The sequence below is a fragment of the Burkholderia sp. MSMB1826 genome (genome assembly GCF_001526325.1).
Classification (GTDB): Bacteria; Pseudomonadota; Gammaproteobacteria; order Burkholderiales; family Burkholderiaceae; genus Burkholderia.
On record NZ_LOYN01000003.1, the window covers coordinates 113013 to 170683 of the forward strand.

The 57671-nt window shown below is 67.8% G+C and carries 48 protein-coding genes (2 of these 48 cut by a window edge); 21 read left to right on the top strand and 27 right to left on the bottom strand.

Features of this window, described 5'->3' with window-relative positions; translation table 11 throughout:
- From WS95_RS00540 to WS95_RS00555, 4 genes are all read right to left on the bottom strand, one after another.
- Positions 1-253, bottom strand: the 5' portion of a protein-coding gene (locus tag WS95_RS00540; RefSeq protein ID WP_034209309.1) for a hypothetical protein. The gene continues 50 nt to the left of window position 1, outside the view; the window shows 253 of its 303 coding nt (coding positions 1-253); its start codon is at positions 251-253; its stop codon lies off the left edge, out of view.
- 10 nt (positions 254-263) lie between these two features.
- A complete protein-coding gene (locus WS95_RS00545) occupies positions 264-1826 on the bottom strand; it encodes a tetratricopeptide repeat protein (RefSeq protein ID WP_034209310.1) in 1563 nt (520 codons plus the stop codon).
- 107 nt (positions 1827-1933) lie between these two features.
- A complete protein-coding gene (locus WS95_RS00550; protein ID WP_034209311.1) occupies positions 1934-4009 on the bottom strand; it encodes a phospholipase D-like domain-containing protein in 2076 nt (691 codons plus the stop codon).
- Between the two features lie 35 nt (positions 4010-4044).
- Entirely contained in the window at positions 4045-6915 is a 2871-nt protein-coding gene (locus WS95_RS00555; RefSeq protein ID WP_034209498.1) for a type VI secretion system Vgr family protein, read from the bottom strand.
- Between the two features lie 561 nt (positions 6916-7476).
- On the opposite strand from WS95_RS00555, the gene WS95_RS35255 reads away from it, so the two are divergent.
- Together WS95_RS35255 and trpS are read left to right on the top strand one after the other, a co-directional pair.
- Positions 7477-7632, top strand: coding sequence for a hypothetical protein (locus tag WS95_RS35255; protein WP_164725445.1), 156 nt, complete (start codon positions 7477-7479; stop codon positions 7630-7632).
- Between the two features lie 209 nt (positions 7633-7841).
- Positions 7842-8855 carry a tryptophan--tRNA ligase gene (gene trpS, locus WS95_RS00560; RefSeq protein ID WP_059821699.1) on the top strand — a complete coding sequence of 338 codons (1014 nt, stop codon included), beginning with the start codon at positions 7842-7844 and terminating at the stop codon, positions 8853-8855.
- A gap of 9 nt (positions 8856-8864) precedes the next feature.
- Here the strand turns inward: trpS and WS95_RS00565 are convergent, their stop codons facing one another.
- The 4 genes from WS95_RS00565 to WS95_RS00580 form a co-directional block, all read right to left on the bottom strand.
- The gene (locus WS95_RS00565; RefSeq protein ID WP_059821701.1) at positions 8865-9278 is read right to left on the bottom strand and encodes a VOC family protein; all 414 of its coding nucleotides are present in this window, start codon (positions 9276-9278) and stop codon (positions 8865-8867) included.
- Between the two features lie 93 nt (positions 9279-9371).
- Positions 9372-10292, bottom strand: coding sequence for a bestrophin family protein (locus tag WS95_RS00570; RefSeq protein ID WP_059821703.1), 921 nt, complete (start codon positions 10290-10292; stop codon positions 9372-9374).
- A gap of 161 nt (positions 10293-10453) precedes the next feature.
- Positions 10454-11461 carry a cytochrome d ubiquinol oxidase subunit II gene (gene cydB, locus WS95_RS00575; RefSeq protein ID WP_059821705.1) on the bottom strand — a complete coding sequence of 336 codons (1008 nt, stop codon included), beginning with the start codon at positions 11459-11461 and terminating at the stop codon, positions 10454-10456.
- A 2-nt stretch (positions 11462-11463) separates the two neighbouring features.
- Complete coding sequence (locus WS95_RS00580) at positions 11464-12864, bottom strand: cytochrome ubiquinol oxidase subunit I (RefSeq protein ID WP_034209316.1); 1401 nt, start codon at positions 12862-12864, stop codon at positions 11464-11466.
- Positions 12865-13285: 421 nt separating this feature from the next.
- On the opposite strand from WS95_RS00580, the gene fdhD reads away from it, so the two are divergent.
- From fdhD to moaD, 5 genes are all read left to right on the top strand, one after another.
- Positions 13286-14149, top strand: a complete 864-nt coding sequence (gene fdhD / locus WS95_RS00585; RefSeq protein ID WP_059821707.1) for a formate dehydrogenase accessory sulfurtransferase FdhD — start codon at positions 13286-13288, stop codon at positions 14147-14149.
- A complete protein-coding gene (locus WS95_RS00590) occupies positions 14146-15360 on the top strand; it encodes a molybdopterin molybdotransferase MoeA (RefSeq protein ID WP_059821709.1) in 1215 nt (404 codons plus the stop codon). Before fdhD ends, WS95_RS00590 begins: the two co-directional genes overlap by 4 nt.
- A gap of 217 nt (positions 15361-15577) precedes the next feature.
- Positions 15578-16702, top strand: coding sequence for a GTP 3',8-cyclase MoaA (gene moaA / locus WS95_RS00595; protein ID WP_059821710.1), 1125 nt, complete (start codon positions 15578-15580; stop codon positions 16700-16702).
- 47 nt (positions 16703-16749) lie between these two features.
- A complete protein-coding gene (locus tag WS95_RS00600) occupies positions 16750-17319 on the top strand; it encodes a molybdenum cofactor biosynthesis protein MoaE (protein ID WP_034209320.1) in 570 nt (189 codons plus the stop codon).
- 52 nt (positions 17320-17371) lie between these two features.
- Positions 17372-17629, top strand: a complete 258-nt coding sequence (gene moaD / locus WS95_RS00605; RefSeq protein ID WP_034209321.1) for a molybdopterin converting factor subunit 1 — start codon at positions 17372-17374, stop codon at positions 17627-17629.
- 189 nt (positions 17630-17818) lie between these two features.
- Here moaD and WS95_RS00610 read toward each other — a convergent pair whose 3' ends face one another.
- On the bottom strand, positions 17819-19192 hold the full coding sequence (locus tag WS95_RS00610; protein ID WP_257139521.1) for an aminotransferase class III-fold pyridoxal phosphate-dependent enzyme: 1374 nt from the start codon (positions 19190-19192) through the stop codon (positions 17819-17821).
- 98 nt (positions 19193-19290) lie between these two features.
- Between WS95_RS00610 and gcvA the strand changes: the two genes are divergently transcribed.
- Entirely contained in the window at positions 19291-20211 is a 921-nt protein-coding gene (gcvA, locus tag WS95_RS00615) for a transcriptional regulator GcvA (protein ID WP_059821713.1), read from the top strand.
- 57 nt (positions 20212-20268) lie between these two features.
- Here the strand turns inward: gcvA and WS95_RS00620 are convergent, their stop codons facing one another.
- A complete protein-coding gene (locus WS95_RS00620) occupies positions 20269-21693 on the bottom strand; it encodes an aminotransferase-like domain-containing protein (protein WP_059821715.1) in 1425 nt (474 codons plus the stop codon).
- Between the two features lie 566 nt (positions 21694-22259).
- On the opposite strand from WS95_RS00620, the gene WS95_RS00625 reads away from it, so the two are divergent.
- Positions 22260-24443, top strand: a complete 2184-nt coding sequence (locus tag WS95_RS00625) for a DUF4132 domain-containing protein (RefSeq protein WP_059821716.1) — start codon at positions 22260-22262, stop codon at positions 24441-24443.
- A 9-nt stretch (positions 24444-24452) separates the two neighbouring features.
- Here the strand turns inward: WS95_RS00625 and WS95_RS00630 are convergent, their stop codons facing one another.
- Positions 24453-25865 (bottom strand): aminotransferase-like domain-containing protein, encoded by a 1413-nt coding sequence (locus tag WS95_RS00630; RefSeq protein WP_034209325.1) that lies wholly within the window; start codon positions 25863-25865, stop codon positions 24453-24455.
- Between the two features lie 231 nt (positions 25866-26096).
- Here WS95_RS00630 and WS95_RS00635 point away from each other — a divergent pair, with 231 nt between their 5' ends.
- Complete coding sequence (locus WS95_RS00635; protein ID WP_052100423.1) at positions 26097-27368, top strand: NAD(P)/FAD-dependent oxidoreductase; 1272 nt, start codon at positions 26097-26099, stop codon at positions 27366-27368.
- A complete protein-coding gene (locus WS95_RS00640; protein WP_059821718.1) occupies positions 27365-28516 on the top strand; it encodes a branched-chain amino acid ABC transporter substrate-binding protein in 1152 nt (383 codons plus the stop codon). The genes WS95_RS00635 and WS95_RS00640 overlap by 4 nt, the downstream gene beginning before the upstream one ends.
- A gap of 27 nt (positions 28517-28543) precedes the next feature.
- Here WS95_RS00640 and WS95_RS00645 read toward each other — a convergent pair whose 3' ends face one another.
- The 5 genes from WS95_RS00645 to WS95_RS00665 form a co-directional block, all read right to left on the bottom strand.
- On the bottom strand, positions 28544-29464 hold the full coding sequence (locus WS95_RS00645; RefSeq protein ID WP_059821719.1) for a hypothetical protein: 921 nt from the start codon (positions 29462-29464) through the stop codon (positions 28544-28546).
- Positions 29465-29550: 86 nt separating this feature from the next.
- Positions 29551-29874, bottom strand: a complete 324-nt coding sequence (locus tag WS95_RS00650; RefSeq protein WP_034209328.1) for a TfoX/Sxy family protein — start codon at positions 29872-29874, stop codon at positions 29551-29553.
- 164 nt (positions 29875-30038) lie between these two features.
- Complete coding sequence (locus WS95_RS00655) at positions 30039-31775, bottom strand: site-specific integrase (RefSeq protein WP_059821721.1); 1737 nt, start codon at positions 31773-31775, stop codon at positions 30039-30041.
- Positions 31776-31942: 167 nt separating this feature from the next.
- Positions 31943-32134 carry a DUF2964 family protein gene (locus WS95_RS00660; protein WP_059782419.1) on the bottom strand — a complete coding sequence of 64 codons (192 nt, stop codon included), beginning with the start codon at positions 32132-32134 and terminating at the stop codon, positions 31943-31945.
- Between the two features lie 13 nt (positions 32135-32147).
- Positions 32148-32627, bottom strand: coding sequence for a universal stress protein (locus WS95_RS00665; RefSeq protein ID WP_034209330.1), 480 nt, complete (start codon positions 32625-32627; stop codon positions 32148-32150).
- 293 nt (positions 32628-32920) lie between these two features.
- Here WS95_RS00665 and WS95_RS00670 point away from each other — a divergent pair, with 293 nt between their 5' ends.
- The 4 genes from WS95_RS00670 to WS95_RS00685 all read left to right on the top strand — a co-directional run bounded on the left by WS95_RS00670 (position 32921) and on the right by WS95_RS00685 (position 38318).
- Positions 32921-33682: a 2-keto-4-pentenoate hydratase gene (locus tag WS95_RS00670; protein ID WP_059821723.1), complete on the top strand. Its 762-nt coding sequence runs from the start codon at positions 32921-32923 to the stop codon at positions 33680-33682.
- Between the two features lie 32 nt (positions 33683-33714).
- Positions 33715-35127, top strand: coding sequence for a hypothetical protein (locus tag WS95_RS00675; protein WP_034209332.1), 1413 nt, complete (start codon positions 33715-33717; stop codon positions 35125-35127).
- A gap of 307 nt (positions 35128-35434) precedes the next feature.
- On the top strand, positions 35435-37603 hold the full coding sequence (locus tag WS95_RS00680; protein WP_059821724.1) for a hypothetical protein: 2169 nt from the start codon (positions 35435-35437) through the stop codon (positions 37601-37603).
- Positions 37604-37610: 7 nt separating this feature from the next.
- On the top strand, positions 37611-38318 hold the full coding sequence (locus tag WS95_RS00685) for a DUF3142 domain-containing protein (protein ID WP_059821726.1): 708 nt from the start codon (positions 37611-37613) through the stop codon (positions 38316-38318).
- 48 nt (positions 38319-38366) lie between these two features.
- Here WS95_RS00685 and WS95_RS00690 read toward each other — a convergent pair whose 3' ends face one another.
- The 3 genes from WS95_RS00690 to WS95_RS00700 all read right to left on the bottom strand — a co-directional run bounded on the left by WS95_RS00690 (position 38367) and on the right by WS95_RS00700 (position 40634).
- Positions 38367-38663 (bottom strand): LysE family transporter, encoded by a 297-nt coding sequence (locus WS95_RS00690; protein WP_257139522.1) that lies wholly within the window; start codon positions 38661-38663, stop codon positions 38367-38369.
- 163 nt (positions 38664-38826) lie between these two features.
- Positions 38827-39663 (bottom strand): alpha/beta fold hydrolase, encoded by an 837-nt coding sequence (locus WS95_RS00695; protein WP_059821728.1) that lies wholly within the window; start codon positions 39661-39663, stop codon positions 38827-38829.
- A gap of 137 nt (positions 39664-39800) precedes the next feature.
- Complete coding sequence (locus tag WS95_RS00700) at positions 39801-40634, bottom strand: oxidoreductase (protein ID WP_059821729.1); 834 nt, start codon at positions 40632-40634, stop codon at positions 39801-39803.
- Positions 40635-40728: 94 nt separating this feature from the next.
- On the opposite strand from WS95_RS00700, the gene WS95_RS00705 reads away from it, so the two are divergent.
- Complete coding sequence (locus WS95_RS00705) at positions 40729-41700, top strand: AraC family transcriptional regulator (protein WP_059821731.1); 972 nt, start codon at positions 40729-40731, stop codon at positions 41698-41700.
- 39 nt (positions 41701-41739) lie between these two features.
- Here the strand turns inward: WS95_RS00705 and WS95_RS00710 are convergent, their stop codons facing one another.
- Positions 41740-42903: an aldose epimerase family protein gene (locus tag WS95_RS00710; RefSeq protein ID WP_059821733.1), complete on the bottom strand. Its 1164-nt coding sequence runs from the start codon at positions 42901-42903 to the stop codon at positions 41740-41742.
- Between the two features lie 103 nt (positions 42904-43006).
- The gene (locus WS95_RS00715; RefSeq protein WP_034209339.1) at positions 43007-43912 is read right to left on the bottom strand and encodes a helix-turn-helix domain-containing protein; all 906 of its coding nucleotides are present in this window, start codon (positions 43910-43912) and stop codon (positions 43007-43009) included.
- 119 nt (positions 43913-44031) lie between these two features.
- Between WS95_RS00715 and WS95_RS00720 the strand changes: the two genes are divergently transcribed.
- Positions 44032-44940 carry a LysR family transcriptional regulator gene (locus WS95_RS00720; protein ID WP_034209340.1) on the top strand — a complete coding sequence of 303 codons (909 nt, stop codon included), beginning with the start codon at positions 44032-44034 and terminating at the stop codon, positions 44938-44940.
- Between the two features lie 56 nt (positions 44941-44996).
- Here WS95_RS00720 and WS95_RS00725 read toward each other — a convergent pair whose 3' ends face one another.
- The 5 genes from WS95_RS00725 to WS95_RS00745 all read right to left on the bottom strand — a co-directional run bounded on the left by WS95_RS00725 (position 44997) and on the right by WS95_RS00745 (position 50633).
- Complete coding sequence (locus WS95_RS00725; RefSeq protein ID WP_059821735.1) at positions 44997-46484, bottom strand: mechanosensitive ion channel family protein; 1488 nt, start codon at positions 46482-46484, stop codon at positions 44997-44999.
- A gap of 111 nt (positions 46485-46595) precedes the next feature.
- Positions 46596-46838, bottom strand: coding sequence for a hypothetical protein (locus WS95_RS00730; RefSeq protein ID WP_059821773.1), 243 nt, complete (start codon positions 46836-46838; stop codon positions 46596-46598).
- A gap of 230 nt (positions 46839-47068) precedes the next feature.
- A complete protein-coding gene (locus WS95_RS00735) occupies positions 47069-48874 on the bottom strand; it encodes a winged helix-turn-helix domain-containing protein (RefSeq protein WP_059821737.1) in 1806 nt (601 codons plus the stop codon).
- 435 nt (positions 48875-49309) lie between these two features.
- Positions 49310-50131 carry an alpha/beta fold hydrolase gene (locus tag WS95_RS00740; RefSeq protein WP_059821738.1) on the bottom strand — a complete coding sequence of 274 codons (822 nt, stop codon included), beginning with the start codon at positions 50129-50131 and terminating at the stop codon, positions 49310-49312.
- Positions 50132-50195: 64 nt separating this feature from the next.
- A complete protein-coding gene (locus tag WS95_RS00745) occupies positions 50196-50633 on the bottom strand; it encodes a DUF3331 domain-containing protein (protein ID WP_059821740.1) in 438 nt (145 codons plus the stop codon).
- Positions 50634-51001: 368 nt separating this feature from the next.
- Here WS95_RS00745 and WS95_RS00750 point away from each other — a divergent pair, with 368 nt between their 5' ends.
- Positions 51002-51982: an alpha/beta fold hydrolase gene (locus WS95_RS00750; protein WP_034209344.1), complete on the top strand. Its 981-nt coding sequence runs from the start codon at positions 51002-51004 to the stop codon at positions 51980-51982.
- A 90-nt stretch (positions 51983-52072) separates the two neighbouring features.
- Here WS95_RS00750 and WS95_RS00755 read toward each other — a convergent pair whose 3' ends face one another.
- Positions 52073-53653, bottom strand: a complete 1581-nt coding sequence (locus WS95_RS00755; protein WP_059821741.1) for an MFS transporter — start codon at positions 53651-53653, stop codon at positions 52073-52075.
- A gap of 83 nt (positions 53654-53736) precedes the next feature.
- Between WS95_RS00755 and WS95_RS00760 the strand changes: the two genes are divergently transcribed.
- From WS95_RS00760 to WS95_RS00770, 3 genes are all read left to right on the top strand, one after another.
- Positions 53737-54765, top strand: a complete 1029-nt coding sequence (locus WS95_RS00760; protein WP_059821743.1) for an HlyD family secretion protein — start codon at positions 53737-53739, stop codon at positions 54763-54765.
- The gene (locus WS95_RS00765; protein ID WP_059821745.1) at positions 54762-56219 is read left to right on the top strand and encodes an efflux transporter outer membrane subunit; all 1458 of its coding nucleotides are present in this window, start codon (positions 54762-54764) and stop codon (positions 56217-56219) included. The genes WS95_RS00760 and WS95_RS00765 overlap by 4 nt, the downstream gene beginning before the upstream one ends.
- Positions 56220-56436: 217 nt before the next feature.
- Positions 56437-57671 carry the 5' portion of a cytochrome c gene (locus WS95_RS00770; RefSeq protein ID WP_059821747.1) on the top strand. Its footprint extends 25 nt past the window's final position, so only the first 1235 of its 1260 coding nucleotides appear in the window; it begins with the start codon at positions 56437-56439; the stop codon falls past the right edge of the window.

Sequence of the window (57671 nt, forward strand, 5' to 3'; positions counted from 1 at the left end):
TGCCCGACGGTTGCTCATCACCATCGTCGTCGGATGTTGCCGAATCTCGGCTGGCGAACCATGCGACCAGACCACCCAACGCAAGCAGCGGACCGAGAAACAGGAAGTTCTCGATCGCGAAATCGCTTACATCGTGCGAACCGTAGCTACCTCCGCTGATCTGCGCCACGGCCCCCATTGTTGCAATCGCGCCCCAGGCAGCCAGGATCAGCCCTCCGACACACACCGTAGCGGCAATCGTCGATTTACGCATCTCTGCTCCGTCAAGCGTTCTCGGAAGGGTTGCCGACGCTGACCTGAGGCAGCTTCGCGAATCCAAGGTGATTGGCTTCGTTCCACCACGTCCACGTCACGTCCGCCGGCGATACGTCCAGATGCATGGCCCGTGGGTCGGGGAACGCATCACCCTGCAACACGTAGGCCTGGCGATACCACTGATTGAACGTGGCCGCCCGATGATGATCGTCTGCCACACCGGCCTGCCAGATGCCCGTCACCGGGCACGTGCGTGTGCCGCGACACCGGATGGCCGGGTCGGGAAATTCGGCGACGCGCGCAATACCCTGCGTCACACGCGGATGCGATTCCACCGGCTGCACAGGCATCGGAATCGCATCCCCGACATAGTGGAAGAAGATCCGACCGTCCTCGGGCATCAAACCGGGGCGGCTCCGATCGAACAGTTCCTCGTTCCGGTAATGCATCGGTACCTGAGCCGCATTCCATGCGAAATGGCGTTCGGTGGTCGGATATTTCAGTTGAGCGAGCCAGTAACCACCGACAGGAGCGGCCGTCGTTTCCGCCTGTGGAGGAACGGCGACCTGCGGCCTCTCCGGCAGCATATAGCCGTCGGGCACATAGGCGCGCCCCGTACGCAGAGACGCGGGATGCGCCGCGGGTTTGACCGGCGACACCGGCATGGACGTCACCGCCTTCGCCGCGTCGATCAACATCTCCTTGTTGCCATCCCACTTGGGCAGCTTGGTGGGCGGTAGCGGCACGACCTTGTCCAGATTCGGCAGACGCAGGTCGGGGTCGCGCTCGAGACGATCGGCAAGGACACTGTAGCGCTCGGCACGGGCACGATCCTTCACATTGCCGACCACGGGATCGCCGTCGTCAAACGCACCGAACAGATACGCCGCGCTCTTGGCACTCCCGTATTTCACGCCTTCATGCAGAACCTTGAGGGCTTGCGCGTTGTCTTCACCGAGCGATTTATCGGAACCGACGAGCGTTGTTCCGAGAGCATATGCTGCATCTCCATTACCTTGAGCGAAACCGCATTCAAGCATTTTGAGTGCAACCTTTCGATTTCCCCAGAAGCCCGACTTCGGGTCGTCGTAGACTGCGTCAAGCTTGCTACCCAAATAAGCCATGGCGCTCGGGCTGCCTTTGTCCGCAGCAAGTTGCCAGAATGCGAACGCACGGCTGGAATCCTGCTTTACCCCAACCCCGTTCATGTAATAAGTCCCCATCAGATCGTAGGCAGCAGGAATACCCAGTTTCATCGCCTGCTCGGTGATCTGCACGGCACGCTCACTGTTGCGGTCGACACCCAGCCCCTGAGCATAGGCATTTGCAAGGTTCAGCATGGCTTTCCAGTGCTTGCGCTCGGCAGCCTTGGTCCACAGCGCGACGGCACCCGCATAATCACGCTGGTTTGGCCACAGCAACGCGCTCGTCATTTTCATCGCCTGCTGATTCCAGCGATCGGCCTCCGGATCAACAGGCGGAACCACGGCAGCTTCGTGCACGCAATCAAACGATTCGCGATGTGGATTGAAAGCGTCGAGCGACATATTTCGCGGCAGGGAATCGTTCATCGAGCAGGCCGTACATGCAAAAAACAAAGAAAGAGAAAACGCGCCCGCCAGGCGCAAACGCTTGGACGTTGTAGAACTCATCAAAACTCGCATGATTGGGACGCGCATTAAGCCAGCCGAACGCTTGACGTGCGCTCGTCTTGGAACGCCATCAGGAAGCCCGACAGATCCAGACCTCTCTTTCTTTGCATGACGTTCGAATCCATGAGCTTCTGCCACTTCATGAATGTTTCCTTGATTGCATCGGGACTACCGTCGCCACCATCATGTTTGCCGCCGGTATGAAGCTTCCAAACCCGCTTACGCAAATCGGTACTCTTGGCACGATCATCACTGCCCACATTGATCTCCGCATCAACCGCCATGCTCCGTAAATTCAGGTTGGCGCTACCGAGCGTGAAGAAACTATCGTCTATCAGCAGCAACTTGCTGTGGATATAGATTTCTCTGTACCGGGCCGCAATCAACTGTGCCGACAGCGGCAGCATCGGCGCTCGGTCCGGATCGGGCAATTCGCCCTTGGCTTGCTGCTTCTTCACATATTCATCCCAATCAGCCTGCTGCTTCGCCGTCTCGGTATTCAACTTGGAATTGCGCCAATTGCGGTCGAAGGCCCACAGGCTACCCACCAGCGTGCGAATGCCCATTTGATCGAGCGATTTAGCAAGAGACGCCTTATCGCCAAGGTCCTTGGCGCTTTGCGCCGCGGGCGAAAGCGGTGCCGGGTAAAGATCGGGATCGATTCTCCCGCCGCTCGCCTTCTGCCGCTTGACATAGGCGTCCCACTCCGTTTGCTGCCGCCGGTTGCGGGCGAGCTCATCCTCGACTGCCTTGTCCTGATTAGGCATGGAGGTACCGTGCCCCAGAACCTTAACCGTATCGTGCGTACGCGGCACCATTTGTATCCGCTCGGGTGTCGGAATGACAACCATCACGTGCAGGTTCGGTATGTCCGACGGCTTCCGTCCGGCTGACTGGCTGCACGCAAGGAACTCGGTTCGCCACTCCTTCAGCTTATTCGGCCATTCCGTATATTGAAAATACTGATTCTCGACGTAGATATAGCTTCTTGCAAAGGACGTCGCCTGCTCGTACAACGCCTTGATGGATTTGTCCTTTTCTTCGGGCTGCGTTCGGACGACTTGCGCCCGTTGACACGGCGTACCGAGATTCCGCGTCAGGCCCGCCGGTACTTTTTTGAAATCGTGCGTTCTCGAGATATTCGCACCCTTGCCCTTGGCGCGATTCCACGCGTCGGTGAAGTTCTTGCTCACCGCCACCAACGCTTCACCTCTAATACGGCTAGCGTAATCCTGGAAAGGCTTCAGACCCGGTTGAGCGTCGTTCGCCCCCTCCCATGACTCACCGCGACGTGGATCGAAGAAAAGGTGTTGCTGTGTGTCCCAATAGTCGGTCACGCTGTTCAAGCCCATTACATAGCCTACTGCGTGCGCACCGCCATCGTACTCGTAGTCAATCAGAATGGTCTTCTGGTGATCCGTGGCCACTTTCTCCAGACCCAACACTTCCGTGAAATCGCGTTTACCCGGCTCGCCCGCCAGACTTTCGTGAACCGCTTTGCTATTGCCATCTCGGGTACGAACCGACAGGGTGGGGAATCGCCCGGCAAACGCATCGTCGTACCACCGCGCATTGAAGTCCTCACGTCGCTCCTGAGGCGTCTGCGGTTGAGGTGGCTTGTCGGTTGGCAAATAGATGCCACCCGCGGCGCCGACCATCATGGCCATCTTTTCTTCATAGTTCAAACGACCGCTGCTGTGGCCCGGCATATTGTTCGAACCGAGACTACCGATGAAGCCATACCACGAGAGCAAACGCACTTGCACCGGCTTGCCGTTGTTGAATTTCCCGGCGGCTACATCGCGCAGCAGACCGCCCCAGGTATCTCCTCGCGGCCAAACCGTGCCCTTGCGGATCAGTTCCATGCCCGGGTCGAAACCCCAGCAAATGATTTCGACACTATGCTTGGCGGCCTTCAAGTCGGCTGCAATCTGCATGAATGCGTCCTCGCCGCAAATGAATACGTCGAGATTATTCTTTTCATAAGGCGGCGCGTAGTAGTCCGCCTGCTTTTCCAGAAACCACTGCGCACTAGCGACCGTCTGACGCTTGCAGACATCGACCGGCGCCTTCGATTTGTTTTGGGTATTGGTATCGGACATCACGTTTCTCGTCGAAAACTGCAGCAAATCGTCGGTCAGCCCTCTGCGTGGCGCTGGCGCGATTCCGGATCGCCGTCGACCGCCCGCCATCCCTGTGCGGCCAGTTGATCGTCGTCGCTCAACCCTCCTTCCATCACGGGCACCTCGATCTCGTGCCCATTGTGCAGCTTGACCGTATAGGAAGACGTACCCTTCTGGTGATTCGCGATGATCAGTTGACCATGCTCGTCGGTCACGCCGTCCGCAATCTTGGCCGCTCCCTTGTAAAGCGTGTACGGCTCATAGGCAAGCGGCCGGCCATCGTTCGGGTGGGAACGGAGCACTACCGCGAGGCTGTCCTGTTGCTCCAACTCCTTGAAGGTCAGGGGATCGGGCGCTTTCACAGCCTTGTTGTCCGGCCCGACGAGACTGTGCGACGCCGCATGTTCGCGCCATACGCCGCTCGTGCCATGCACAACGCCGCCGCCATTCCACTGGCTGTAGCTCGACCCGCCGTTGATCGACGCTTCGTCGCTCGCCTGGGTATTGACCTTCGGCGAGCGGAACACGATTTCTTCGCCTGCCTCCAGGATGATGCGCTTGGCGGCCTTCACCACCACATCCTCCTTGTGCGCCTCGATCCGCAGCTTCCCGTCTGCCGTGACCAGCGTCATTCCCTTGGCCGCGAACGCGCTCATCCAGTCTCCGACGCGCATCAACAGGCGGCGCCCCGCGCTGATTTGCGTGTTGCCGGCACTCACTGCATCGATGTTGGTCTGCGCCCCGAGCACCATGGCGTCCTGGCTCGCGACGGTCACGCCGGCCGGCCCCTCGATTGCCACCATCGGCGCGCCGCCGGAGCCGCCGCCGCCCTGGTCAACGTTGCTGCCAGCATCCCAGCCCTTGATCTGCGATGTGATCTTCTCGATGCGTGCGAGGTCGGTATTGTCAGCGTCGTTCGCAGCGGACGCATCGCCGAGGTTCCGTACCAGTTCCTGCAATTGTTCGATCAACGTCTGCAATGCCGTACGTTCAAGCATCTTGCCTTCGGCACGCCCCTGCTGCTGCGCGGTCACGTAGACGCCCTTCGCGGCGCGAATGACCGCCTGGGCATCGGTTCTGGCCTCCAAACCGTCGCCACGAGGCGCCCCTTTGCCATCGTTACGAGGCTCCGTCAGGTAGCCCAGGTTCAGCTGGGTATAGGTGTGTTCGCTGGCAAGCTGGCTGCTGATCTGGCCGGGCGTATCGTCGAAACGCAGCTGGTTGTAGCGATCCGCCTTGATCTCCTTGGTCTTGATGCCGGATAGATAGCGATTGCCCGGAAGCGAACCGGTGTGGCTGAACGTGGTCGGCATGTTGGGACCGCCGTGCAGCACCCCGGTCACGACCATCTTGTCGGGGTCGCCGTGCAAATGGTCGATCAGCACCTCCATTCCCGCGCGCGGCAGCATGTCCATGCCGTAGTTCGGGCCGGCCCAGGGGCTGACCCATCTCACCCACGCGCTGTCCCGCTCGGTTCCGCTGGTGCCGGCACCTTGCGCGTGGGCATGATCGTCCCCGCGCAAACCGAGAATCTGCACCTTGATGCGCCCCAATTCGTCGCAGTGCACTTCCTCGCCGGCTTGGCCAACCACTTTCGCGGTAAACGGATGCACAGCCGGCAAATCGACGCGCGGATCGTACGCTGGCGTCAGCGGCACACCGCGGCGCACGCAAATGAATGTGTTCTCGTAGCGAACCCCGGTACCCTCTTCGACCGGCAACGCGTCGAAACTCCAGCGACTCGCGGCAAACAGCGCCTGGGCTCGCTCGTCGAGCGCCTTCGAAAAATTGTTGGTGGCCCGGTGGTGCAAGCTGGTAACGACGAACTGCCGCTGCTCCTCGGGCCGGGTATCGAGCTCCGGATGCCCACGCAGCGTGAACCAGAAACCCGGCGAGACATCCCGGACGTCGCTCGACGCATGCACGCATTCGGCGCGATGCTCATGTGCCAGAATGCGAGCCTTCGCCAGACGCTCGTGGTCGGCATCCGAGTCCGCCGCATGCGGAACGTCGATGACCGAGTCGGCCAGCAGCTTCGCGAGATCGTTGCCTGCCTCGCCGTGATCGACGATCGTCTCCTGTTCGGACTGCGCCATCCTGCCGGTCTTGTAATCCCAACTGGCGCGCCGCACGCTTCCGGGCGTCAGTGCACGGGCCGTGGACCATAGCGTGACCGAGTCACGCTCCCGCGACTGCGTACCGCGGTGGTAAGGCACTTGGCCTGCCGCCGCCTGCGGCAGCTTCGTCGGATCGTCACAGAACACGAGCGTATGGACCGGCGTGTCCGTGGCCGCACCGTCATGCTTGCCTGCCCGGGCGTACCAGAAAATGCCGTCGCGTCGACACAACCGGCGAATGAACGCCGCATCCGATTCGCCCGCCTGGCGCGTCTGCTCGCGCTTTGGATACTGATTTCGATCCAGCACGAGTTCGAAATCGAAAGCCTGCGCCAACGCGGAGCTGCGTTGCTGCCATTCGTGCAGCAGCGTCTCCAGAATGTCCGGGACACTCATCGAACGAAACGTTCTGCTGTTGATCCGCTGATCGAGAATACCCAGCGCATCTCTCAATGTCAGTTGCACGCACGTGAGGGAACCGTCCGATTGACCGGCGCGGACATCCGTGATGATCCCGTTGATCGGATATGGCTTGCCTCGATCCGTCATCAGTTGCACCGAAAGCGGCAACCCCAAAAATGCAGAGAGCGGCAGATCCGGGCGTGACGACAAGCAGGTCAGGTGCCCTTCGAGGCCGACACAGAGACCCTCCGTCAAATCGATGCTCTGTGGTACCAGGACATGCGCCAGCGCATCCTGGTGACGGCCCCAATGAAACCGGATCGCACGTTTGTTCTGATCGAGCGTGCCAACGAAGGCGCGCAGCATTTCGGTCACGTTCACTTATAGATGGGCATTCGGAAACGGCGCTCTCAGATCGCCGAGTCACCTGCGCGCTTGGTTGTTTGGTCACCGATTCTAAATGCAACGTTCACACGAAGACAATCGCACCATGCTAAACAGCGCGCAATCACTCGACCGAAGCCGCAGAGAACGCCATGGGTCTCATCGGCGTCCATGGCGTGACCGCGGCGCACACAATCGGTCAATCCGACCCCTTCAACAATTAAATATCAATTCATTGATTTTATTAATTTTTTACGTTCTTTCGGGTGAGCGACGGTAAACGCCTCCATATCCCGGCACATACCGCCCCGCCCATTGCCCGACAATTCTTTACGGTCAGCTGGCAGCCAAGCTGATAGCATGCGTGTCGCACACCATGGCCGATCCTCCCTGGATCGTCGCGCGCCGAACCAACGCACGTATCGATTGCGTGATCAAACGGCGCACCACGTGTTTATCCCCGTAGAACCCGCAACACTCCGGCTCGCCTCCTCGCGACCCGTTGCAGTAACCGTTGGAGTGGCGCGCCCCGCGCCTGCAAGCATGAAGAAATCGAAGCAGCCCACCCGTCCCCCACGCGACAAAGACCGCACGCCGTTCGTCCGTGCCGGCGCATTGCTGCTGATGGCCGGCCTGCTGTACCTGCTGTGGCCGTCCGCGGAAACCGCCTACCTCGCGATGGAATCGGTGATCCGCTGACGTACGCGTCCGCCCACGCACTGCGCTATACTTGCGCGATGGAAACCCGACCCACCCCGCCGATCGCACATTGCTGGTGGCGCGCCTGACCCAGGCGGCCCGTTTCCTTTTGCATGTCCCAAACGTGATGCCGCCAGCGATGGCGGCATTGGCGTTTCTGCGCTGACGTCATCGCTGGCGGCTTCGACAACCCGGAGCCCACGACGACCATGACGCAACCCACCCGCCCGACCATCCTCACCGGCGACCGCACGACCGGCCCGCTGCACCTCGGCCACTACATCGGCTCGCTGCGCGCCCGCGTGCAGATGCAGCACGAAGCGCGGCAATTCCTGCTGCTCGCCGATACGCAGGCGCTCACCGACAACATGGGCCGCCGCCAGCGCGTGACCGACAACGTGATCGAGGTCGCGCTCGACTACCTCGCCGTCGGCATCGATCCGGCGATCTCGACGATCGTCGTGCAGTCGCAGGTGCCCGAACTCGCCGAGCTGTCGCAATACCTGCTCAACCTCGTCACGGTCGCGCGCCTCGAACGCAATCCGACCATCAAGGAAGAAATCCGCCTGCGCGGGTTCGAGCGCGACATCCCGGCCGGCTTCCTGACCTACCCGGTGAGCCAGGCGGCGGACATCACCGCGTTCAAGGCGACCCATGTGCCGGTCGGCGACGATCAGTTGCCGATGATCGAGCAGACCAACGAACTCGTGCGCCGCTTCAACGCGACCGTCGATCGGCCGGTGCTGGTCGAGTGCGAGGCCGTGCTGTCGTCGGTCACGCGGCTGCCGGGCATCGACGGCAAGGCGAAGATGAGCAAGTCGCTCGGCAACGCGATCACGCTCGGCTCGACGCCTGACGAGATCGCACAGGCCGTGAAGGACATGTACACGGATCCGAATCACCTGCGCGTGAGCGACCCGGGCCAGGTCGAAGGCAACGTCGTGTTCACGTTCCTCGATGCGTTCGAGCCGGACGTGGCGAAGGTCGACGAGCTGAAGGCCCACTATCGCCGCGGCGGCCTCGGCGATAGCGTCGTCAAGCGCGTGCTGAACGAGCGGCTGCAGGCGCTGATCGAGCCGATCCGCGCGCGCCGCCGCGAGTTCGAGGCCGACAAGACCGAAGTGATGGCGATCCTGAAGCGCGGCACGCTACATGCACGAGAAGTGGCGGGCGCAACGCTCGCGGAGGTGAAGGGGGCGATGGGGTTGACGTATTTCGATTGAGCGGCACCGTCACGGCCGCTCGCGCTCCGGCGCCGCCACGTGACACACGGCCTCGATCCGGTTGCCGGCCGGATCGACCAGAAAAGCCGCGTAGTAGTCGCCGTGGTACTGCGGCCGCAAGCCGGGGGCGCCGTCGGACTGTCCGCCCGTGGACAAGCCAGCCTCGAAAAACGCATGCACCTGCTCGCGGGAAGCAGCCTTGAAACACCAGTGCCGCTTGCTCGTCCCGACTTCGGCGGGATCCAGATACACCGCCAGAAAAGTCGATGCAGGGTCGTTCGCGCTGCAACGTTCGCCATAGCCGAGCGCATTGGGCCGGTCATAGACCTTGGTCGCGCCCAGCGCAGCCATGACGGCATCGTAGAAGGGGCGTGCCCGGTCGATATCCGGCACACCGATCGACACGTGATCGAGCAGTTGCATGGTGTTGGCTCCATTGAACGAGCACGAGTCTACACACCCGTCGTCGATCCGGCCGAGCAACCTTACCGACGACTACACTACCGACCGCGCCGTCTACGTGATCTGATACGTCGACGCCGGCACGAACTCCTCGGGCATCGGCCGATCGCCGAGTTCGAGCACCGACCGCTCGATCGTGCGCGTCATCGCATCGAGCGCGAGCGCATTCGGCGCGAGGCCGAACGGCTCGGCCACTTCGTTCGCAATCGCTTCGAGCGCGATCAGCGTGTAGGAAATGAACACGCAGATCAGCGGCGTGAAGAACTCCGTCGAATCGACGAGCCCGAACGGCAGCAGCACGCAATACGCGTACACGGTGCGATGGAGCAGCACGCTGTACGAAAACGGGATCGGCGTCGACAGGATGCGCTCGCAACCACCGACCGACTTGCCGAGCTCGTCGAGTTGCGTCTCGAACATCCAGCAGGTCGCTTCGCTGCCGGGCGCGCGCCCCAGTGCACGGACGATGCCGCCACGCAGTTCGTCGAGGATCGCGACCGGCTTGTAGCATTTGCCGCCGAGCGCGGCCGTGCGCTCCGCCCCGAGAATGCGCAGCAGGTCTTCGGTCGGATCGGTATGACGCAGTTGATGTTTCAACGCATACGCGAGCGCGATCAGCAGATCGGCAAGCCGGTTGCGCTCGGCGTCGCTCACGCTGTCGGGCAGGTAGCGATGCAGTTGCGACGTCACCGCGCGTGCGGCGATCAGCAGGTTGCCCCACAGATGCCGCGCCTCCTTGAAGCGCTCGAAGCTCGCGTTGTTGCGAAACCCGAGGAAGATCGCGAGCGCGAGCCCGAACAGCGTGAACGGCGCGGTGTTGAGCGGAATCTTCTCGCCGAAGATGCGCCCGTTCGTGAAGACCGCCAGCGTGCTGACGATCGCCATGAACACGAGCTGCGGAATGATCGATTGCAGCACGGAGCCGTTCCATACGAACAGCATCCGGAGCCAGTTCTGTCGTGGTCTGACGATCATGATGTTTTCTCGACTGCCGAAGGAATACGCAACCCGTTGCGCCCGCACCCGATGCGCAACGGCCCGCGCGTGGCGGGCCGCTGTTCGGTCGGATGCCGGGGCGGGCGCCGCGCTGCGCGTGATGATACGCGCGCGCCGCGCCGCGTCACGCTGCTTGCCGCTCAGTGATAGCCGATGTCGCCCTCGCGCACCTTGCCGCGGAACACGCGGTACTGCATCGCGTTGTACACGAGGATGATCGGCAGCACGATCACGGTGCCGACGAGCGCGAACAACTGGCTCGAATGGCTCGACGACGCGTCCCAGATCGTCAGCGACGGCGGCACGATGTTCGGCCAGATGCTGATCACGAGCCCGGTGTAACCGAGGAACACGAGCGCGAGCGTCAGCAGGAACGGCGTGGCCTCGTGCGCGCGCTTCACCGAGCGGAAGATGCCCCATACGCATGCGACGACGAGGATCGGCACCGGCAGAAACCAGCCGAGGTTGCCGCTGCCGAACCAGCGGTGCGCGACGGCCGGCAGCCCGATCACGGTCCACAGGCTGACCACGCCCATCACCGCGAGCAGCACGCCCGTGAGCGGCTTCATCAGCAGCCGCATCTTGCGCTGCAGTTCGCCGTCGACCTTCAGGATCAGCCAGCCGCAGCCGAGCGTCGCATAGGTGACGAGCACGCCGATCCCGCAAAACAGGCTGAACGGCGACAGCCAGTCGAACGGTCCGCCCGCGAACTGGTTGTTCACGATCCGGATGCCCTGCAGCAGCGAACCGAGCGTGATCCCCTGGCAGAACGCGGCGAGCGCGGAGCCGCCGATGAACGCGAGATCCCACAGATGCTGCGTACGATTGGCCTTCGCGCGCAACTCGAACGCCGCGCCGCGAAAAATCAGCCCGACCACCATCAGGATCAGCGGCAGGTAGTTGGCCGGCAGCAGCGTCGAATACACGACCGGGAACGCGCCGTAGAGGCCCGCGCCGCCGAGCACGAGAAACGTCTCGTTGCCGTCCCACACCGGCGCGACGGTGTCGAGCATCACCTGGCGCTCGGCCTTCGCGTCGAAGAACGGAAACAGCAGCCCGATGCCGAGATCGAAGCCGTCCAGCATCACGTAGATGAATACGCCGAGGCCGATGATCGCGGCCCAGACGACAGGAAGATCGATGTGCATGGTTACTCCGCCTCGGTGACGTTCAGCGGCGTGGACAGCGCGCTCTTGCGCAGCCCCGGATGCCGGTGCAGCTCGATGTAGCCGGCCTGGGCAGCCGGCCCGCGCTTCATCAGTTTCATCATGTAGTAGATCCCCGTTCCGAATACCAGGAAATACACGACCACGAAGATCAGCAGCGACACGCCGACCTGTTGCGCGCTGAGCGGCGCGACCGAATCGACGGTGCGCAGCACGCCGTAGACGGTCCACGGCTGGCGCCCGACCTCGGTCGTGATCCAGCCGGCGAGCAACGCGACGATGCCCGACGGCCCCATCGCCACCACGAACCACTGGAACCAACGCGTCTCGTACAGGCGCCCGCCCTTTCTCAGCAGCAGCCCGAGCAGCGCGGTCAGCAGCATCAGCATCCCGAGGCCGGCCATGATCCGGAACGTCCAGAAGACGATCGGCGAATACGGGCGGTCCTGCGGCGGGAATTCCTTCAGCCCGCGAATCTCGCCGTCCCAGCTGTGCGTGAGGATCAGGCTGCCGAGGTGCGGCACCTGGATCGCATAGCGCGTGGTTTCAGCCTGCATGTCGGGCAGCCCGACGAGGTTCAGCGCGGTGCCGCCCTTCTCGGTTTCCCACAGTCCCTCGATCGCCGCGATCTTCGCCGGCTGGTATTCGCGCGTGTTCAACCCGTGCGCGTCGCCGACGGCGATCTGGATCGGCGCGAGCACCAGCAGCATCCACAGCGCCATCGAGAAGCTGCGCTTCACCGGCTCGTCGCGGCGCCCCTTCAGCAGATGCCACGCGCCGCACGCGGCGACGATGAAGCCCGCGACGATGAACGCCGCGATCGTCATGTGCACGAGACGGTAAGGGAACGACGGATTGAAGATGACCTTGAACCAGTCGACCGGCACGACGAGGCCGTTCTCGATCCTGTAGCCTTGCGGCGTCTGCATGAAGCTGTTCGACGCGAGAATCCAGAACGTCGAGATCAGCGTGCCGACCGCGACCATCAGCGTCGCGAAGAAGTGCGCGCGGGGGCTGACGCGCTGCCAGCCGAACAGCATCACACCGAGGAAGCCGGCTTCGAGGAAGAACGCCGTCAGGACTTCGTACGTGAGCAGCGGCCCCGTGATGTTGCCCGCGACGCGCGAGAATCCGGCCCAGTTGGTGCCGAACTCGTACGCCATCACGACGCCGGAGACCACGCCCATCCCGAAGCCGATCGCGAAGATCTTCGACCAGAACTGGAACATGGATTTGTAGGCGGCGTCGCCGGTGACGAGATAGCGCCATTCCAGCACCGCCAGGAAGCTCGCCATGCCGATGCTGATCGCGGGGAACACGATGTGGAACGACACCGTGAATGCGAATTGCAATCGGGCGAGATGGAACGCATCGAAGATTTCCATGACCGTAATTTGCTCGTGGTTGTGAGGACGTACGCCCGAAGCAGGAAATCGCGCGACGACTTGGCGACAACACATGCGAACACAAACAGTCACCCGCATGGCATCGAAGCGTGAATGACGATATCGCGTTTGCAACGATACTCGCAATCACTCGAACGTGCGCTGAAACTGTGCTGCTGGCGCCGCCGAAGATGTGTGCACGGAAAACATGTTCCGTGCCCGCGGGACGGTCAGCTGTACTGCTTTCCGCGTGGCGGCGCTGTGCCTGCGGCGCACTGTTCACCCCGCTTAACATGTGATGCAACGCCTGCCGTGGCGGCCGCGCGCCCTTCGGCGCCCGCCCGGCGGCATCGATTCCCGTCGTTCGGCGCATGCGCCGTACCCGGCCGGCCCGCCGGCCGCCCCGCCTGGAGAAACCTGCATGACCCACCGCGACGATCCGACCGGCAGCACCGCGTGTCAGGTGACGCGCCATCGTGCCGGCGACGCGTGCGACACCGTCGATCGCGTCGTCGACGAAACCCCGGTTGCACTCGTGTTCAACGGCATCGCGCACACGGTCATGATGGCGACGCCGATCGATCTCGACGCGTTCGGCCTCGGCTTCGCGCTGAGCGAAGGCATCGTCGAGCGCGCGTCGGACGTCTTCGACGTCGAAAGCGAATGCCGGCCCGGCAGCGCCGAAGTGCGGCTCACCGTGTCGCAGCAGGCGTTCATGGCGCTGAAGGCGCACCGCCGCGCGCTGGCCGGCCGCACGGGCTGCGGCGTGTGCGGCATCGAAAGCATCGCGCAGCTCGACCTGCAGCCGCCGCGGATCGCGGCCGCCGGCACGGCCGCGGACATCGGCGCCGACGCGATCGCGCGCGCCGCGCGTGCGTTGCCGGCCCGGCAGACGCTGATGCGCGAGACGGGCGGCATCCACGCGGCCGCGTGGTGCGACCGCGACGGCACGGTGCTCGACGTGTTCGAGGACGTCGGCCGTCACAACGCGCTCGACAAGCTGATCGGGCGGCTCGCACGCCGCCGTGCCGACCTGCGCGCGGGTTTCGTGTTCCTGTCGAGCCGCGCGAGCTACGAACTGGTGCGCAAGGCCGCGCGGGTCGGCATCCCGATGCTCGCGACGATCTCCGCGCCGACGTCGCTCGCGATCGACGTCGCCCGCGCAGCCGGCGTGCGGCTGCTCGGTTTCTGCCGCAACGACGGCTTCGTCGAATACGTGTCGCCCGCCGCCGTTCACCTCGACCCACCGGCGCCCGCACCGGCGCACCCGGCCCACTCGTCATGAAACACCTGTTCGATTTCGATGCCGCGCAGCAGCAATTCGCCGGCGCATTCGCGCCGCTCGAGGCCGTCGCGTCCGTGCCCATCGCGCAGGCGGCCGGCCATGTGCTGGCCGCGCCGCTGACCGCGTTGCTCGACCAGCCGCCGGCCGACCAGAGCGCGATGGACGGCTACGCCGTGCGGTACGCCGACCTCGCGCACGGCGAACCGCTGCGGGTCGCGCAGCGCTGTTATGCCGGCGACATGCCGGCGCCGCTGGCGCCGCGCACGGCCGCACGCATCTTCACCGGCAGCCTGATTCCGCCCGGCGCCGACACCGTCGTGATGCAGGAGCATGCGCACGAACGGGACGGCGGCGTCACGTTCGACGCGCCCCAACGCAGCGGGTCGCACATCCGCCGCCGCGGCGAGGAAGTGCGCGCCGGCGACCGGCTCGTGCCGGCCGGCGTGCGGATGGGTGCGATGCACGTCGGCGTGGCCGCCGCGCAAGGGATGGCGCGGATCGACGTACGCGCGACGCTGCGCGTCGGCATCCTGACGACCGGCGATGAACTGGTCGCATGCGGCGAGCCGCGTGCGCCTCAGCAGATCTACAACAGCAACGCACCCATGCTCGCCGCGCTGGTCGCGGGCACCGGCGCCGACGTCGCGATGCGCATGCACGCCGCCGATACGGCGGCCGCCGTCGATCGGGCACTGCGCGACCTGCACGCGCACTGCGACCTCGTGATCTGCGTCGGCGGCGCGTCGGTCGGCGACAAGGACCTGCTGCGTCCCGCGCTGGCCGCGCTCGGCGCGTCGTTCATCGTCGCCGGCGTGCGCATGAAGCCCGGCAAGCCGGTCGCGCTCGCGCGGCTCGATACGCGGCCAGTGGTGCTGCTGCCCGGCAATCCGGGCGCCGCGATGACGACGTTCGCGCTGTTCGTCGCGCCGCTGATCCGCCGCCTGCAGGGGCGCGACGCGTGCGTGCCGATCGTGCCGTCGCTGCCGATCGACACCGGTTTCGAGCCGGATGCGCAGCGCGAGCGCTTCGTGCGCGTGCGCCGTACGGTGGGTGCCGACGGCGCGCCCGTGCTCGATACGTTGCGCCAGCAAGGCGCCGGCACGCTGGCGTCGCTCGTGCTGGCCAGCGGGCTCGCGCGGCTGCCGGCCGGGCGCACCCTCGCGCGCGGCGACGCGGTTCCGTACTACGAATTCGCGCACTGGCTCGCATGAGCGCGACGCCGACTACCCGCCCGGCGCGACGCCTTCGCGCCGTTCGTCGCGCCTGTCGCGCGTCCCGCGCGGCGAACTGTATTCCTGCCATTCGGGCACGATTGTGTCTCTGCCGGGAAAACCCGCCGGACTATGCTCACGATGAGGCTCGTCACGACCTGTGCGCCGACCCGTCGGCACCCGCACGGCCGAGCGGCGATGCCCCTCCGCTTACTTCATGCAGGCCGACGACCCGATCGTGAATGCCATCGTTTCCGCCGCGCCGGCCGCCGCCGCTTCGTCCGGCGACGCATCGCCCGGCGCTTTCTCCCGGCCGTCCGACACGCTCGGCCGTCCGTTGCGCGACCTGCGCCTGTCGGTCATCGACCAGTGCAATTTCCGCTGCGGCTACTGCATGCCGCGCGAAAGTTTCGGCGCGGACTACGCGTTCATGCCGTCGTCCGAACGCTTGTCGTTCGCGCAACTGGAAAAGATCGCGCGCGCCTTCACGTCGCTCGGCGTCGAGAAGATCCGCATCACGGGCGGCGAGCCGCTGCTGCGCCGCCATCTCGAAGCGCTGATCGAACGGCTTGCCGCGCTGACGACCGTCGACGGCAAGCCCGTCGAAATCGCGCTGACGACCAACGGCTCGCTGCTCGCCGCGAAGGCGCGCGCGTTGCGCGATGCGGGCCTGTCGCGCGTGACCGTGAGCCTCGATGCGCTCGACGACACGGTGTTCCGCCGGATGAGCGACGCCGACGTGCCGGTATCGCGCGTGCTGGCCGGCATCGAGGCCGCGCATGCGGCCGGGCTCGCGCCGGTGAAGGTCAACGCGGTGATCGAGCGCGGCGTCAACGACGACCAGATCCTGCCGCTCGTGCGGCACTTCCGGCACACGGGCGTGGCCGTGCGTTTCATCGAATACATGGATGTCGGCGGCGCAAGCTTCTGGTCCGGCGACAAAGTCGTGCCGGCCGCGCGGATGCGCGAGCTGATCGACGCACACTACCCGCTCGTGCTGGTCGGCGAACCGGGGCACGACGCCACCGCGATCCGTTGCGCGCACATCGACGGCGCGGGTGAAGTCGGCTTCATCGCGAGCGTGTCGCATCCGTTTTGCGGTACCTGCTCGCGCGCCCGCGTGTCGGCCGACGGCCAGTTGTATACGTGCCTGTTCGCGATGCAAGGCACCGACCTGCGGCCGTGGCTCGGCGATGCGGCCTCGACCGGCGATCTCGCCGCCGCCGTGCGCGCATGCTGGACGCAGCGCGACGACCGCTATTCCGAGCGCCGGGCCGCACGGCCGGCCCGCGCGCCGGGCAAGACCTATCCGACCGTGCGCATGTCGCTCGTCGGCGGCTGACGGGCCGCCGCGCGACACAGGATGCGCCGCCCACTGGAGAACCTGTCATGACGACCTTCACCGAATCCCGCGCCGGGCTACCGGACGATCCGCTGCGTGCCGGCAGCACGCCGCCCGTCGATGCAACCGCCCCGCATCCCGAATCGGCGCCCGCGATTGCCGCCGGATTCGAAGTGCGCGTGCAGCATGCGCCGATCGACGCGGGCGCGGAGCTTGCGCCGATCGTTCGCAATCCGAATGTCGGCGCGGTCGTGAATTTTCTGGGGGTCGTGCGCAAGGAAGGCGACGTCGACGACGTCGTCGCACTGGAAGTCGAGCACTACCCGACGATGACCGAACAGGCGCTGTGGAGCATCGTCGAGGAAGCGACTGCGCGCTGGCGGCTCGAAGCGATCAGGATCGTGCACCGCGTCGGCCGCATTCCGCTCGGCCAGCCCGTCGTGCTCGTCGTGGTCGCCGCCGCGCATCGTGCGTCCGCGTTCGATGCGTGCGAATTCCTGATGGATTTCCTGAAGACCCATGCGCCGTTCTGGAAGAAGGAGATCCGGCACGACGGCGAATCCGGCTGGGTCGAGGCGAAGGCGCACGACGACCAGGCGATGCGGCGCTGGGGCTGACCGCGTTCGCTTCGCGTTTTCCGATTCCGCCGCTCCTGCCCGAGACAACTCGATGAAACTGACGATCAAATACTTCGCGAGCATTCGCGAACAACTGGCGCTCGACGAGGAAACCGTCGAGATCGATGCGCACGAACTCACCGTCGACGCACTGCGCGGCACGCTGGCCGCCCGCGACGCGCGCAGCGCCGACGCGCTGCGGATGGACCGCCCCGTGCGCGCGGCCGTAAACCTCGAAATGGTGACCGGGGAATTCGTCGTGCGGGAGGATAGCGAGGTCGCGTTCTTTCCGCCGGTGACGGGTGGATGACGTCACCCCGCGCAACGCCGGTCTCGACGTCGATCCGTGATGCCGCGCCCTGATCGGCTGCGCCTGCCATGCGACAGGCGCAGCCGGATTCTCGAGCGCGCTCACGTCGCCCGACGGCAAACTGCGCGGCACGTTGCGCACCATGCGTTGCCACGCCACCCGCTTCGCGATACGAAAAGTCCACGCAGGTCATCGCCCAGCCTCCAACACCGTCAACGCCGCATCAAGCGCGTCGAGCCCCTCGTCCAGCTCCGTGCGCGAGATGACGAGCGGCGGCGTCACGATCACCACGTTGTAGCGCCCGTACGCATGGACGCCACGCTTCAGCAGCTCACCATAGAACACGCGCATCGGCGCCGCTCCCGCCGGGTGGTGCCACTCGACGAGCGGCTCCCGGGTGTCGCGATCGCGCACCAGCTCGATGCCGAACTGGGCGCCCATGCCCCGCACGTCGCCGATCGACGGATGACGCTCCGCCAACTCGCCGAGACCGTCGCGCAGCCAGCCCTCGATCTCGCGCGCCCGCTCGAACAGGCCCTCTTCCAGATAGACCTTCAGCGCCGCGAGGCCGCCGGCGACCGCCAGCACGTGGCCCGCATGCGTATGGCCCACATCGAAGAGCTCCGTATCGAAGTAGCGGGCCACGCCTTCGCGCACCAGGACACCGCCGAGCGGCGTGTACGACGCGCTGGCCCCCTTCGCGAACGAAATCAGGTCCGGCAATACACCGACGCGCTCGGCGCAGAACGATGCGCCCGTGCGCCCGAAGCCCGTCATGATCTCGTCGAAGATCAGCAGGATGCCGTGCCGGTCGCACAGGTCGCGAACGCCTTCGAGATAGCCCGGCGGGTAGACGACGACACCGCTGGATCCGGTCATCGGCTCCATCAGGATCGCGGCCACGTTTTGTGCGCCTTCATGCGAAAGGATGCGCGCCAGGTGATCGAGCGCGCGGCGGGTCTCCTCGGCCGGCTCCGACGTATGGAACGGGCTGCGGTACGGGTACGGCGCGAAGAACTTCACCATGCCCGGCAGCGCCGGGAACGGATCGCGCCAGCGGTCCACACCCGTCATCGCGCTCGCGCCGAGGGTGCCGCCGTGATACGACCGATAGGCGGTCAGCACCTTGGGCCGGCGTGTCACCAGCCGCGCGATCTTCACCGCGTCGTCGTTCGCTTCGGCACCGCCGCTGGTGAAATGCACGCGCAGCCCCTCCGGCCACGGCGAAACGCTGTTCAGCAGCTCCGCGTATTCGGCGCGCACGTCGTTGAAGTAGCTGGGCGCGACCGAGCACATGCGCGCGGCCTGCGCCTGGATCGCCTGCACCACCTTCGGATGGCCATGACCCAACGACACCGCGACATAACCGCTGGTGAGGTCCAGGTAACGCTTGCCGTTCGTATCGTAGAAGTAGCATCCGTGCGCATGCGTGATGACCGGCGGATTGAGCCCGCCCTGGACCGCCCAGGGCACGAGCACCTTTCGAAACGACGGCGCGAGCGCGGGATTCGGCTCGCCGTGAATGCTGAGATCCATGTTGACTCCGGAAATGGCATGGCCCACTATTTCTGAGCCTCGTGACAGAAGGCTTCCAGATTAAGCACGCATTTCCCGCGCAACAAATCAAACGTTTCCACACTGAGCCGCAATTTGATTGAGTCATGCCACGACAACTTCCGCCCCTGCTCTCCGTGCGCGCATTCGAGGCCGCTGCGCGCCATGGCGGCTTCGCCCGTGCGGGGGACGAGCTATGCGTCACTTCCGGTGCAGTGGGACATCAGGTGCGGCTGCTGGAGGAGTGGCTGGGCACGCCGTTGTTCATGCGCGGCGCCCGGTCCGTCCAGTTGACGGAAATCGGACGGCGCTACTTCGTCGAAATCGAGCGCTTGATGGACGAGCTCGAGCGCGCGTCGCTCGGCATCCGGCAAGCCGCGGATTCGCCGGAGGTCACGGTCACCGCGATGCCGTCGTTCGTCACGCGTTGGCTGATGCCGCGCCTGGGCGAGTTCCGGCGGCTGCATCCCGATATCGAGGTGCGCCTGCTGGCTTCGGTACCCGCCGTCGACTTCAGCCGCGAGCGCGTGGACGTGGCGATCCGCCTGGGTCCGGGCCCCTATCCGGGGCTCGTCGCGCAAACGCTGATGTCGGAGACGTTCCTCGCGGTCGGCCAACCGTCGCTATGCAAGCCGTTGCGCACCGTGGACGACGTGCTGCGTGCAACCCTGCTGCACGACGAATACGAGGCCCGCATTCCGGAGCAGGTGGACTGGGTGCGCTGGTGCCGGATGCAGGACGTGCACGCGAGCACGGCGCGTTTGCGACAGGGGCCGAGCTTTTCGCACACCTATCTGACGCTCGATGCCGCGATCGCGGGCCAGGGCGTGGCCGTGGCGTCGGACGTCCTCGCCGCCGATGCGGTCAGGCAGGGGCTGTTGGCCATTGCGCCGGGCAACCCGGTGCGGGGGCCTTACAGCTACCACCTGCTGACGACACGTGCGGCCACCGCGCGGCCCCAAATCGACGCCTTCTGCAGTTGGCTGCGATCGGCCGCACGGTCGTTTTCGGCAACCGGTTGGGGTTGAACGACATGAATCGCACGCGGCAGGGCCCGCCGCCCGCGATCCACGTCGCTCGCCCGTTCACCGCATGCACGCCGCAGCCAGCTTCCCGACCGCGATCACCGCCTGCTCGATTTCCGGCGACCACGGGCTGCTGTAGTTCAGCCGGATGAAGTTCCGGTAGTTGTCGGTGATCGAGAACATGTAGCCCGGCCCGATCGTGATCCCCTGCTCCAGCGCGAGCTGGTACAACCGCATCGCATCGACCTGCGCGGGCAGTTCGACCCACAGCACGTAACCGCCCGCCGGGCTCGACATGCGCGTGCCCTCCGGAAAGAACCGCGACACCATCGCACGCATCAGGTTCGCCTGCTGCGCATACGCCTTGCGCAAGCGCCGCAGGTGATGCTCGTAGCCGTCGCGCTCGAGAAACTCCGCGATCGCGAGCTGCGGCAACGACGGCGTCGCGAGCGTGTTCAGGAATTTGAGTTTTTCGACCTGATCGCGATAGCGCCCCGGCAGCGCCCAACCGATCCGGTACGCGGCCGTCAGGCTCTTCGAGAACGACGAACAATGCAGCACGATCCCGCTGCGGTCGTACGACTTCAGCGAACTCGGATGCGTGTCGCCGAAATACAGTTCGTTGTACACGCCGTTCTCGATGATCGGCATCCCGGCTTTGGTTGCGAACTCAACCAGTTCGCGCTTGCGCTCGTCCGGCATCTGGAAGCCCAGCGGGTTCTGGAAGTTCGGCATCACCATGCACGCGGCGATCGGCTGCGATTTCGCGATCGCGGCCAGCGCCGCGATGTCGATCCCGTATTCCGGATGCGTGGCCACTTCGATCGCCTTCATCCCCATCCGCTCGATCGCGTGCAGCATCGCGTAGAACGTCGGCGACTCCACCGCGATCGTGTCGCCCGGCTTCGCGACCGCCTGCAGGCACAGGTTGATCGCCTCCGTCGCACCGACCGTCACGATGATTTCGTTCGGATCCACCGACATCCCGTTTTCCAGGTAGCGGCGCGCGATCTGCCGGATCAGCCGCGGGTGGCCCGGCGGCAATCCGTCGGTCACGCCCCACAGCGATTTGTCGCGGCCGGCCGCGTACGCGTAGCGATTCAGCTTCTCGAACGGAAACGGGCTCGGGTCCGGATACGGCGAGCCGAGCGGCACCGCGTCGTCCGTGCCGATCGAGCGCAGCGTCGACAGCACGAGCCGGCTCACGTCGACCGACGACGAGATCGCGATCGGCTTCGACGGCCGCAGTTCGCGAACCGGCGCATGGCTGTCGTCGCGCCGCAGGTTCACGAAATAGCCCGACTGCGGCCGGCTTTCGAGCAGCCCGCGGCTCTCCAGCAGCAGATACGCGTGCAGCACGGTCGTGATGCTGATCCGGTGCTGCTGGCTCGCCTGCCGCACCGATGGAATCCGGTCGCCGTGCCGATACACGCCCTGGCGGATCAGGCGCTCGATGTCGTCCGCGAGCTTTTCATAGAGTTTCATCGTGCGTCTCCCGCCGGCATGCGCAGCCGCGCCGCGCCGCCGTGTGCGTCCGATACGCACGCGTCGCACGTGTTTCGCCCGCCGATCGGGCCGTCGTGATTCCTGATCTTTCCCTCCGGTTTTGCCTTTTCCATCGCACTGGCTCTCTCTTGAAGATGCGCCGGCAGGGGTCCGGACCACCTGGATCTGCGGCACTGTGCACTTGATGATTGGATCTTAAGAGAAGAACAGTTGGCGGCGAGTACACACATCGAGCGCGCGAACAAGAGTACAGTTCGGCGCAAATCGCGTATCGCGGGAAAACTGTACGTCTTATGAAATGGCGGACGGCCGGTTGGCCAGCTGGCGCGACGGCGCCGGACGCGCCCGGGAGGCCCGCCGCACGGGCCACCGCGCGATCGGATCAAGCAGAGTGCAATACTGTGCGCCCCGCAGGTTTTCACGATGAGAGCAGACCATGCAGTACACGATCGAATCGGCAGCCGGCCTCGGCGGCGCGATACGCGTCGCGGGACCGGCACGGAAGAAGTCGCGCCGGAACGCCGCAGCGGACCGGGAGCGCACACATGACTGATCGCGCCCTCGTTGCGCGACTCATCGCGCGGCTGACCGACGCCACCGCCCACGCAAGCGCCATCGACGCGCCCATCGACCTGTCGGCGCTCGACGCGCCCACGCTCGGCGCCATCTGGCCGGCGTTGCGGCGTGTCGAGCACGAGATCCTGGTGCGCGACCAGGCGTTCGGCGATCCGCGCGCCGAATTCGCGCGCACGTTGCACCGGCAGATCGATGCGCTCGGCCTCGTGCCGCTCATCGACGCCGATGCGGCGCTCGAACTGTTTGGCGCCATTCCGGCCGGCGGTTGGAAACGCGCGCTCGAGGATCTGCCGTGCCTCGACGCGCTGCCGTCGGCTGCGCTGCAGGCCGAACTCGCGCGGATCGCCGGCGAACCGGAAGAAGGCGGGTTGCGCGCGGCCTCCGCCTATGCCGCGTATGCGCTCGACTGGTTCGCGGGCCGCCGCGACTTCTCGGCGCGGCGCGACGCCTATGCGCAGGCGCTGGCCGATTCGCCGTTTCGCGTGCGCGAACTCGACGTGTTGCCCGAGCTCGGCGCGGCCGCGCTGCTCGCACTGGCTGCGACGAACGACGGCTATTTCGCGCCGAAGCGGCTGTGGCTCGACCTCAGCGATCCGGCCGTGACGCTCGCGCAAGAGGCCGCGTACGTCGCGTTCGCGCGCGACGCGCTGACCGAAGCCGCGCAACAGATCGCCGCGCTGCATGCCGGCACCGTGCCCTACGAAGCCGATCGCGCGTTCACGACCGACGACGCGCAAGTTCTGTCACGCGCCGCGCGCGTGGCCGCGTATCGCGACGAAGCATGGCTGCGCCCGCTGATCGGGCCGCTGCTGACGGGCGTATGCGTTGCGCCGACGGCCGCGAAAACCGCGCCGTCGCAATCGCTCGCCATCGCGCTCGGCCATGCGATCGAGACGATCCCGACGCCCGAGGGCGTGCGCGCGCTGCGCGACGCGCTGGCCGTCGTCCGTCACGCGGGCGTGCAGAAGAAACTCGCGCGCAACCTGAAGCCGGCCGAACGCGCACTCGGCGAACGGCCGCGCACCGCGCTGCGGATGACGCTCGATGCGAAGCCCGACAAGAAGCAACTCGCGATGCTCGCCACGTGCATGGAGGCCGGTTTCTGGCAGCTGATGACGCTCGGCCACGCCGAATGGCGCGAGCGGCTCGTCGACGCGCCGGCCGGCGCCGCGTTCGCGGCGCGGATGATCTGGCGGGCACAAAACGGCGACGGTTCGACGCAATCATTCATCCCCGATATCGCCAAAGGCAAGGTCGTGCTGCGCGATGCGGCCGACCAAGCGTGCGAGATCGCCGACGACTGCGAGATCCGGCTATGGCACCCGCTGCTGGCCGACGCGGCCGAACGGCTCGCGTGGCAGCGCGCGATCGTCGGCCGCACGCTGCGGCAACCGGTCAGGCAGGCGTTCCGCGAGTACTACGTGCCGAGCGACGGCGACGCGTCGGCCAGCGATTCCGCGATGTTCGAAGGTCACGTGCTGTCGAGCCGGCCGCTGCTCGGCGTTGCGCGCCGCGAAGGCTGGTCGATCCGCGCGTACGACGATGCGCTCGTCCGCGAATTCGGCGACGTGCGCGCGACCTTCGTCGTCGATGCGCGGCTCTATCCGGGTTCGGAAAGCCACGGTACGTCGCGCCGGCTGCACTTCGAACGCCGACACGGCGCACGCTGGCTGCCGCTGCCGATCGGCGAAATCGATCGTGTGGTGTTCTCCGAAGTGGCGCGTGCGGTCGACCTGCTCGTCAGCGTGTCCGCGTTCGCGCTCGACGACGATGCGACACGTGCGGCCACCGCTACGCTCGCGGCGGACCCCGTCCGCCTGCGCGATCTCGAATCCGAGCGCCAGCAGCGCCTGAACCGGTTGTCCGATCTGCCGCTCGGCGTGATGGCGCGGCATCGCAAGCACGTGCTGTCGCTCGTGTTCGCCGACGCGATCGCGCAAGGAAGAATGACGATCGACGAACGCCACGTGCGCGTGGGCGCATGGTCGGTGCATTGCGCGACCGGCCGCGTGACGCGCGACGGCGAACCCGTCGATGCGACGACCGCGCCGCCGCCGTCGCCGCCGTCGCCGCTGCGCGCGGCGCCGTGGCTGCCTTACGACGAAGCGCTGCTGCAACGGATCGTCGACGTCGTCGCGGGGTTGCTCGATTGAGCGGCGCCGTCAGATCGACCCGAACAGCGCGCGCGGCCGGTCCTTCAGCGTGCCGGACAGGATCCGCAGCCCGTTGACGAGTTCGTCGCGCGTGGCCGGGCACGCGAGGTTGATGCGCACGCCGTGCTCGATCTCCGCGCGGTCGACCGCGAAGGTCGACGACGGCATCACGATCACGCCGCGCGCCTTCGCATTCGCGGCGAAATCGTCCGCGCGCCATGGGGGCGGCAGCCGCAGCCACACGAACATGCAGGCGGGGTCGGACTTCAACTGCCCGGCCGGCAGCAGTTCCCGCGCCAGATCGACGCGCGCACGAATCTCCGCGAGTTGCGCGGCCATGATCCGCGCGGCCGTGCCGTCCTCGATCCACAGCGTCGCGATCAGCATCGACGCGGGCGCCGGCATCCATGCGGTGGTGCGCACGGCTTCCGCGCACAGGGCGACGCTGTCGCGCGGACAGCTCAGGTAACCGAGGCGCAGCCCCGGCGCAAGGATCTTCGACGTCGCGCCGAGATGGAACGTCAGCTCCGGGCACAGCCCCGCGATCGCCGGCAGCCGGTCGCGCACGAGCGGGCCGTACACGTCGTCCTCGATGATCGTCACGTGATGGCGCCGCGCGATGTCCACGAGCGCCATCCGGCGCGCGAGGCTCATCGTCGTCACGGTCGGGTTCTGCAGGTTCGGCACGACGAAGATCGCCTTGACCGGCATGCGCTGGCAGATCCGCTCGATCTCGTCGGGCAGCAGGCCGTCGTCGTCCGCCGCCGCGCTGACGATCTCGAACTGGAACACCGGCGCAAGCGCCTTCAGGCCGTAGTACGTGAGGCGATCGGCAACGATCACGCCATCGGTGCCGATCAGGCTGTTCAGCACCGCATACAACCCGTGCTGCGCGCCGCTCGTGACGACCACCTGGTCGCGCGACGGCGTGAAACCGGGCGCGGCAAGCCACTGCGCGCCGGCCGCGCGCGCCCAGTCGGGCCCCTGCGGCGGCTGGTATTCCTGCAACGCGGCGAAACGCGGGTCATTCGGCAGCGTGCCGAACGTCTGCGCGAGGCTCGCGAGAAATTCGCCGGTGGCCGGCCGGTTGACGGTCAGGTCGATCGCGCCGTTGCCGGCCGCGAGCGACGCGCGGGCCGGCTCGATGCTCGGCATCGCACCGCCGGTGACGAGCGAGCCGCGCCGCTTGCTGCCGATCACGAGGCCGCGCAGTTGCAGCTCCTTGTACGCACGCGACACCGTCGACACGTTGATGCCGAGCTCGGTCGCGAGCTGGCGCTGCGGCGGCAGGCGGCTGCCCGGCGGATACGTGCCGTTGCGGATTTCCGCCTCGATCGAGCTCGAGACCTCGACATAAGTCGGCCGCTTCGCCTGCGTCGGCAGGCCGCCGTCGCGCTCGCCGGAAAGTTTGTCCGATGCCATTTGTCGCCCGTGACCACACAAAAAACGTTTGTCTGCCGTTTTGACTTGCCCAGCGATTATATATGACATCCCCACCCCGTCAAACGCTTACGGAAAAGTCTGCAGAATCAACGTATTGAAACCGGGTAAACGCCGACACCACACAATTTCTTTTTTATTGCACACAAAAAATTACTGTGTGATTCTTGATCGCATCTTTGTGTGAATCATGTGGACCCAAGGGGAAGCGTCATGGCGAAGATCGCCATCGTGGGTGCAGGCTTCATCGGGCTCGGCGCGGCGGCATGGCTGCAACGAGACGGGCATCGCGTGACGCTGTTCGATCCGGCCGGCATCGGCGAAGGCGCGTCGTTCGGCAATGCCGCGACGTTCGCACCGTACGGCTGCGTGCCGGTGAACGGCCCGTCCGTATTCCGCAATCTGCCGCACTTCCTGTTCGGCGCCGACAGCCCGCTGCGCATCCGCTGGCCCTATCTGCTGCACGGCGCGCCGTGGCTCGCGCGTTTCCTGCTCGCATCGACGCCCGTGCGCCACGCACGCAGCGCGAGCGCACTGGCCGCCCTGTTGTCGCGCGCAGCCGACGGCTATGCGCCGCTGCTCGCGTCGGCGCGGCTCGCGGCATTCGTGCGGCCGCGCGAATGCCTGTACCTGTACGCCCGGCAGGCGTCGTTCGATGCCGCGCAACCGTCGCTCGCGCTGCGGCGCCGGCTCGGCGTGCCGTTCGAGACGCTCGACGCGAGCGCGATCCGCACACTCGAACCCGCGCTCGCACCGATCTTCACGCGCGGCGTGCTGTTCGTCGGCAGTTGGCACTTCTCCGATCCGCACGGCTTTCTCGGCGAGCTCTTCGCGCAACTCGCCGCCGCCGGCGCGACGCTCGAACGCGTCCGCGTCGAGCGGATCGTGCCCGCCGGCGACAGCGTGAACGTGCAGGCGGCCGGCACGGTGCGTGGGTTCGATCACGTCGTCGTCGCCGCGGGCGCCCGCTCGCGCGAATTCGCGGCCGCGTGCGGCGATGCGGTGCCGCTCGACACCGAGCGCGGCTATCACGTGCAGTTCGGCGCGCACGAACCGATCGTCACGCGGCCGGTCGGCTGGGCCGAACGCGGCTTCTACATGACGCCGCTCGACGAAGGGCTGCGCGCGGCCGGCACCGTCGAACTCGGCGGCTTCGACGCACCGATGAACCCGTCGCTCGTCGCGCTGCTCACGCGTTCCGCGCGCGAAGCCGTGCCGTCGCTGGGCACGCCGACGCGCAGCTGGCTCGGCTTCCGGCCGACGCTGCCCGACGGCGTGCCCGTCATCGGCCGCGCACGCGACAGTGCGCGCGTGATCCACGCATTCGGTCATCAGCATCTCGGCGTGACGCTCGCCGGCGTCACCGGGCAGCTCGTCGCCGACCTCGTCGCCCGGCGCGCACCGCCGCTGGACCTCACACCGTACCGGGCCGCGCGATTCCGACGCGCGCCGCGACTTCCACCCACGCAAGGAGAGGCATCATGAATCGTCGTCACTGGCTGGCATGGCTGGCCGTCTGCTCGATCGGCACGGTCGCGGGGGCCGCGCACGCCGCAGACCCGGAAACCGTCAGGATCGGCTTCGCCGGTCCGCTGACGGGGCCGGTCGCGCGCGTCGGCAAGGATCTGCAATACGGCGCGCAGCTCGCACTCGACGAGGAAAACGCGAAGCATCCGACCATCGGCGGCAAGCCGGTGCGCTTCGTGCTCGACGTGCAGGACGACCAGGCCGATCCGCGCATCGCGATCCAGGTTGCGCAGAAACTCGTCGACGACGGTGTGGTCGGCGTGATCGGCCACTACAACTCGGGCTGCAGCATTCCGGCGTCGGCCGTCTACAAGCAGGCGAACATCGCGATGATCACGCCCGGCTCGACCAATCCGCAACTGACGATGCAAGGCTTCAAAAACGTGTTCCGCACGATGGGGCACGACGGCGTTGGCGGCGTGGTGGCCGGCCGCTTCGCGGTCGAGCAGTTGAAGGCGAAGCGGATCGGCATCATCGACGATCGCACCGCGTTCGGCCAGGGCCTCGCCGATGCGTTCGAGAAAGGCGTGAAGGACGCGCACGGCACCATCGTCGGCCGCGAATACACGAACGACAAGGCCGTCGACTTCCGCGGCATCCTGACCACGATGAAGAGCAACAACATCGACCTGCTGTTCTTCGGCGGGCTCGACGAACAGGGCGCGATGCTCGTCAAGCAGATGCGCTCGCTCGGCATCCGTGCACAATTGTTCGGCGCCGGCGCACTGAAAAGCAATGCATTCCTGAAGATCGCCGGCAACGCGGGCGAAGGCACGCAGGATCTGGAGCCCGGCCCCGCGCTCGACAAGCTGCCGTCCGCCGTCGCATTCGCCCAGCGCTACAAGGCGCGCTTCAACCAGGACGTCGAGCTGTACGCGCCGTTCGCGTACGACGCGGCGCTCGCGATGATCGCGGCGGTCCACAAGGCCGATTCGCTCGATCGAGGCAAGATCGTCACGAGCCTGCCGGGCGTGTCGGTAACCGGCGTGACCGGCAAGATCTCTTTCGACGAGCGCGGCGACCTGATCAAGCCGCCGTACACGTTGTTCCGCGTCGACCAGGGGCAGTGGCGCAGCATCCGCACGGTGGGCGGCGCGTCGAACTGATGCCGGGAGCGCGAGCGGGCTGCACCGTCATCGCGCCGTCTGCTGCCGCTGCACCTCCTGCGTTTTCATCTGCAGATACGCGCCGCGCTCCACTTCGTGCAGTTGCTGCGGGTACTGCTCGGTCGCGTCGAACCAGCGCGCGAGGCGCACATCGAGCGGCTTGTCGAGCGTCGCGAGATACGTGTCGATCGCGAGGTAGTAGCGCATCGTGTTGCGCTCGAGCAGCCCGCGCACGCCGCCGACGTACTGCGGCTGCGCGGCCGACGCGGCGCCGACGGTCGTGAACCCGACCTTGTCGCTGCCGACGGTCGCGAGATAGGTCTTCATCGCCATCCGGCCGACCGTGCCGAAGCCATACGAATACGTGAGGTGCAGGAACGTGCGCGACGCGCCGACCGGCACGGCCTCGAGCGCGATCCGGTAATCCTTCGTGCCCATCGGGCCGCTGTCGGCGGTCAGGTCGACCTGGAAATAATCGGGCGTCGCGGCCGCCACGCGGTAGCGGAACTGCACGCGATAGGTGTCCGACAGCTTTTGCTCGATCTTGCGGCCGAGGTTCACGTCGAGCACCGCGCCGTTGGCGCCGCTCGCTGCGTGGCAGTACTTCGTGTTCAGGTGCAGGATCAGCACCGCGCACCAGTTCGCGGGGCCTCGTGCGGGATCGTCGAGCTGGCCGTTCACCACCGCGAACGGATAATCGACGACCGCATAGATGTCGCCCTTCAGCGACGACGACGCTTCCGACGATTCGAGCACCAGGGGCCGGTGAAACGCGTTGTCCTTCAGTTGCGCGCCAAGGCTGCGGTAGCGGTCGAGCAGCGCGGCCGCGCCGTTCGCGCCCTCCGCGCCGAACGACAGCGCGCTCCAGCCGACACACAGGGCTGCGACGAGCGCGTGCCAGGCGCGGCGCGCACGCCGCGTGCCGCGCGAAGCTGCGGATGTCTCCATGTTGGTACTCCCTGGCGCACGATGGTCGCGCGCATGTGTCACAGAATACGCCTGCCGGCTGCGCGGCGCGGCATCCGACTCGCTCGTCATCGGCCGCGCTTCACCGGCAGCGGCAATTGCGCGGCGGTGATCCGGATCAGCGTCGACAGCCATTCGCGCTCGTCCCAGCGATCGCCGGCGATGACGAGATGCGGCTTCGCGCTCGGATACGGCGGGGCTTCGTCGCACGCGCCGAGATACGCGCGGCCTTCGGGCGTCGGCTTGACGAACAGCCGGTCGTCGCAGACGAGCGCGACCATCCTGCCGTCGCAATAGATGCCGTATTCGCCGAACATCTTGCGCGCCGATACCGTACCGGCCGCCGCGATCTGCTCGACGATGAAATCGACCGTGCTCTGGCTCGATGCCATCCGCCGCTCCCGATGAAAAAGTTTATGACCGTCGTGCGCGCCGGACCGTTCCGTCTTGTCTGCCGATACGCTGCGGTGCGTCATGCATTCGCGCACGCGTAACGCGCCCAAGCATCGACCGCTGCCGTCGTGTGCGCGGCGCCGGCCGGCAGCGTCCGACTCGCCTACTTGTCCGCGCCGAACGCACTCGACATCTGCCGCGCCCGCTTCACGTCGTCGCCATGCAGGTAGATCGACGTCGTCGAGATCGACGCATGCCGCAGGTTGTCGCGCACCGTGGTCAGCTCCGCGCCGCGCGCCAGCGCGTGCGTCGCATGCGTATGCCGCATCCAGTGCGGGCTCGCCTGGCGCAGCTTGTGCGCGAGCGCCGGGTGGTCGGCCTCGACGCTATCGGCCGTCTGCGCGAAGAAACGCTGCATCACCTTCCACAGCCGCACGCTCGTGATCGCGGCCGCGTCGTCTTCCGCGAGGCTCGGAATCAGCGGCGTAGCGGGCCGCCAGCGCGCCGGCGTGACCGGCAACCGGCGCGCGACCAGATAGCGATCGAGCGCCGCGCGCGCGAGCGGCGGCAGCGCGACGCGGGCGGCCTTGCTGCCCTTGCCGATCACCTTCAGCCACGCGTCGCCGTGCGCGTCCGTCTCGATGTCGCCGAGCGTCGCGCCAACCAGTTCGCTCGCGCGCAGCCCGGTCGCATAGCCGAAATCGAGAATGAAGCGCAGCCGTTGCGCGGCGGCCGGCGTCCAGCCCGACTGCGGCGCGGCGTCGCCCGTGCGCTTGCGGAACTCGAGCCCGTCGGCGATCGTGCGAACCAGCAGCCACTCGCCTTCGGTGAACGCATGCGACATATCGAGGGGAGTCGCGCCGCGCGTGTCGCGCACCTTCACGCCGGCGAACGGATTCGCGAGCAGGTAGCGCTGCTCGATCAGCCAGCGGAACAGCGCGCCGAGCACCGACAGCGTGTACGCCGCGGACCGCGCGGACAACGCACCCGAGAACGGCCGCCAGTCGGGCGCGCCGCGCGGCCGCACGGGGCCGACCCAGCGTTCGTGCGGCGTCGGCCGCCGGATGAATGCGCGATACGCGAGCGCATCCTCGGTCGTCAGCGACGACAGCGCGCGGCCGCGCTCGACGATCGCCCACAGGATCAGCCGCTCGGCTTCCTTCCGGTACGCACGCCGCGTCGCGGCCGATTCGTGCAGCGACAGCCACGCGTGCACGGCCGCGTAATCGTTGTCCGCATCGAGCGTGCTGGTCGCGCGCGGCGCGCGGAACGTGCCGGCCGAGCCGTCGACTTCGTGCGGCAGCTTCAGCTGCTCCCACGGCACGATGCTGCCGCGCGGCGTCGCGGCGATCAGCGCACGCGCGCGTTCGGTCAGCTCCGGATGCGCGGCGAAGAACGCCTCGATGCGCCGCGCGCCGGCCATGCCGAGGCCCTCGATCGCACGCCACCACTGGCGCCGGCGCGGAATCCGCACGGTCAGGTCGGCGAGCGTCGCGATCCCGTGTGCACGCAATGCCGCGACCGCGCGCGCCGGCAACCACAGGCCGACGTCGTCGCCGATCTGCGGAACCGGCGCGCGCGCATGACGCAGCAGGCCGATCGCGTCGGTTGCCCCTTTCGCCTCCCGCAAACGCTCGCCGTCCGGATGGCCGAGCCGTTCCGCGAGATCGGCGCGGCCCACCTGCCGCGCGATGCGCACGAGGCGCCGGCGAATGGCGCCGATCACGCCGCGCGCCGACCGTCCGTCGCCGAGCCGGTCGGGCAGGTAGCGCTCGACGGCCTGGCGCACGGTCATGCCCGCGTACCACGCGCGCAGCGCGGCCAGTTCGTCGGCGTCGGGAAAACCTGCGGGCGCAGGCGCGGAATCGGGGGAAAGCGGTGAGGCGAGGCGCGGTTTCATGGGCGCCAGTTTGACAGAAGCGCGCGCGGCCGGATACGCCGCCCGCCCCCTCCCGAACGGGACGATGCGCATGCGCGGCCCTGAACCCGCCGGGCATCGCGCAAGCGCATCGGGTCGATCGTCGCGACACCGGGCCCGGACGCGCGCCGCCCCCGCTTCCGTGCGGGTCACGCGTCGTCTTTCGGCCCCGGGTTCAGCATCACGACGAAGCCGGCCACGCCGACGATCAACGCAACGGCGCCGCCGCGCAGCGCCGTCGCCGCATCGAACAGCAGGCCCGTCACGACGGCCATCATGCCGACGAGCGACACGAACACGGCGATAGCCGCGACGACGATCCGGTACTGGCGGCGTATCATCGTGCGCGCCACGTCATGCCGCGGCCGCGGCGGCCGGCTCGTCGGCGTCGTCGCCACGAATCAGCAGCACCGGGCACGTCGCGCGGCGCACGAAACGTTCTGCGACGCTGCCGAGCAGCACGCGCCGGATACCGCGCCGCCCGTGCGTGCCGACCACCGCGAGATCGATCCCGCGCTCCTTCACGTAACGTTGCAGGCGTTCCGCGACGTCCTCGCCGATGCTCTCGGTCTCGACGAGTTCGGCTTCTCCTTTCGCGCCGGCCAGCGCGACGATCCGTTCGGCTTCGCGCAGCACCTTGCGCCCGTCGTCGCGAATCTCCTCGACGAGCGCGTGCGGATCGAGACGGCCGGCATACGTGAACAGCGCCGACTTGTCGACCACGTACACGACGCTGACGTGCGTATCGCCCGCCAGCGCCACCTTCACGGCCTCGGCCAGTGCCTGTTTCGACGAAGCGCTGCCGTCGACGGCCACCATGATCTTCTCGTACATGCGAACCTCGCTGGGGTGAGTTGCCGCGCGCGCCGTCGCGCCCGGCCATGTCTCCATCATCGGCCGACGGCGGGTTCGAATCTTGACGGCGGTCAAGCGCGGCAGCGGCCGCACATGCGGCAAAACGGCACGACGGAAAGGGGGCTCGCGTTGTCGGCCAGGCCGCGAACCGGGGCGGCCATGCGCGCGCCGACGCGCTTTCGAGCAGCCATCGCGCCGAAGGCGCTATCATCGAACGTGCGACTTTCGTCCGGCCCTTTTTTCCGGCCCCACTTTCAACTCGCTCAACCGACATGACAACGACTATCGAACGCGTGGACGGCGCCGCCCAGCATCTCGTCGCCGCCCGCCATGCCGGCTCGCCCGGCCCGCTGTTGCCCGATGCACTGCGCCCCGACGACATCGACACCGCGCTCGCGATCCAGCAGCGCGTGGCCGACCTGCTCGGCGAACCCGTCGGCGGATGGAAATGCGCGCTGCCGCCGCCCGATCGCGTGATCCTCGCGCCGATCTTCGCGTCGACGATCGGCGAAGCCGATGCGCCGTACCGTGTCGTCGGCGGGCCGATCGTGCGGATCGAACCGGAAATCGCGTTCGTGCTCGATCGCGACCTGCCCGCGCGCGAGCAGCCGTACGACGAACGCGACGTGCGGGCGGCGATCCGGGAAGTGCGCGTCGTGCTCGAGATACTGGGCTGCCGCTATGCGGAGCCGGCGCGCGCGTCGAAGTTCGAGCTGCTGGCCGACGGGCAATTCAACCAGGGGCTGTGCGTCGGCCCGGTCGTGCCCGACGGCTTGAACGCGCCGCTCGCGACGCTCGCGCTGTCGTTCGAAGGCGCGCTGAACCGCACGATCGACGGCAGTCATCCGGACGGCGATCCGCTGAAGCCGCTGGTGTGGCTCGTCAACTTCCTCGCGTCGCGCGGCGATGCGGTGCGCGCCGGCCAGATCGTGACGACCGGCTCGTACGCGGGGGCGATCGAGGTGCCGCTCGGCGATGCGCTGACGGTCCGCTACGGCGAGCTCGGCAGCCTGTCGGTGACGTTGACCGCGTAACGGGTCACGTTGCTTTCACGCCCGAATCCGCCATGTCGCTGACACCGCTGCCCGCCCTGCTCGACGCCGTCCTGCGCACCGTCGCGCGCCGTTATCGGCTGCCGCCGCTCGACCGCGCGTCGTCGCTGACCGACGCGACGCATCCGGCCACCGCACTGGCGGTCGTGATCGAGGAAGCGCGCAGGATGCAGGCGGACGGCCACACGCCCGGCGCGGACCTGCGACGGCGCTTCGTCGATGCGCTCGCACGGATGATCCGCGACGCGATGGATCCGTCATCCGGCGACCCGTCGTTTCAGGCATCGGTGCTGCGCCACGATGCGCCGAACGTGCGCGAATACGCGTCGTTGTCCGCGCACGCCGAGCAGGACCGGCGCGCGCTCCACGCGGCCGTCAATGCGATCGCGCACCCGGCCAAGCTCGAGCGCAGCGCACAGGCCTGGCAACGCGACGGCCTCGCGCGCCTGCATGCGGCCGCGACGTCGGCGGCGTGGGCCGAGCTGCATGCCGCGCTCGCGCAACTGCTCGCGCTGCCCGAGATGGCGACCGACGCGGCGTTCGAGCAGGACATCGTCAAGCTCAAGGACAGCCCCGCGCTCGAACGCACGCTGCGACTCGATGCGCTGGCCGCGGACGACGACGTCCGTCGCTACCGCGCGCTGTGGGTCCGTCAGGGCCCGCTCGTCGGCAGCACGGCCGCCGTCGCGCAAGGCGCGGCGTCCCAGCAGCGCGGCGCGGCCGTCGAAGCGCTGGCCGCGCAGGCGCTCGACGCACTGGCGCGCCGGCTCGACGCGGTGGACGAGCACCGCACCTACCGCGTGGTCACGTCGATGCGTGTGCCTTCGTCGATCCCGGGCCGACACGACCGCGCGAAAACCGAATGGGACGCGATCCTGCTCGAACGCGCGCGCGGCGGCGACCCGGCGCTCGCGTGGAACGTGCGCTTTCTCGTCGAAGCGAAAGCCTCCGCGGATGCCGCGACGACCGACCTGCCGCGACTGCTGCGCGGCCTGAACCTGCTCGCGCAGGCGGCGCCCGACACGGTCTATGCATTCGAGACGCACCAGGGCACGGTGCGCGTGCAGGGCGCATCGCTGCACGCGTTGACGACCGACGAAGCGGCGCTGCGACGCGAGGTGCTGTATTGCTGCGACGCGTCCGCGGACGCGTCGCCGCGCCTGCTGGGCGCTGCGAGCCGGATGCAGTTGCTGTCGGCACAGGCCAGCCTCGAATACGCGAGCGCGCTCGCGCGGCAGCCGGATGCCGATCCGGACGGCCTCGGCGTCGTCTGGCACGCGCTGCTGACCCTGCCGCAATGGCACGCCGTGCTGCATCAGTACCCGTCGTTGCGGCAGGTCCGCGAACTGATGGTGGCCATCGACGATTTGCGGGCCGCGCTCGACGAGATGGACGACGGAGGCATCGCCAGCAGCGTGTGCGCGTGATGCGCGGTCGTGACGAGCGCGCGACGCCCGCGTGCTGCTCGCCCGGTTTGTAAGCAACCCGAACTATCGTCGGCGTCCGCTACTGCCGGCTGCATCTCGGTTCAAGCGATCCGGATTCAAGGTCGCGTTGCGTCCACACCGGGTGGATGTCCATTTCACGGGGCTGCCCTCCGCATCGCTGGCCGGCCGACACCATGCCGGCCACGCCGGCCGTGACGGCGCCGGCCGGTGAGGTACGATACGCGCCGGGGCAAAGCGCCCCCTGAGAGAACCGGCCGTCGCGGCCCCCCTACCCGACACAAGAAAAATGCGAAGAAACCCGATGCTGCACCGAACCCTGTTCGCCGCGCTGGCGACCGGCCTGCTGTGGATGCCGGCCGCCCATGCCAGCGGAGACGACGGCTGCTACGTGCCGAACACGCTCCGGCAAACGTCATACTCCTGCGGCAACGTGCCGATGCTGATGCCCGCCAACGACACGCGCGTCAACGCGATGCTGATGATGGCCGACAGCGGCAAGGTCGCGCAGGTGTTTCCGGACCCGAAGACCATCCCGGCGAAAGAGCGGGTCGAGCGGATCGTCGTGCCGTTCCCGATGGATTTCTCCGGATGGATCTATATCGGCCAGAAGGAGGCCGACCAGACCGGCGGCGCAGCGGACGCCGATGCGTCGTCGAACCGGTACGCGGACGGCGAAGGCAGCATCTGCCGCGGCATGAGCGCGGGCACGGACGCATTCAACGACGCACTGGGCAGCGCCGCCGGTCTGCCCGCCGACGAGGCTGCGCGCCTGCGCGCGGCGCGCGCCGACATCGCGCAGCAGAACTGTGCCGCGGGCGGCGCGAGCGCCGCGTGGACGAAGCCGCCGGTCAAGTCGCCGCTCGGCCAGCAGTTCGCCGCGTACCTCGACGGCGCGAACGCGTTCTACCGCGCCGACTTCCTCGCCGCGACCCGCGCCTTCGCGAACGCATCGCACAGCGCGGACCCGTGGCTGAAGGAAACCGGCCTCTACATGGCCGGGCGCGCGCAGTTGAATGCCGCGCAGGCCAACGCATTCGACCACGACAGCCCGACGCCGACGCGCGCGCGCGTGACGAAGGTGTCGCTCGACGCGGCGAACACGGTATTCCGGACCTACCTGAAGGTGTATCCGAAGGGGCGCTACGCGGTGTCCGCGACCGGGCTGTTGCGGCGTGTCGCGTGGCTCGACGGCAACGTCACGCAGCAGGCCGACCTGTACGGGCATGCGCTCGCGCACTGGTCGCCGGCGACGTCGAACGTGCCGCTGATGCAGCTGGCGAACGAACTCGACAGCAAGCTGCTGTTCGGCTCGGCATTCGACGCGAGCCAGATCCAGTCGCCGACCGTGCTCGCCACCGTCGACCTGCTGCGCATGCGTGCGTCGGACAGCAACGATCCGAGCCGCAAGCCGATGACGCTCGACGAGTTGCAAGCGCAGAAGCCGCGCTTCGCGAACGCGCCCGCGCTCTACGACTACCTGCTCGCAACGTGGTACGTGCAGATCGGGCACAAGCCGGATGCCGCGCTCGAGCTGCTGCCGCAAACACCCGCCGTGCCGCTCGACTACTTCGGTCTGAGCCAGCAGGCGCTGCGCGGGTTCGCGCTGGAGGACAGCGGCCGGAACGACCAGACCCGCCAGCTGTGGCGCGACCTGATCCCGCTCGCGAAATTCCGCTTCCAGCGCGAAATGCTGGAACTCGCGCTCGCGATCAACCTGGAGCAGGCCGGGCTCGTCAACGATGCGTTCGCCGACGATTCGCCCGTGCAGAACGTCGCGATCCGCGCGGTGCTGCTGCAGCGCGCGGCCAATGCCGACCTGCTGCGCGCGCAGGCGCGGAATCAGGCAACCGGCGGCGCGCTGCGCGACACCGCGCTGTACACGCTGCTGTACAAGGAGCTCACGCGTTCGCACTACGCGGACTTCATCGCCGACATGGCGCTGATGTCCGGCACGCCCGCCGATCCGTTGAAGCCGTTCATCGCAGCCGGCACGAAAAACGAAGACGGCTACACGTGCCCGTCGGCGCGCGACATCGCCGCGACGCTGCAGCAGAATCCCGCCGATCCGAAAGGGCTGAACTGCCTCGCCGATTTCGTGCGACTTCATCCGCCGGTGCCCGGCCTCGAGACCGATCCGGTGCCGTCGTGGGTCCGCAACGCGTCGAGCACGGCCGCCACGCGCGTGCCGCCGACGCTCGGCGCGGCGCCGTCGCAGTTCGCAGGCAAACCGTACGAGCGGATGTCGAGCTACGTGACGGTGATGGCCGATACGCAGGCGAACCCGAACGACCGCGCGTACGCGTTCTATCGCGCGATCAGGTGCTACGCGCCGGGCGGCTCCAACGAATGCGGCGGCAAGGAGGTCTCGAAGAGCACGCGCAAGCGCTGGTTCGACACGCTGAAGACCGCCTATCCGGACAGCCCGTGGGCGCGGAAGCTTCGCTACTACTGGTGAGCGCCGCATGAAGCGCATCGCATGCATCGCGCTGCTGCTGGCCGCGCGCGGCGCGCTGGCCGGCACCGTCGACGCTGCACGGTACGATGCGTTCTGGCTGTGGGCGGGCGTGAAGCCGCAGGCGGTCGTGCGCGGCGCGCGCGCCGTCTACGTGCTGCAAGGTCAGATCGAGGCGTCGCCGCGGGACGAGTCGCAGGTGCGCGCGATCGCGCAGGGCGTCGCGCTGCCGCCCGCGCCCGACGCGCACGTGTGGCTCGTCTATCGCGCGCATACGCTGCGCTGGACGCCGCGCGTCACGCAGATCATGCTCGCGCAGCTCGCACGCTGGCGCGCGTCGGGCCGCACGATCGCCGGCATCCAGATCGACTTCGATGCCGGTACGCGCCACCTGCAGGATTACCTCGCGTTCCTGCGCACGTTGCGCGAGACCTTGCCCGCCGATTGCCGGCTGAGCATCACGGGGCTGCTCGACTGGAGCAGCCGCATCGATACCGACCAGGTCAACCGGCTCAAGGGGATCGTCGACGAGGTGGTCGTGCAGACCTACCAGGGCCGCAGCACGATCCCCGATTATGCAGCCTATCTGCCGCGCGTCGCGCGGCTGCAACTGCCGTTTCGCATCGGCGTGATCCAGGGCGGCGAGTGGGACGCGCCGCCGTATCTCGCATCGAGTCCATGGTTCCGCGGCTACGTCGTGTTCCTGCGCAATGGCTAGCGGGCGCCGGCGCGACGCAAGCGAAGCGTGACGCCGATCGACGATGCGCTATGCGGCGCTCGCGAGCGTGCTGCCGAGCCCGACGAGCGCGATCGCGAGCAGCGCAAGCGCCGACGATGTCACGATCCATCGCCGCTTCCGATGAATCGCCGGATGGTTGATCGCGGCCATGTAGCCGGTCAGGACCGTGAAATCGACGGCGATCCACAGCGCGGCGAGGATCGCGAGGCTCACGCGCGAATCGGGCGTGATGCCGACGAACTGCGGAAAGAACGCAACGAAGAACAGCAGATCCTTCGGATTCGCGATGCCGACGACGAAGCCGCGCAGGTACGCGAACTGCATGCGTTCCTGGCCAGCCGGATGCCGCGCCTCGCGCATCCAGGCGTGAGCTTCGTCGATTTGGGGTGAAGCACCCAATGGACGATGCGCCCCTTTCCACGCGCGGCCGGACCACTTTCCCTACGATCGCGGCGCCGCCCGCCGCAGCGGGCCGGCGCCGACACCGTCATGCCCGCACGAACGCGAGCAGGTCGGCGTTGAGCACGTCCGCGTTGACCGTCAGCATCCCGTGCGAATAGCCCGGATAGGTCTTCAGCGTGCCGTTCTTCAGCAGCTTGATCGACTTCAGCGCGGAATCCGCGATCGGCACGATCTGGTCGTCTTCGCCATGCAGCACGAGCGTCGGGACGGAGATCGACTTCAGGTCGTCGGTCTGGTCCGTTTCCGAAAACGCCTTGATGCCGTCGTAATGCGCCTTCGCGCTGCCTGCCATCCCCTGCCGCCACCAGTTGCGGATCACGCCCTGGTGCACGGTCGCGCCGTCGCGGTTGAACCCGTAGAACGGGCCGCTCGGCACGTCGAGGAAGAACTGCGCGCGATTGTCGGCGAGCGCTTTCCGGAAGCCGTCGAACACCGCGAGCGGCAAGCCCTCGGGGTTCGAGTCGGTCTTGAGCATCAGCGGCGGCACCGCGCTGACCAGCACCGCCTTCGCGACGCGGCCGGCCGGCTCGCCGTGCTTCGCGACGTAGCGCGCCACTTCGCCGCCGCCCGTCGAGTGCCCGATGTGCACCGCATTGCACAGGTCGAGCGCTTCGACCACCGCGAACGCATCCGCCGCGTAATGATCCATGTCGTGGCCGTCCCAGACCTGCGCCGAGCGGCCATGGCCGCGCCGGTCGTGCGCGATCACGCGATAGCCGTTCTGGACGAAGAACAGCAGTTGCGCATCCCAGTCGTCGCTGGACAGCGGCCAGCCGTGATGGAACATGACGGGCTGCGCATCTTTCGGACCCCAATCCTTGTAGAAAATATCGACGTTGTCCTTCGTGGTGACGTATGGCATCGCGATGCTCCGGTAAGGTGGATGAACGTGGCGAGCGGGCCGGTTGCCATTATCGGCCATTATTGTGAAACCTCGATGCCATCGCGCGCAGCGAGGCCCGATCATCCACCGGCAGGAAACGAACGATGCCGCGCGCGTCAGCCGTCCGTCGACACCGTCACGGCTTCCCACGCGCGGATTTCGTCGTCCAGCGCCGACAGTTTGTCCCGCACGAGCCGCAGCGCGTCGCTGCCGAGCAGCAGATGCGCGGGCGGACGGTCCGCCGTCATCACGGCGAGCATCGCCCGCGCGGCCTTCGCGGGGTCGCCCGGCTGCTTGCCGCTTTTCTCCTCGCGCGCGCGGCGGATCGGATCGAACAGCGCATCGTAGTCGGCAATCGAGCGCGGCGTGCGCACCATCGAGCGGCCGGCCCAGTCCGTGCGGAACGAACCCGGCGCCACGGCCGTCACCGCGATGCCGAACGGCTCGAGCTCCTTGCCGAGGGTTTCGGAAATGCCTTCCAGCGCGAACTTGCTGCCGCAGTAGTACGCGATGCCCGGCATCGTGATGTGACCGCCCATCGACGTGATGTTCAGGATGCGGCCGCGCCGGCGCGCGCGCATGAACGGCACGACGGCCTTCATCATCGCGACCGCGCCGAAAACGTTCACGTCGAACTGCCGGCGCATCTCGTCGAGCGGCGCCTCCTCCATGATCCCTTCGTGCCCGTAACCCGCGTTGTTCACCAGCGCGTCGATGGGCCCGACGTTCGCCTCGATGTCCGCGACGACGCCGTCGATGCGGTCGAAGTCGGTCACGTCGAGCACGCGCGCGACGGCCGCCTGCGCGGACAGCGCCTCGAAGTCGCGCGCCGCCTGCGCGCTGCGCACCGTACCGACCACCGTGTGGCCGGCGGCCAGCGCCTCCCGGGCCAGCGCGCGACCGAAACCGCTGCTGACGCCGGTAATGAGCATGATGTTGCCGGATGCCATGTGAGCTTCTCCCGAATGTCGATCGAAGCGTGCATACTAGTCTGACGAACTGCGTCGAATAAGCCCGATTCCGCTGATTTTCTTGCACAAAACTATGATCCCCTCGCCCGTCTCCGCCCGATCTCCCGCGCTGTCCCCGCGCGACCGGAAACGCCTGGTAACGCTGCTGCGCGCGCTCGCGCCCGACGAAGGCTACAACCTGACGGCGCTGCCGAGCGTGCGCATCCTGCGCTCGAACCGCGTGCTGTCGCGCACGCCGGTGCTGTACGACCCGGGCATCGTGATCGTGTGCCAGGGATCGAAGCGCGGCTACTTCGGCGGCGAGCGCTATCTGTACGACGAGCACCATTACCTGGCCGTCTCCGTGCCCGTCCCGTTCAGCATGGAAACCGACGCCACGCCCGCGCGCCCGCTGCTCGCGCTGTACCTGCACCTCGATTTCACGCTGGCGGCCGAACTCGCCGCGCAGATCGATCGCGCCGGCCTCGCGCCGCCCGTGCAAGCGCCGAAGAGCATGATGTCGACGCCGATGGACGCCGCGATGCACGCATCGGTGCTGCGTTTCGTCGAGGCGATGCAGCGGCCGCTCGACGCCGCGGTGCTCGGCCCGGCGCTGCTTCGCGAGCTGTATTTCCGCGTGCTGACCGGCGCGCAGGGCGATGCGATGCGCAGCGCACTGGCGATGCGCGGGCAGTTCGGCCGGATCGGGCGCGCCTTGCGCGTGATCCACACCGACTACGCGCGGCCGCTCGACGTGTCGCAACTGGCCGACGCGGCCGGCATGAGCGTGCCGAGCTTTCACAGCCATTTCAAGGCGATCACGCAGGCGTCGCCGATGCAGTACCTGAAGTCGACGCGCCTGCATCAGGCGCGGCTATTGATGGTGCGCCAGGACCTGACGGCGGAGGCGGCCGGCTACGCGGTCGGCTACACGAGCCCGTCGCAGTTCAGCCGCGAATTCAAGCGCCTGTTCGGCCTGACGCCGGCGAAGGAGACGCAGCGCATGCGCGCGAGCTTCGCGATTCCCGAAGCGTTCGACGATGCGGTGTTCGTGTCGTCGCATTGACGCGCCGGAACGCGGCCGCGACCCATACGACCCGCGCGCTCATCGCGCGCCCACCCGCCACACCGTCACTTCGTGCAGCGTCTCGCCCGGCTTGAGCGTCGTCGACGGAAAGGCCGGACGATTCGGCGAATCGGGAAAATGCTCGGCTTCCAGCGCGAACGCATCGGTTTGCCGATAGACCGTTCCGCCCTTGCCCGCGACGCTGCCGTTCAACCCGTTGGCCGTGTAGAACTGCAGCCCCGGCTGCGTCGTGTACAACTCGAGAAAACGCCCCGACGCCGGGTCGTAAGCGCGCGCGGCAAACGCCGGCGCCGACTGGCCGCCCTGGTCCAGCACCCAGTTCTGGTCGTAGCCATGCGCGAGCACGAGCTGCGGATACGCATCGCGCAGATGCGCGCCGATCGGCGTCAACTGGCGCAGATCCATCGGCGTGCCCGCGACGCTGGCCAGTTGCCCGGTCGGAATCGACGTGTCGTCGGTCGGCGTGAAGCGCGATGCGGCGATCTCGATCAATTGCCGCTCGACGCTGCCGCCTGCCTGCCCCGCCAGGTTGAAGTAGCTGTGGTTCGTCAGGTTGACGACCGTGTCCTTGTCGGTCGTTGCGCGGTAGTCGATGCGAACCTGGTCGTCGCGGGTCAGCGTGTAGGTCACGTCCGTCGTCAGCGTGCCGGGGAAGCCGTTCTCGCCGTCGGGGCTCACGTAGCGCAGCGTGACGCTCGCGCCCGTCGCGTCGCCGTGCGTGCCGGTGACAGTCCATACCTTCGCGTCGAAACCGTCGGGGCCGCCGTGCAGCGTGTTCGGCCCGTCGTTGACCGGCAGCTTCCAGGTTTGGCCGTCGAGCGTGAAACGCCCGCCCGCGATGCGATTCGCATACCGGCCGATCAGCGCGCCGAAATGGATGTTGCCGTTGTGCGCTTCGTAATCGCGCAGCGAATCGAAGCCGAGCACGATGTCGGCCACGCGGCCGGTACGGTCCGGCACGTCGAGGGCGGTCACGATGCCGCCATACGTGATGACTTTCAGCGTCACGCCGTGCCGGTTCGCGAGCGTGTACTGGCTCACCGGCTGCCCGTTCGCGGTCGTCCCGTAATCGGCGCGGCTGATCGACACGTCGGGCGCCGCCGACGCGATGGCGGCATGAAAGCCGAACGTTGCGAGCACACCTATCGCGAGCATCGGTCGTCGCGGCCAGCGTCGTTTCATGAAAACCTCCGAAGTGATGCGGCCCGTGCTCGCGCGCAAGTTGCATGCCTGCACGTAGCCGCGTTTGCCATGCCGCGCCTCCGCGTCCGGAGCATCGCGGCGCTCACGTAGGGTTGGCACGCCACCGGCGAGGCGTGACACCGGTCAACCGCGTGAAGGTCCGCGAGAAATGGCTCTGATCGGCAAAGCCGCATGCAACGGCGATCGTGCTCAACGGCACGTTCGGGTTGCGCATCCATTCCTTCGCCCGCTCGACGCGCTGCACGATGAGCCAGCGATGCGGCGGCATCCCGGTCGTGCGATGAAACGCCTTGACGAAATAACCGCGGGACAGCCCGCACGCGCGCGCGACGTCGGCCAGCCCGATGTTGCCGTCGAGGTGCGCGAGCAACAGCTCCTGCGCGCGGCGCGCCTGCGACGGCGTGAGCTTGCCGTCCGACCTTTCCCGTCGTTCGCCGACGCCGCCGTAACGGTGCGCGACGTGCGCCTGAAACGCCAACCCCACATGGTCGACGAAGATCTGCGACGCTTCGCCCGGCCGGGCCAGCGCCGGCAGGAGCGACTGGCCGAGCGCATGGACGACCGAATCGCGGGTGCTCAGATGCGGCGGCAGATAAAGCTGCGGCCGCTGCCGGCCGCCGAGGTCGTCGACCGTTTCTTCGAGCGTGTGGCGCGGCAGGTGGAAATGCAGACAATCGAACGCGCCCTTGAGGTCGGCCACCCAGCGACGGTCGAGATCGTAGATCGACACGGTGCCCGCGTCATACGGAACGAACGGTGCGGGGCGGCCATCGCGCCACAGCGCCTGTTCGCCGAACGCACGCAACTGCAAGACGATGAGATCCGTATTCTCGAGTTCATAGGGCGCGGTCAGCCCCATGTTTCTCCGCAAGGTCTTGAGTCGGACGATACCGATCTGCCCATGCGGCAACGCCTGCGTGACGACGGTCTGCCTGACGTCGGCCGGGATGAAATCGGACGATGCGGTATCCGGCTGGGAGGCGGTCATGGGGCGATGCGGGGTGGCGAACGACGATACCCGCCACTCTAGCAAATCGCGGCAACGCACGCTGCTCGCGCCGTACCGGCACTGGTATGATGCGCCAGCCACCTCTACCGGAATTCGCGATGAAGCTGTCATTCGAAGCGCTCGAAGCCCTGGACGCGATCGACCGCACCGGAACCTTCGCCGAAGCAGCGGAACTGCTGCATCGCGTGCCCTCGGCGCTGACCTACCTGGTGCAGAAACTCGAAAGCGATCTCGGCGTGGCGCTGTTCGACCGCAGCGGACGGCGCGCGAAGCTCACGCATGCAGGGCGCATCGTCGTCGAGGAAGGCCGGCGCCTGCTGCGCGCGGCCGAGCAACTCGAAATGAAGGCGCTGCGGGCGCAACAGGGCTGGGAAACGGAAGTCCGCGTCTGCATCGACGAAATCCTGCCGTTCGACGCGCTGTGGCCGTACGTGCACCGGTTCTACGCGCTCGGGATGGACACGCGGCTGCGACTGTCCACCGAAGTGCTCGGCGGCGCGTGGGATGCGCTGATTTCGCGTCGGGCGGATCTCGTCGTCGGCGCGGCGGGCGAACCGCCGGAATTGCCGGGCATCGTCGCGCGGCCGATCGGTTCGCTGAAACACGTGTTCGCGGTCGCGCCGTCCCATCCGCTCGCGTCGCTGCCCGAACCGCTGGCGATGACGTCGGTCGTCCAGTATCGCGGTGCGGTGATCAGCGATACGTCGCGCGAATTGCAGCCGCAGTCGGTCGCGATCGATGCGGGCCAGCCGACCCTCGCGGTCCCGACGCTGGCCGCGAAACTGGAAGCGCAATGCGAAGGGCTCGCGGTCGGCACGCTGCCGGAATGCATCGCGGCGCGCGCGATCGCCGACGGCAAGCTCGTCGCGCGCCAGGTGACGGGCATGCGCGACACCACGCACTGCTATCTCGCGTGGCGCGGCGACGAAGCGGGCCGCGCGCTGCACTGGTGGGTCGAGCAGCTCGACCAGCCCGATCTCGTCGAGCGCTTCACGACGCCGGACTGACGCGCCCGTTCACGGGCCGCCGGGCCGCCGGCGGCCGCTCGCGATCCGGCCCGGCGTCAGCCGAGCGAATCGTGCAGCCGCTTCATTTCCTTCTCGAGCCAGCCGATCAGGCTGAACCCCGCGTGCGCCTTCTCGACCGGCGGAATCATCATCCGTTCCTCGGTCGCGATATGGTCGGTGAGCGACTCGCACATCAGCCTGCCGAGCGCCGGCTTCCTGCCGATCAGCGCCGACAGATCCTCGCTGCGAAGCTGATGCACGGTCATCGCGGTCACCGCATGGACGGTCGCGTGAAGCCGCGTGCCGGCGAGCACGACCGACTGCCCGATCGCATCGCCCGGCGCCATCCGCCGGACTTCGACGTCGCCCGACGCGCCCGGCACGAACACCGCCGCGACGCCCGATTCGACGATGGTCAGCACACGCGACTCCGAATTCGACGCATAGATCACGTCGCCCTTGCCGAACGAACGCGATATCAGCGCGTCGGCCAGCACGGCCAGATCGTCGTCGTCGACGCGTGCGAACAGTTCGACCGCGCGCAACAGCAGCAGCCGACGCGACACCGGATGCACCGGCGATGCCGATGACGAAGCGCACGCCGGCGCCGGCCCCGCGAGCGGTCGCCACGCGACGCCTGCCGCGGCCAGATGCCGATGCGCGAGATCGTAGAGCGCGTTGCGCACGGTCGTCTTCTTCTGCAGCGCGTCGACGTAACAGACGAGTTCGTACTGGATCGCGTTCGCGCGGATCGCCTTCACGACGGCGATCGGCGCGGGGCGTGCGAGCACGTCGAGCGAACTCGCCGCGGCCCGCTCCAGCGCGCCGACGGCGACGGCCGGCCGCACCGCGGGATCGAGATCGAGCGCGAGCGTGACGCCGTGCAGGCCGGCCGGTTCGCTGAGGTTCACGATGGTGGCACGCGCCGCCGCGCTGTTCGGCACGACGACCAGGTTGCCCAGGCTGTCGATCAGCTTCGTCGCCCGCCAGTTGCTCTCGACGATCCGCCCTTCGAGCTCGCCGATCGAGACCGTATCGTCGAGCCGGAACGGTTGCGTGGTATTCAGCACGAGCCCGGAGAACACGTCGTTCAGCGTGTTCTGGAGCGCGAGCCCGAGGATCACCGCGACGGCGCCGGACGTCGCGACCAGGCCGCTCAGCGGCAGGCCGAGCACGTAGCCGAGTGCGGCCACCGCGGCCGCGCCGAACACGATGCCTTCGGCGATGTCGTGAAAGAGCCGCTGGCTGCGCCACGCGCGCGGCAGCAGCAGATGATTGATCAGCAGGCTGAACACGATCGCGCACTGGAGCCACCATGCGATGCAGATGGCCTGGACCACGATCCGGTCGAGCCCGCCGAGCGACGCGGGAACGGCGAGCGGGCTGACGCCGGTCGCGAACAGCACGGCGCTCAGCGCGGCGAACGCCGCACAGCGCCGGATGGCGCGAGCCACGGGACGATCGTGTCCGAGCAGCCGCCACGCGGCAAGGTCGGCCAGTACGATCGGCGCGCCGTAGAGCGCCGTATCGGAGAAATTCAACATGGCGGAACGCAAGCGCGGCGCGTGAAAAGGTGGAGCTGGCGGCACGCAGGCCGCCGCGCGGACGGCATCGTCGGGCACATCGCGTGCGGGCTGCCGATGCGCCGGCTGCGATCAGCCGCGCCGCTGCACGACGCCTGGCAGCGGCAACACATAGCGGCCGGCGCCCGCGATCGCGATCGTGCCGAACAGGATCAGCAGCATCCACGCGAATTGCGCATCGCGCAGCGGCCAGTCCGGGTGGACGACCTTCGGCAAGCCGTGCACCACGAGCAGCAGCACGCTGGCGGCGACGCGCAGGAACAGCAGGCCGAGGTCGGTCGCGTGACGGGAAAGATCGGATCGGTCAGGTTTCATGCGGCGGTTCGTCGGTTGAGCGGGAGGCGCGGCGACGCGCACGCCGGGCATTGCGCCGCGCCGGCGTTCAGTGGGGTCGCGCGATGTCGACGGGCGCTCGGCGCCGGCGCGCACGCGTGCCGACGAGGTGCCGGCGCCCTCCGTTCAGGCAATCTACGCGTGCCGCCTGCCGCTGTCCTGTAACCGGGCTGAATCGTTCTGAAACATGACCGACGCGCACGGACCCGGCGTCACGACTCGCGCGACGGCAGCTCGGACTCGGCCGCGTCGAGTCCGAGTGCGTGCACTTCCGACCACGCATCGTGCGCGACCTCGGTCGACCCTGCCGTATGCGCGAGCGCAGCCGCATACGCGGCCAGCAATCGCACGCGCGCATCGCCGGACATCGCGTTTGCATCCGCGTCGCGCATCGCATCGAGCGCGACGCGCGCCCGTTCGCGACATTCGTCGACGAGCGACAGATCGAACAGGCAAGGCACCGCGACGGCCGCGAGCGCGATGCCGAGCGCCGCGTCGCCCTGCGCCGAAAACGCCCAGTCGAGCGCGGCGCGCAGATTGCCGAGCTCGCGCCGGACCACATCGAGCCGGGTCGCGCCATTCGCGTCGCCGCGCGACGCGGCGCCATCGTGGGTCGCGCGCCGGAACAACGCGAGAAAGTAGGTCGCATGCGCGCGCGCGGCAGCCGGCCCCTCGCCGTGACCGTCGAGCTGCTGTTGCGCGTAGGCCCGCGTGGTCGTCAACAGCCGGTAGCGCGGCGCGCCGTGCGCGGTCTCGAGGATCAGCAGCGACTTCGACACGAGGCCGGCGATCGTATCGAGCAGGTCGGCGCCGGCCGGCCCGTTGGCGCCGACGACCTCGCGCACGGCCTCGATCGAGAAGCCGTCGCGAAACACGCCGAGCCATCGCAGCAGCAGGCGCTCGGCGTCGCCGAGCAACCGGTAGCTCCAGTCGTACATCGCCTGCAATGTCTGATGGCGCGGCAACGCCGTGCGAAAACCGCCGGTCAGCAGCCGAAAGTGATCGTCGAGATGGGCGGCCAGCACGTCGATGCCGAGCACGGCGGCACGGGCCGCGGCCAGTTCGATCGCGAGCGGCAGGCCGTCGAGGCGACGGCAGACCGACGCCATCAGCGACAGGCTGCGCGCATCGAGCGGAAAACGCGGATCGGCCGCGCGTGCACGCGCCGCGAACAATTGCACCGCGCTCGCGCGCATCGCGTCGCGATCGTCGGCGCCTTCGTCGAGTACGTCGAGCGGCGGCACCGGACACACGCGCTCGCCGTGGATGCGCAACGATTCCCGGCTCGTCGCGAGCACGCACAGCCCGTCGTCCGCGTCGGTGAGCGCGCTCGCGATCTGCGCGGCCGCGTCGAGCAGGTGCTCGCAATTGTCGAGCACGAGCAGCATCCGGCGACGCGCGACGCTGGCGAGCACCGCTTCGAGCGTCAGCGACCCGGTCGGCTGCGTGATGCCGAACGCACCGGCGAGCGCGTCCGGCACGAAGCGCGGACACGCGACGGTGGCGAGCGATACGAATACGGTGCCTTCCGGGAAGTGCGCGGCGGCGCGCGCCGCCGCTTCGATCGCGACCCGCGTCTTGCCGATGCCGCCCGCGCCGACCAGCGTCACGACGCGCGCGCCCTGCAGGGCGGCCAGCACGTCGGCGACCGTCTGTTCGCGGCCGAACAACGCGCTCGGCGCGGCGGACGGCCGCCACGTCGAGGCCCGCACGGGCGCGTCGCCGTCGTCCTGCCCGACGACCAGCCGATAGCCGCGGCCGGGCACCGTCACGATCAGGTTCCGGTCGCCGGCCAGCGCCTTGCGCAGCGAAGCGATGTGCACCTGCAGGTTGTTTTCCTCCACCACGGTGTGCGGCCATACGCGCTGCATGATGTCGTCTTTCGATACCAGCGCACCGTTCGCCCGAATCAACAGCTCGAGAATTTCGAATGCGCGGCTGCCGATGCGCAGCAGCTTGCCGTTCGAACGAATTTCACGTCTGTCGAGAAAAACGTGAAGTGTTCCAATCCGGATCATGGGAATTTCTTGTGAGTGACATTCAACGGCGCCCGGCTGAAATAGGGTGCCGATTCGATCTCAATGCTACGGTATTTGCATGGTCGAATGATTCAAATTATCAGAATGAACGGCTCGAATTTTTTGAAATGACGCAAAACGCCGCCGCGACGCGCGGCGAGGCGCAGCGCAGCTTTGCGCATGCACCGAAATGCGGCGGGGCCGCGCACGTTTCACGTGCAAATCGCGCATGCGCCCATGAATACGATTCAGATATATCAGACGAAACATTTTCGCCCGGAGCAATGCGGTGCATTTTCGTTTTGATTCGACCGATCGGGTTATTTACGGCCCCGCTATTGCGACGGCCGAATATCCGTCGGCTCGTTTGCCTGCATTGGCGCCGCGATTCACCGCGCGCAGCGGGCGTGCCCCCCGCCGGCATGCCTTACGCGATCAGGCTTGCGCGAACGCCAGCAACTCGTCGTTCAGCCTGGCCGCGTGCGTCAGGTAGAGCGCGTGCGGGCCGCCTTCGTAGACGCTCAGCGTCGCATGCGGGACGCGGTTCGCCGTGGCGGCGCCCGTCAGCGCGAGCGGCACCGTCTGGTCGTCGTCGCCGTGAATCACGAGCGTCGGTACGTCGAAGCGTTGCAGGTCGGCACGGAAATCGGTCTCGGAAAACGCGCGGACGCAATCGAGCGTGCCCTTCATCCCGCCTTGCAGCGCCATGAACGACGTCCAGTCGAGCGCCGCGCGCGAAACCGTCGAGCCGTCGCGGTTCGATCCGGTAAACAGCGGCCAGAAGGCGTCGAAAAATGCCGCGCGATCGGCCACGATGCCGGCGCGAATGCCGTCGAACACCGCGACGTCCACGCCGTCCGGATGATCGTCGCGCCGCGCCACGAGCGGCGTCACCGAGCCGATCAGCACCGCCTTCGCGATGCGACGCGTCCCGTGTCGGCCGATGTAGCGCGCCACCTCGCCGCCGCCCATCGAAAAGCCGACGAGCGTCGCGTCGTGCAGGTCGAGCGTCTCGAGCAGCGTCGCGAGATCGTCGGCCAGCGTGTCGTAGTCGTATCCGCTCCAGGGTTGACCGGATCGCCCGAAGCCACGCCGGTCGTACGCGATGCAGCGCAGGCCGTGCGACGCGAGATGATGCATCTGCACGTCCCACATGTCGGCATTCAGCGGCCAGCCGTGAATGAACACGACCGGGCGGCCGCTGCCCCAGTCCTTGTAGTGGATCGATACGCCGTCGCGGGTGGTGAACGTGCTCATGAGGGTTCCTTTCGAGTCGGGAAGCCGCGTGCGCGGACGCGGCCGAAGCGTGTGGCGCCGCACGTCATGCGCGGGACTGCCGGGCGACGAATTGCTCGAGCGCCGCCGCGAGAATCATTTCGCGGCAGTTCGCGGGGCGTTTCTCGCCGCGCCACTGAGGTTTGTAGATCGCGTCGCCGGCCCGGATCGGCTGCCCGGTGAGCGCGCAACGGCCGAGCCCGCGGCCGCGCGCCTTCGCGCTGATCCAGCGTTGCTCGTCGTAGCGGCAGCGCGTCGGGTCGCTCCACGACACCAGCATCGACGAATCGGTCTGCCGCTCGACCGCGACGATCGCGCAGCGGCGCCGGACGTCGCCGCTCGACGGTGTCGGCGCGTCGTCCCGATGCAGGCGACGCGAGCCGTCGGCCGCCCGCTCGCGCGGCATCGGCCTCATCCGGAGGCTCGCGGCGGGCGACGGCCTGAGCGACGTGATCATGTGCTCCCAACGATTGAAGGCGTCCATGGCGGCATATCCAGGCAGGTGACGGGCGGCGCGGGCCGGGCGGCGCCGTTCGCATGGTGCGCAACGCGTGCCGATGACCCGATGCTGACGATAATCGCCGTTCGCTGAAGAGTCCCGGTCGCGCGCTTAATTTTTCTGCAGCGCGACAGAATCCGCTCGCGGCGCCGCGGCGTTCAAGAAAATTCAGCCGGATTTCAGTACGCCGCGCCCCGCGCCGCGATACGCTCCCGACGGCATTCGTTCGTCCACGCGCGCCCCTCGCCGCGCGGCGGCGCATGCCGAACGGCTGCCGGGCGGGATGGCCGCGGCCGGCCGCCACCGATCCCCCATCCCGTGCGGCCTCGCCGCCGCATACCTCAGGAGTCCAGATGCATTCCGAACAGACCGATGCCGTCGCGTCGGCCCGCCGCCGCGACATGCTGCTCGCCGGCGCGACGGCCGTCGCCGCAGCCGCCCTGCCCGCGATGGCGGCCGCAGCCGGCACGCCTTCCCGCAGCACCTCTTCAGCCCACCCAGGAGCGCACACGATGAACACGATCACCACCAAGGACGGCACGCAGATCTACTTCAAGGACTGGGGCAGCGGCCGACCGGTCGTGTTCTCGCACGGCTGGCCGCTGTGCGCGGACGCGTGGGATGCGCAGATGCTGTTCCTCGTGCAGCACGGCTATCGCGTGATCGCGCACGACCGTCGCGGCCACGGCCGGTCGAGCCAGCCGTCGCACGGCAACGACATGAACACATACGCGGACGATCTCGCCGCGCTGCTCGACGCGCTCGACGTGCGCGACGCGACCCTCGTCGGCCACTCCACCGGCGGCGGCGAAGTCGCGCGCTACATCGGCCGCCACGGCACGAAGCGCGTGTCGAAGGCCGTGCTGATCGGCGCGGTGCCGCCGCAGATGGTGAAGTCGCCGACCAATCCGGGCGGCTTGCCGATGGACGTATTCGACGGCATCCGCAAGAACGTCGCGGAGAACCGTTCGCAGTTCTACAAGGATCTCGCCGTGCCGTTCTTCGGCTTCAATCGCCCGAACGCGAAGCCGTCGCAGGGCACGATCGACGCCTTCTGGTCGCAGGGGATGATGGGCGGCATTCACGGTCAGTACCTGTGCGTGAAGGAATTCTCCGAAGTCGACTACACCGACGACCTGAAGAAGATCGACGTGCCGACGCTCGTGCTGCACGGCGACGACGACCAGATCGTGCCGATCGACGATTCGGCCCGGCTGTCGTCGAAGATCGTGAAGCATGCGGTGCTGAAGGTGATCGAGGGCGGCTCGCACGGGATGTGCGTCGTGAACGCCGATCGCATCAACGCCGAACTGCTCGCGTTCCTGCAGGCGTAAGCGCGCCGTCTGCCGCGGCGGCGCGCATGCCGCCGCGGCAGAACCGCGGTTCAGGACTTTTCAGATTATTTCAGCCGCTCGATACGGCGCTTACGACGCCCGCACCGGGCGCAGCAGGATGCCGAGCAGCGCGCCGGCGAGCGCGAACGCCATCGCCACGCGGTAGTTGTCGGCCAGCGCGAGCGTGGTCGCCTGCACGCGCACCGCGCGATCGACGAGCGCATAGGCCGCCTGGTTGCCCGTCGCGAACGTGGCGCCATGCGCAACCAGCGACGCCGCACCCGCCCTCAGCCGTTCGAGCGTTTCTGGATCCGACAGCGACACATGCAGACCGACGAGATTCGAATGGGTAGCTTCCCTGATGCGCTGAATCACCGCGATCGACGTCGTGCCGAGCTGTCCGCTCAGCAGGCGCGTCGTCTGCACGACCGCGCCGAACGTCAACGCATGCTCGGCCGTCACGTGCTTGCCGAAGAAGAATATGACCGACGTGAGCGCCATCGTCTGACCGAGCGCCTGCAGCAACTGCGACGGGATGAAGTCGGGCTCGGCCCACACCGGCGTGAGCCGCGCCCCGAGCGCGAACGCGATCGCCACCATCGCGAAGCCGGCGACGATCAGCCGGCGCGGGTCGACACGCTGCAGCAGCAACGCGACGCACGGCGCGAACAGCAGTTGCGGCATCGCGATCCAGCGCAGCGTATCGCCGATCTGCAACGGCCGAAGGCCGTACGTGCTGGCGAGAAACAGCGACGGGATGAAGCTCGTGTTGAGCACGGTGAAGCGCACGAGGCCGACGAGCACGATCAGCAGCGCGACGTTGGGCCGCACGAGGTAGCCGAGATCGAGGCCCGCGCGCGGCGACGCGAGTTCGTGGATCAGGAACGCGGCGATCATCAGGATGCCGGCGGCCAGCAACGCGACGATCAGCGGCGACTGCAGCCAGAACAGCCGCTCGCCCTGGTCGAGCGCGATGCACAGGCACGCGAACCCGCCCGCGCCGAGCAGCATCCCGCGCGCGTCGATTCCGGACGCGAAGCGCTTGACCGGCTCGTCGGCGAGCGACAGCATCAGGCTCGCGATGAACGGCACGGTCAGCACCGCGTTCTGCCAGAACAGCCAGCGCCAGCTCAGGTGTTCGCTGTACCAGCCTTCGAGCGTGGCCGACAGGTTCAGCGACATCTCCAGATTCATCGCATACGCGGCGATGCCGAACGGAATCAGCCGCGGCGGCAGCGTGCGCACGACGAAGCCGACCGTCAACGGCACGAACACGCCGGAGGCGAGCCCCGCGATCGCCTGGCACACGATGAACGCGCCGAATTGCGTGCAGAGCGGCAGCACGCTTTCCGCACCGAGAAACACCACGGCGCCCGCCACCAGCACGCGGCGCGTGCCGAACATGAAGGCCGCCGCGATCGCGAGCGGCCCGACGAACATCTGCGACGCGGTAAACGCGGTGTTGATCCACGCGCCTTCGTCGACACCGACGCCGAGCGCGCCGCGCACGTCGGCCAGCCCGAGCGACGTGATGCGCGACGTCAGCGTCGCGACGATCGCGCCGAGCAGCACGGCCGCGATCGCGGCGATCGACCGAAACGTCGGGATGTCGGAAGCCGGGCCTGCGGCCGGCGCCGGCACGGCACTGCCGGTGGCGAACGTCGTGTTCATCGTCGAGCGGCTCCCGCCTGTCAAGCTGGCGCAAGCATAACGCGGTGCGTCGAATCCTGCCCGTACGATGGAGTTTGCCGATCATGACCCCACCCACCCCCGCGCCGTCGCCCGCCGTGCCCGTGCGTTCCCGCAAGCCGGCCATCGTCGCGATCGCCGCGATCGCGCTGCTGCTCGTCGCGCTGCTCGTGTACGCGTTCGACGCACGCGATCGCGGCACCGACGACGCCTACGTGACCGGCCACCTGCACGTGATCTCGCCGCGCGTCGCAGGCACGGTCGAGCGCGTGCTCGTCGACGACAACCAGTTCGTGCACGCGGGCGACGCCCTCGTGCAGATCGACCGGCGCGACTTCGACGTGCGCGTCGCGGCGCAGCGCGCACGTGTCGCGCAGGCGCATGCCGACGCGACACGCGCCCGCGCACAGATCGAGCAGGCGGACGCGGCGCTCGTGTCGGCGCACGCCGATGCCGAAAAGGCCGAACTCGATTACGCGCGTGCACGCGAACTGACCCGCGAGACGCCGCGCGGCCTGTCGAAGCAGGAGTTCGATGCGGCCGATGCCGCCCGCAAGTCCGCCCGCGCACGCGTCGCGGCGGCCGACGCGCAACGGCGCAGCGCGATCGCCGCCGCCCGGGCCGCCGACGCCGCGTCGAGCCAGAACGATGCCGAATTGCACGACGCGCTGCTGCAACTCGGCTACACGGCGGTCGTCGCGCCGTCGGACGGCTACGTCGGCAAGAAGACCGTCGAGACCGGCGAACATGTCGCGCCCGGCCAGGCGCTGCTCACGCTGGTCGAGCCGCATCCGTGGATCGTCGCCAATTTCCGCGAGACGCAACTGCGGCACGTGCGCGCCGGCGACGTCGTTCAATTGCGCTTCGATGCGCTGCCGCAGCGCGCGTTCACCGGCCGCATCGACAGCCTGTCGCCCGCGACGGGCGCGCAGTTCGCGCTGCTGCCGCCCGACAACGCGACCGGCAATTTCACGAAGGTCACGCAGCGCGTCCCCGTGAAGATCCTGCTCGACGGCCCGACCGCGACGGAGCCTCGCATCCGCCCCGGGCTGTCGGTCGTCGTCACGCTGCAAGCCGGCGGCGCAGCGCGATGAAGCGCGCCTTCGCCGTGCTCGCCGCGAGCCTGCTGGCCGCATGCTCGATCGCGCCGCAGCCGCTCGCGCCCGTCCCGGTCGGATCCGACCGGTTCCGTCATGCCGATCCGTCGACCGATGCGCGTACGCCGTCGCTCACGGCATGGCCGGCCTGGTTCGGCGACCTGCAGCTCGGCCGCCTCGTCGACGCCGCGCTCGCGCACAACCTCGATCTGCGCGCGGCGGCCGCGCGGGTCGACCAGGCGCAAGCGCTGCTCGGCGTGCGCGATGCCGCGCTGGCGCCGACCGTGCGCGTCGATCCGTCGTTCAGCCGCACGCGCGTCTCCGGCACGGTCGACAACGCGCTGCCGAAGCGCACGATGCACAACTGGTCGGTTCCGGTGGCCGCGAGCTATGAAGTCGATCTATGGGGGCGCTTGCGCGGCGACGCCGACGTCGGCGAACAGAACGTGCTGCAGGCGGCGGCCGACCGCGACGCGATGCGTCTGCGGATCGCAACCGACGTGGCCGTCGATTACCTGACGCTGCGCTACGTCGACGACGATCTCGTGACCCTCACGCGCGCGATCGGGCTGCGGCGTACCGCGCTCGACGTGATCGCCGCACGCGTGCGGGCCGGCGCGGCGAGCGATCTCGACGGGCTGCGCGCGTCGGCCGATCTCGATACCGCGCAGGCCGATCTCGCGGAGAGCCGCCGGCTGCGCGAGAACCTCGTCGACGCGATCGCGGTGCTGACCGGCGTGTCGCCGACCGCGTTCGACGTCGACACGGGCGCCGTGCCCGTGCAGGTGCCGGATGTGCCGGCCGGGCTGCCGTCCGCGCTGCTCGCGCAACGCCCGGACGTATTCGCGGCGGCACGGCGCGCCGACGCCGCATCGCTCGAACTGGGCATCGCGCGCACCGCCTGGCTGCCGACGCTGACGCTGACCGCCGACGGCGGTTTCGCCACCCGCGACCTGCGGTCGTTTCTCGACCGCAACAGCTCGCTGTGGGGTCTCGGCGCGAACGTCGCGCTGACGCTGTTCGACGGCGGCAAGCGCGACGCCGCGGTGGCCGCCGCGCGGGCCGGCACCGAGATCGCCGACGCAAACTATCGCGCGACCGCGATCGGCGCACTGCGCGACGTGCAGGATGCGCTCAACGACATCGCCGCGCAAAAGGAGCGGATCGCGCGCTACGACCACGCGGCGCACGCGACCGACGCCGCGGCGCGGCTGTCGCTGAGCCGTTACGCGCACGGTTACGTCAGCTACCTGGAAGTGATCGACGCCGATCGCGATGCGCTGAACGCGCGGCGCCAGCTGATTCACAGCCGGCAGGCGCTGGCCGTCGCGACGGTGAGCCTCGTGCGTGCGCTGGGCGGCGGGTGGACGCCGCCGGCGCCCCGCGGCCGAACCGGGCCGGTCGAGGGCCGGACACCTTTCAGAACGTTTCAGCGTCGCTTCAGGCAATGATCGCGGCCTCTGCGTAGACTGCGTTCATGAGCTGCCGCGCAGGACGGCGCTTGCGCCCGTTATCGACCTGGAGTGACAACATGATCCCCGTCGCCAATCACCGCCGCGCGGCAAGACGGTCGCGGCCGCATCGGACGGCCGCGCACGCCCGGCCCGCATCGTCCGGCGTTGCCGCGCATCGCATCGCTTGCGGCGCACCGCGTCGCCTGGAGCGCACATGATGCACAAACGACTCTGGTTCGGCGCGGCCGGCATCGCGATCGTGGGCGTCGCGGTCGCGATCGGCATCATGGTGCGGCCGTCGATCGCGCCGATCGATCCGCCCGCCCCTGCTTCGTTCGATCCGCAGTTGGTACGTGCCGGCGCGCGCGTCGTCGCGCTCGGCGACTGCGTCGTGTGCCACACCGCGAAGGACGGCAAGCCGTTCGCGGGCGGGCTGCCGCTCGCGACGCCGTTCGGCACGATCTACGCGACCAACATCACACCGGACGCCGAAACGGGGATCGGCCGCTGGTCGCGCGACGCATTCGCCCGCGCGCTGCGCACCGGCATCGGACGCAACGGCCAGCCGCTTTACCCGGCGTTTCCGTACATTCATTTCACGCGGATGTCGGACGACGACATCGCCGCCGCGTACGCGTACCTGATGACGCGCGAGCCGGTACACGCGACGGCGCCCGCCAACGACCTGATATTCCCGCTGAACTTCCGGCCGCTGGTCGCGTTCTGGAACGTGCTGTTCCTGCGCGAAGGCGCGCATCGACCGGACCCCGCACAGTCCGAGCAATGGAACCGCGGCCGGATGCTCGTCGACGGGCTCGGCCACTGCGCGTCGTGCCATTCGCCGCTGAACGCGATCGGTGGCGAGCAGCGCGGCCGCGCGTTCGACGGCGGCATCGTCGACGGCTGGGAAGCGCCGCCGCTCAATACGCTGGGCCATGCGGCCCGCCCGTGGACGCAGGCGCAGCTCGTCGCCTACCTGCGCACCGGCCGCGCGAGCGAGCACGGCGCGGCGGCCGGGCCGATGCTGCCCGTCACGCGCGACCTCGCGACGGTGCCGGTGGAGGACGTCGAGGCGATCGCCGCGTACATCCTGTCGATCCAGAAGCCGGCGGGCGCGCGTGCCGCCGCGGCCGCGAATCCGGTCGAGCGCGGCGCGGCGCTGTTCCAGGCGTCGTGCGCGCAGTGCCACGGGCCGGCCGCGCCGATGCAGTCGATCGGCGAGCGGCCGACGCTCGCGTTCAGCACGGCGGTCAACGCCGATACGCCGCGCAACGCGATCCAGATGATGTTCAACGGCATCGACTGGCACGGCGCGGACACGCTGAACTACATGCCGTCGTTCATCGACCAGTACGACGACGCGCAGATCGCCGATCTCGCCGCATACGTGCGCGAGACCTATACCGATCGTCCCGCCTGGTCGGGCGTCGACGCGCTGGCCGCGAAGCT

What these genes read in the sequence shown, in the direction of transcription:
- WS95_RS00545 (WP_034209310.1), bottom strand. Translation starts at nt 1,826, where the DNA reads ATGAACGATTCCCTGCCGCGAAATATGTCGCTCGACGCTTTCAATCCA.
- WS95_RS00550 (WP_034209311.1), bottom strand. Translation starts at nt 4,009, where the DNA reads ATGTCCGATACCAATACCCAAAACAAATCGAAGGCGCCGGTCGATGTC.
- WS95_RS00555 (WP_034209498.1), bottom strand. Translation starts at nt 6,915, where the DNA reads ATGCTGCGCGCCTTCGTTGGCACGCTCGATCAGAACAAACGTGCGATC.
- WS95_RS35255 (WP_164725445.1), top strand. Translation starts at nt 7,477, where the DNA reads ATGAAGAAATCGAAGCAGCCCACCCGTCCCCCACGCGACAAAGACCGC.
- trpS (WP_059821699.1), top strand. Translation starts at nt 7,842, where the DNA reads ATGACGCAACCCACCCGCCCGACCATCCTCACCGGCGACCGCACGACC.
- WS95_RS00565 (WP_059821701.1), bottom strand. Translation starts at nt 9,278, where the DNA reads ATGCAACTGCTCGATCACGTGTCGATCGGTGTGCCGGATATCGACCGG.
- WS95_RS00570 (WP_059821703.1), bottom strand. Translation starts at nt 10,292, where the DNA reads ATGATCGTCAGACCACGACAGAACTGGCTCCGGATGCTGTTCGTATGG.
- cydB (WP_059821705.1), bottom strand. Translation starts at nt 11,461, where the DNA reads ATGCACATCGATCTTCCTGTCGTCTGGGCCGCGATCATCGGCCTCGGC.
- WS95_RS00580 (WP_034209316.1), bottom strand. Translation starts at nt 12,864, where the DNA reads ATGGAAATCTTCGATGCGTTCCATCTCGCCCGATTGCAATTCGCATTC.
- fdhD (WP_059821707.1), top strand. Translation starts at nt 13,286, where the DNA reads ATGACCCACCGCGACGATCCGACCGGCAGCACCGCGTGTCAGGTGACG.
- WS95_RS00590 (WP_059821709.1), top strand. Translation starts at nt 14,146, where the DNA reads ATGAAACACCTGTTCGATTTCGATGCCGCGCAGCAGCAATTCGCCGGC.
- moaA (WP_059821710.1), top strand. Translation starts at nt 15,578, where the DNA reads ATGCAGGCCGACGACCCGATCGTGAATGCCATCGTTTCCGCCGCGCCG.
- WS95_RS00600 (WP_034209320.1), top strand. Translation starts at nt 16,750, where the DNA reads ATGACGACCTTCACCGAATCCCGCGCCGGGCTACCGGACGATCCGCTG.
- moaD (WP_034209321.1), top strand. Translation starts at nt 17,372, where the DNA reads ATGAAACTGACGATCAAATACTTCGCGAGCATTCGCGAACAACTGGCG.
- gcvA (WP_059821713.1), top strand. Translation starts at nt 19,291, where the DNA reads ATGCCACGACAACTTCCGCCCCTGCTCTCCGTGCGCGCATTCGAGGCC.
- WS95_RS00620 (WP_059821715.1), bottom strand. Translation starts at nt 21,693, where the DNA reads ATGAAACTCTATGAAAAGCTCGCGGACGACATCGAGCGCCTGATCCGC.
- WS95_RS00625 (WP_059821716.1), top strand. Translation starts at nt 22,260, where the DNA reads ATGACTGATCGCGCCCTCGTTGCGCGACTCATCGCGCGGCTGACCGAC.
- WS95_RS00630 (WP_034209325.1), bottom strand. Translation starts at nt 25,865, where the DNA reads ATGGCATCGGACAAACTTTCCGGCGAGCGCGACGGCGGCCTGCCGACG.
- WS95_RS00635 (WP_052100423.1), top strand. Translation starts at nt 26,097, where the DNA reads ATGGCGAAGATCGCCATCGTGGGTGCAGGCTTCATCGGGCTCGGCGCG.
- WS95_RS00640 (WP_059821718.1), top strand. Translation starts at nt 27,365, where the DNA reads ATGAATCGTCGTCACTGGCTGGCATGGCTGGCCGTCTGCTCGATCGGC.
- WS95_RS00645 (WP_059821719.1), bottom strand. Translation starts at nt 29,464, where the DNA reads ATGGAGACATCCGCAGCTTCGCGCGGCACGCGGCGTGCGCGCCGCGCC.
- WS95_RS00650 (WP_034209328.1), bottom strand. Translation starts at nt 29,874, where the DNA reads ATGGCATCGAGCCAGAGCACGGTCGATTTCATCGTCGAGCAGATCGCG.
- WS95_RS00655 (WP_059821721.1), bottom strand. Translation starts at nt 31,775, where the DNA reads ATGAAACCGCGCCTCGCCTCACCGCTTTCCCCCGATTCCGCGCCTGCG.
- WS95_RS00660 (WP_059782419.1), bottom strand. Translation starts at nt 32,134, where the DNA reads ATGATACGCCGCCAGTACCGGATCGTCGTCGCGGCTATCGCCGTGTTC.
- WS95_RS00665 (WP_034209330.1), bottom strand. Translation starts at nt 32,627, where the DNA reads ATGTACGAGAAGATCATGGTGGCCGTCGACGGCAGCGCTTCGTCGAAA.
- WS95_RS00670 (WP_059821723.1), top strand. Translation starts at nt 32,921, where the DNA reads ATGACAACGACTATCGAACGCGTGGACGGCGCCGCCCAGCATCTCGTC.
- WS95_RS00675 (WP_034209332.1), top strand. Translation starts at nt 33,715, where the DNA reads ATGTCGCTGACACCGCTGCCCGCCCTGCTCGACGCCGTCCTGCGCACC.
- WS95_RS00680 (WP_059821724.1), top strand. Translation starts at nt 35,435, where the DNA reads ATGCGAAGAAACCCGATGCTGCACCGAACCCTGTTCGCCGCGCTGGCG.
- WS95_RS00685 (WP_059821726.1), top strand. Translation starts at nt 37,611, where the DNA reads ATGAAGCGCATCGCATGCATCGCGCTGCTGCTGGCCGCGCGCGGCGCG.
- WS95_RS00690 (WP_257139522.1), bottom strand. Translation starts at nt 38,663, where the DNA reads ATGCAGTTCGCGTACCTGCGCGGCTTCGTCGTCGGCATCGCGAATCCG.
- WS95_RS00695 (WP_059821728.1), bottom strand. Translation starts at nt 39,663, where the DNA reads ATGCCATACGTCACCACGAAGGACAACGTCGATATTTTCTACAAGGAT.
- WS95_RS00700 (WP_059821729.1), bottom strand. Translation starts at nt 40,634, where the DNA reads ATGGCATCCGGCAACATCATGCTCATTACCGGCGTCAGCAGCGGTTTC.
- WS95_RS00705 (WP_059821731.1), top strand. Translation starts at nt 40,729, where the DNA reads ATGATCCCCTCGCCCGTCTCCGCCCGATCTCCCGCGCTGTCCCCGCGC.
- WS95_RS00710 (WP_059821733.1), bottom strand. Translation starts at nt 42,903, where the DNA reads ATGAAACGACGCTGGCCGCGACGACCGATGCTCGCGATAGGTGTGCTC.
- WS95_RS00715 (WP_034209339.1), bottom strand. Translation starts at nt 43,912, where the DNA reads ATGACCGCCTCCCAGCCGGATACCGCATCGTCCGATTTCATCCCGGCC.
- WS95_RS00720 (WP_034209340.1), top strand. Translation starts at nt 44,032, where the DNA reads ATGAAGCTGTCATTCGAAGCGCTCGAAGCCCTGGACGCGATCGACCGC.
- WS95_RS00725 (WP_059821735.1), bottom strand. Translation starts at nt 46,484, where the DNA reads ATGTTGAATTTCTCCGATACGGCGCTCTACGGCGCGCCGATCGTACTG.
- WS95_RS00730 (WP_059821773.1), bottom strand. Translation starts at nt 46,838, where the DNA reads ATGAAACCTGACCGATCCGATCTTTCCCGTCACGCGACCGACCTCGGC.
- WS95_RS00735 (WP_059821737.1), bottom strand. Translation starts at nt 48,874, where the DNA reads ATGATCCGGATTGGAACACTTCACGTTTTTCTCGACAGACGTGAAATT.
- WS95_RS00740 (WP_059821738.1), bottom strand. Translation starts at nt 50,131, where the DNA reads ATGAGCACGTTCACCACCCGCGACGGCGTATCGATCCACTACAAGGAC.
- WS95_RS00745 (WP_059821740.1), bottom strand. Translation starts at nt 50,633, where the DNA reads ATGGACGCCTTCAATCGTTGGGAGCACATGATCACGTCGCTCAGGCCG.
- WS95_RS00750 (WP_034209344.1), top strand. Translation starts at nt 51,002, where the DNA reads ATGCATTCCGAACAGACCGATGCCGTCGCGTCGGCCCGCCGCCGCGAC.
- WS95_RS00755 (WP_059821741.1), bottom strand. Translation starts at nt 53,653, where the DNA reads ATGAACACGACGTTCGCCACCGGCAGTGCCGTGCCGGCGCCGGCCGCA.
- WS95_RS00760 (WP_059821743.1), top strand. Translation starts at nt 53,737, where the DNA reads ATGACCCCACCCACCCCCGCGCCGTCGCCCGCCGTGCCCGTGCGTTCC.
- WS95_RS00765 (WP_059821745.1), top strand. Translation starts at nt 54,762, where the DNA reads ATGAAGCGCGCCTTCGCCGTGCTCGCCGCGAGCCTGCTGGCCGCATGC.